Here is a 53,498-nt window from a genome sequence, read left to right as displayed (position 1 = left end):
GCATTACGTTTATTCCTACCGCATACTTTTGTTGAACAAAGTTAATAAAGTCTATCAACGGTTGCTATTAGGCAGTTGTTGATGAACTAGATCTGATTCCTTTGAAGTTGCACAATTTTAACCTCAACAATCAAGCAAGAACTAAGATTATGGAAAGCACATTATTCACCACATTGACCGTTACCGAAGAAGCTACTTTGTCTGGTGGTTGGTGGAAGCCCGCCAAACCCCCCGCCAAACCCCCCGCTCCCGCTCCTAAGCCCACTGTTATCACCCAAGTAGCCCTTAACGTTGCTGCGGGTATTCTTAGTGGCTCTAAGATAGACCAAACCGCTGTCAACGTTGCTGATGGTATTAAAGCTGGCTCTACTGTCAGCCAAACCGCTGTTAACGTTGTTACTGGTTCATAAATAATTTTAGTAGAAGGTAAAGAATAAACGTAAAGACACGATCAACCGCGTCTTTACGGAGGTAAAATGTCTTAGACAAACTAACCTGCTCTAACAGGGTAGTTTATTTTCTAGCAAGACATTAGCCTTGTTGCTTATCGCAGTTATCCTAGCATTACGTTTATTCCTACCGCATACTTTTGTTGAACAAAGTTAATAAAGTCTATTAAAAGTTCCTGTTAGGCAGATGTTGATAGACTCACTTAATACTTTCGTCGCTGAAGATACTGCTCACGTTGAACAGTAAAGTAGAGAACTAAGCCCTGCTATCTGAGAAATCGCTCATATCTATAGTTTAATCACTCTCGGCAGAGCAAAATCTCAAGACCTTTCATAATTTAGGGTTATGTTTATTTGCCTTAGTTTCGGGATTTATATCAATATACGAGCATTTAATCCCTAGATATATCTGACTTTCGGCATTTAGCCCTAATTATTCTAATTCGAGAGCGATTAAAGAGGAATATAGATCAAAATTTACTATTTTGCAAAAAATAGCGGAAAAGATATAGCGATTTGGTATGTGCTACCTCTGCTTATCTTTCAGTTAATGCACCTTCCCATCAATTTGAAAACTTGTAATTAACATTTGAGGTTAATTAGAATCATGAAAAGCACTCAAATCTTCCCAATGTTTACCTCCCTGACTGAAGCTCAAGAAGTAAGCTTGTCTGGTGGTGAAAGCAACATTGTTTCTTATTCCTATACTACAATTGACAAAAAAGGAAAAAAGAAACAAATTATAAAAGTCGTGAAAACGAACACTCCTAAAGGAAAAACTTCAGTGTCAGGACTATTAAAGAAGATTGAAATAAAGCTACCCTCCTTACCTTCTCTATCTTCCCTACTAAAATTTGATTGGTAGTGAGAAGTAAGTGGGCGTGAATAATTAAAGTTTTGTAGTAAGCGGCTCCAACCGCTTACTACTAGCGAATCTAATAAATTTTACATTACATAACATAGTTTGATTTTTTTGCTCAGTTACTTAGTAAAATTAAACTGTTGGTCAAATTATTAACCACGCAGGGACGAAACCCTGCTATTTTTTTAAGTTTTTTTACGATGCTATTGGGTACTGGAGTCTAAAATGAAATACCAAGTTGTTGCACAACATAGTGAAGAAGATTGTGGAGCTGCTTGTCTTGCTTCCGTTGCCAAACATTATCGACGTAACTTTACACTAAATCGCATCCGGGAAGCAGTGGGCACGGGGCAACTTGGAACAACATTGTTGGGATTAAGGCGAGGAGCCGAGGCACTTGGTTTCAATGCACGTTCGGTCAGGGCATCAAAAGAAATATTAGACCGAATGAACCAAGCACCACTTCCAGCAATCATTCACTGGAAAGGCTACCACTGGGTTGTTTTGTATGGTCAGAAAGGTAAAAAATATGTAATTGCTGACCCAGCCTTTAACATCCGTTATGTCTCTAGAAATGAATTAATTGAGGCTTGGTCAGATCAAGTCATGCTTTTACTAGAGCCAGATTCAGTTCGTTTTTATGCTCAACCCGATGATAAAGTCAATGGTCTTTGGCGCTTTGGGCGGCGGGCATTGCCTTATGGTGGCATAATATTCGAGGCTTTTTTGTGTGCTATAGTTATCGGTCTGCTTTCGTTAACGTCTCCTTTCTTGCTTCAAATTCTAACGGATGATGTACTAGTTCGAGGTGATACTCAGCTTCTTATTGGTGTAATTATTGCAGTTGTGGTAATGAATTTGGTAGGAAGTAGTCTGCAATTAGTTCAATCTAACCTAATTGCCAATTTTGCTCAAAAGCTTGAGTTAGGGCTAGTTCTAGAATTTGCTAGGGCAATCTTGCGGCTGCCTCTGGCTTACTATGAATCACGTCGCAGTGGCGAGATTGTTAGCAGATTGCAAGATATTCAACAAATTAATCAGCTAGTTGCTCAAGCAGTTATCAGTCTGCCTAGCCAATTGTTTATCGGACTGATTTCTTTGGGTTTCATGGTGTTTTATAGCTGGAAACTCACCTTTGTTGCCGTCGTTGTTGCTATTGTCATGAGTTCATCTACGGTAGTTTTCCTGCCTATACTTCAACAAAAAATCAGAAGTATGTTGGTTTTAGACGCGGAAAACCAAGGTGTTCTTGTTGAAAGCTTTAAAGGAGCGCTGACACTCAAAACTACTACTGCTGCTCCTCAATTTTGGGAAGAATTTCAGAACAGATTTGGTCGGCTCTCAAACATAACATTTCGCACAGTTCAGATTGGAATTATTAACAGTACCTTTTCTAGCTTAGTTTATGCTATTGGCAGCGTTACTTTGATTGGTTTCGGCAGCGTCCTAGTTATTAGTAAAGAACTCAGCATCGGTCAACTGCTGGCTTTTAACGGGATGAATGGGAATTTTTTGGCATTAATCAGTACTGTGATTGGATTTATAGATGAATTCATGCGTGCTAAAACTGCCACGGAACGTTTAACAGAAGTTATCGATTCCACACCTGAAACTCCGAGCGATAGTACCAAACCCTTTGCTAAAATTCCCAATGATGCTGATATTATTTGCAAAAACCTAAACTTTCACTACGCTGGCAGGCTAGAGCTACTGGAAGATTTTTCCATCACAATTCCTGGCGGTAAAGTTGTTGCCCTAATTGGTACATCCGGCTGTGGAAAAAGTTCTCTTGCTAAACTGATTGCCGGATTATATACACCTAATTCTGGCAATATTCGCTTTGGAATGTATAACATGCAAGACCTAGCTCTTGATTGTTTGCGCCAACAAGTTGCTCTAGTTCCTCAAGACGCTCATTTTTGGAGTCGCACAATTATTGAAAACTTCCGCTTAGGTTCTCCTCACCTCACTTTTGATCAAATTGTCAAAGCTTGCCAAATTGCTGAGGCAGATGATTTTATTAGTAGACTACCTGAAAAATATCAAACTGTATTAGGTGAATTTGGGTCAAATATTTCTGGTGGACAACGCCAAAGACTGGCTTTAGCAAGAGCTATTGTTAACGATCCACCAATCTTGATTTTAGACGAATCAACTGCTGGACTCGATCCAGTTAGTGAAGCTCAAGTTTTAGATCAACTGTTGTTGCACCGCCAAGGTAAAACCACGATCTTGATTAGCCACCGTCCTAGAGTAATTACCCGTGCTGATTGGATTGTTTTGCTTAATCAAGGCAAGTTACAAATTCAGGGGACAGTAGAAGATTTACGTGCCCAACCAGGAAACCATTTAGACTTTTTAACCCCTTAATTACTCACAGTTTTAATTAGTGGCCTGTCTTATTAAATTTGATGAGTTTGTAGTAAGCACTTCAGTGCTTAAAAATCCACTCACACTTACCGCCATCCCGCCTTGGAATTCATTCCGAGGCGGGATAGAAACGTAGTGCAAGATTTATTAATAGAGATATGTCAACTTAAGCTAAAACTCACGTCCCACAAGGAACTGAAGTTCCTTGCTAATAGCTAAAGTCATCTTTAATATGACTAAATAATCTGAAAAATTTTTAGTCTACTGAAGTAGACTTTAGCTATGAGCCACTGAAATTCATTTCTGGGCGGGTATGGAAGCCAACAGATAAGTGATTTTTAGCTTAATTTCAAATCAATGAGCATTGCCATGCCCTTACCAGCGTATTTATATCATTAGTAAAGTGAAATGGTATAATCCAACATTTCGAGTGCTTTGCTGGATTGCGTTTTGCTTAACCCAATCTTGTATCTTACAGGATCGGTAAGGGGATTAGGTTTTTCGTGCGCTTTTCCAGATGGCATGAATTGTCACACACTAGGCAAGTCTCAAGCATTCCTTTAATGAACTCAAAGCTAAAACCAAACAAGTTATCATTTTTACTAAAGTTTTTGCCAATAAATCTGCTGTTCTAATTTGCATTAAAAACAATAATTTAACTATCTATGTTCTATTATTTAAAATGATAAAATTGGAAACCTTGGTTTTAATAAAATACGTAAATATACTGCTTTGACTAGGCAGAATAGCTGAAAAACTAGGTTTTTGCAAGAATAACCAAAAACTATATGTATTTTTTGTTTCTTAGCCATGACTGAGATACTACAATTTTCCAAAACAGGGTTTAATTGTCAGGAAAGTTAGATATTTCTACTGAGATATTTATAAAAACTTATTTAATAAAATATTTTTTATATATATACCTGTCGTTAAGAAGTATTAAGAAATTCTGATTAAAGAATATTGCAATAGCTTGATTAAATTGCTAACGTGTGTATGACAACGATGCTGATGAGCGCTCTGATCTAGGAGAAGTAAAATTATGAGCTATATACATTCAGCCAAGTCTGTTAGGCTTTGACAGGTTAAAAACGATAAATTTCTGCCTCGTATAGACAATTATGAGGGATTGCAGATTAACCAAGAAATATCTTGTTGCTAAAGGCTTAGTTTCAGTTTGATTTGAATTGCAATTGATTATTTGTCTTACCTTGTGCCGATAAGCGAGTAGCTCTTAATTGTGTGTTTCGGTAATAACGAAGGGTTTGGTAAGACTTAGATTTTGGAGGATAAAACCAATGGAGATTCAAGGTAAAGTTGCTCTAATTACAGGGGCTTCGCGTGGAATTGGACGAGCGATCGCACTCGAATTAGCGCAAATTGGCATCAAGCGGCTGATATTGGTAGCACGCGATCGCCAAAAGTTAGTTGAGGTAGCTAACGAAATCGAGGCGATGGGAACAGAAGCTGCGATCGTGCCTTTAGATTTAACTCAAACAATTGAAGTAAATATTGCTGTTGCTCAACTGTGGCGCAATTACGGACAGATTCACCTGCTGGTTAATTGTGCGGGAGTCGCATATCAAAGCTCGTTTTTGCAATCTAAAATGCTTCAAGTTCAAGAAGAACTCTCTGTGAACTTGTTAGGAATGTACAACCTCACTAGTCTGATAGCTAGACGCATGGCCAGCCAAAGGCAAGGAACAATCGTCAATGTATCAAGTCTAATGGGGAAGGTGGCTGCACCGACGATGGCAACTTATTCTGCTACCAAGTTTGCCATCTTAGGATTTACCCAAGCCTTGCGCCAGGAACTAGCTGATTACAATATCCGAGTCATTGCATTACTACCTTCCCTCACAGACACAGATATGGTACGCGACTTAAAATTATTTCGCTGGGTGATCCCCATGACTCCCCAGCAAGTGGCTAAAGCACTTGTCACCGGAATGCAAAATAATTCATCAGAAATTTTAGTCGGATGGCAAAGTCATTTAGCTGTATGGTGTCAACGCCTCGCCCCTTGGTTGCTAGAGCTAATTTTACGAATAGCAACTCCGCCAGCACCAAGCAGACAACGGCTGATTGAAAAACTTATCCCTTCGCGTAGCGTCTCGTAAACAAGGGGAGACGCCGAGGGCGATCGCTGACTCAACACTCCTAAATAAACTTGTCCGAAATCTTCAGTCGTTTGGCTTTACCCTTGTGCAACAAAGTAAGGCTCACAGTGCCAAAAAATGCTAATAAGCTGAAAGTAGAAGTAGATTCAGGAACAGACTTGGAATTCTCAATTTTGATAACTTGTCCAAGTCCTGGGCGATCGCCTCGGTTTGTCACGTAGATAGCACCATCAGCACCAATAGTCAAAGCAGTAGGAGACTCTAATCCATTGCCACTCAGAATAGTTGTGCGAGTCCCATCGCTCGCTATTTTAATTACAGAACCATCTAGATTACCTTTCCAGAGTGACTGATTAGCGTACTGCAAAGCATATAAATTACCCTCGGTATCAAAATCTAAGTCAGTAAGTTGGGTAAAGCCATCGTTATAAACTGTTGGTTGAGCATCAGCACCAATTCGATAAATTTTTGCTTCACCTTCTGGAAAAGGAAAACCAGTCAATTGGCTAATATAATAAGCGCCATCTGGGCCTTTGGCGATATTTGTAGGTACTGCTTGGATTTCAAATGGCGATGATGATGCGCCAGTGGGAAAAATTGGATTAGTTAATGTCTGCCGGGGAATTGTGGCGATCGCATTTAAATTACTTCCATCAGTACCTACACTGAGTACCTCATTAGCACCAGCATCAACTGCAACAATCTTATTTCCGTCTAAAAGAATAGAGAAAGGATTGCTAATTACATCGCCTCCATCGGGATTATTTACAAGTTCATAATTAGCTAAATCAGCAACACTAGTCCAGGAATTTGTATTGAAATTAGCAGTGATGATTTTTCCTAAGTCAGTGTTACCTAATGTGTCGCGAAATGTGGGATTTGAACCATACCCAATTGCAATATAAGGCTTGCCAGTAGCATCAAATTTGATATCTTGAGGCCCAGAAGTATCAGTACCATCAGGTAATGCTACCGAAGGAAGCCCTGTAAGTATACGTTCTTGAGTACCATTTCCAATTTTGGTGACTGCACCAGTTGTGCCATAACATAAAGATTGGTTTGCAACGCTCGGTGAAGGAACACAAGCTCCACTACCGCCTGTTCCTGCTTCGGTGACATAGAGATTCCCGTCAGTACCAAAAGTTAGACCTCGTGGATTATTAAGACCATCGGCAACTACCGAAAATGATGCTGCCTCTGCTGCTTTCATTCCCGAAAAAGCAGCGATACAAACACTCAAAAATGTGATTCCGAATTGTTTTAGTTTCATTAGACCTGTCCTAAAATTAAGTTTGCGTAACAAAAGATAGAAAAATTTTATCTTTATCAATACTAATTATTACTGTGTATGACTTATGGCGATTTTACAACATACTAAATCGTGCTAAATCTTTAGTGTTTTATTTAATAAATACATATAGCCAAGCTTACAAATTATTGTACAGACTGAGTTATGAATTCCCGTACAAGTCTATTTGGTGTAAGATTGACTAATTAAAGAAGTTTGAGAAATTTTTAATTGGTTAAGACTTACACCAATTCTTTAAAAGAGAAAAACAGATTCAAATTTATAAACCCAGATTAAATCTGAATTTATTAATTTTGAGTTGTATCATACCATTTTCAAAAATCTTTGCAACATCATAAATCGGCTATGGGGGGTACAGATGTACGCTTATAGCAACAAAATTAAATATAATTACTGTATATTTTTAATGCTTTTTATACAAGTGTGAGATCGGAACTGTTGAATTATAGTGCGGGACTACAAGACGATCGCAGTTTGCATCAATACATAAAGTTGCAGATCAGAAATTCCTGTGCGATCGCATAATTAGACATACCTTGTTTCGGAGCAATCAGAAATGCTTTCCTTACCCACAACCTTGGCTCCTTTGCCCGAAATCATTGATGGCTTGCCGAATATATCTGGTTGGGAAACAGAGGTACTCTCTGTAGTTAATCATAATCAGCCAGTATTTTTACCAACAACAAATATTCGCTTAGAAGATGTAAATGCTGTGTTTGCGATCGCCTTACACATGCACCAGCCAACTATACCGGCAGGAAATGGTGGTACACTCATCAGCAATCTGCAATATATGTTTGAACATCCTCATGAAGGGGATAACCACAATGCAGATCCTTTTGCCCATTGTTACAGGCGCATGGGAGACTTAATCCCTGAACTCGTCAGTCAGGGTTGCAATCCCCGTGTGATGTTGGATTATTCAGGTAATCTGCTGTGGGGACTGCGGCAAATGGGACGCGATGATGTTCTCGATAATCTTAAACGCATCACTTGCGATCGCACCTACCAACCTTATGTAGAATGGCTGGGTACAATGTGGGGTCATGCAGTTATTCCTTCCACACCCATAGCAGATATTAAATTGCATATCATCGCATGGCAACATCACTTTGCGGCAATTTTTGGCTGGGAAGCATTAGCACGAGTTAAAGGGTTTTCACCCCCAGAAATGCACCTACCAAATCATCCTGATGCTCTCTTTGAATTTGTGAAAGCGCTGAAAGAATGTGGATATCGCTGGTTGCTTGTTCAAGAACATTCTGTAGAAACAATTAGCGGTCAATCTCTTACCCACAAACATTTACCACATCGTTTGGTTGCCCGCAATTCTCAAGGCGAAACAATTAGCATTACAGCCTTAATTAAAACCCAAGGTTCAGATACTAAATTAGTCGCACAAATGCAGCCTTATTATGAAGCGAAAACATTATCAAAACAACAGATTGGGAGTGTTTTTGTACCACCAATAGTTAGCCAAATTGGAGATGGTGAAAACGGTGGTGTGATGATGAATGAATTTCCTAGCGCCTTTAAACAAGCTTGGTGGGATATGGTCAATAACGGCGGCGGGAAATCAGGTGTAGTCGGGATGTGTGGTACAGAATATTTAGAACTCATCGAAGCTGCTGGATGCCAGCCTGAAGACTATCCAACTTGTCAGCCAGTGGGACAACATCAGATTTGGGAGCGAGTTTCATCAGATAATATTCAACCTGAAGCTGTAGAGAATGCTATTCAAGAATTAAAGAAAAGCAACTCTAATTTTCATTTGGATGGAGCCTCGTGGACAAATCATATTAGTTGGGTGAAAGGATATGAAAATGTGTTGTCTCCCATGTATCAACTAAGCAGTTTATTCCATCAAAAGTTTGCTCCATTACAACAACTTAACTCAGCAGAACCTGTTACCAGGCAATCTCATTACCGTAACGTTCTTTTACATAACCTTTTGTTGCAAACCAGTTGTTTTCGTTATTGGGGACAAGGTGCTTGGACTGATTATGCGCGGAAAATTTATCAACGTGGCGAAAATTTATTGCAGATAAATTGAACTAGCGACTGGAAGCTAGTAAAATTTGACGGAAATTACCTACCTTTAACAAGGGGCAAAATCCCCTTGTTATCTGATTAATTGAGATAGTAGTTGACTCTCCTTGAAAAGGCTTGCTCCAATTATTTTCCTTTTAGAGGATGTTTTAAAAGTTTTATTATAGGTAGCAAAAGGTTTTAGATTCTCCGCAATCTACGCCAAATAGTTTTGGCTTTTGAATGCGTGACTTTTGACTTCCCCGAATGCGAACAGCGTCCCTAAGGGTTGGGGCTGGTCTTGCTTGTTATGCCAGTGTCATAAAAACACAAAACTAATTTAGCAAATCAGGTTCTTCGCGCACAATTCTGTCGTAAAGGGGCTGGAAGCCGAACCACCCACTTGTATGTGACCCCACTTGAGTTTGTGTTAAACGGGCTGTTTCGTGTTTAATAGTAGTGGGTCTACCCGCAGCTTCTGCCAGTAGTTGGGCTTGGCACGATCGCTCTAAGTTAATGTACCAATAGGCAGCTTCATCTACCGTATGTCCCACAGTTAAAATGCTGTGGTTACGCAGAATTATAGCTTTGTTTGACCCCAAGGCTTGCGCCAATCGTTGACCTTCAGAAATTTCTAAAACCACACCTGTGAAGTCATCAAATAGCGCATGGTCTTCATAAAAAGCACAGGAATCTTGAGTCAAGGGGTCAAGAAGCCGACCTAAACTAGACCAAGCTTTACCATAAAGTGAATGAGCATGAGCCGCCGCAATTACATCAGGTCGGGCTTCATGAATCTGAGAATGGATGGCGAAAGCAGCTCGATTCACTTCAGCATCACCTTTAACTACTTCACCTTCTCTGTTAACTAACAGCAGGTCAGAAACTCGGATGTGACCAAAGTATGTTCCTAATGGATTCACCCAAAAATGGTCTGTAAATTCTGGATCGCGAGCCGTAATATGGCCTGCGATTCCCTCGCTGAAACCAAATTTACCAAACAGGCGAAAGGCAGCAGCTAGGCGTTGTTTGCGGTGCAGGCGTTCGTCTTCAACTCGCTCGAATACGGGGGGTTGTGGTCTAGCGTACTTGGGCATGTTCTTTTTCTTCTTCCTCTTTGCAGGGAGCGTTGGAATATCCAGAGCGAAAGGATTTGACGCTATGAGATTCTGGAATGAACTGGTGACGCAAGATGCAACCAGTATCATTACCCAGAATATGGATAGATACAGATGCGCTCTGGGATGTAGTTTTGACGGCGTGGATATCACCATCTGGGGGTAATAGACGATAGATATCCCCTGGTTGAAGCGAGCGCACTTCAGTTATTTGTAATTGTGCGTGTCCTTCAGTATTGCCGTTATCTACACGGCGATAGACTATTTCTTCTTGATTGCCTTTGTATAAACCAATTAATCCCCAGGCTAAATGGTCGTGGACAGGAGTCGTTGAACCTGGGGGAATTACCAAACTAAAGATTGACAGGGAACGGTCTTTAGCGCGATAAAGTAGCCACTGACCAATGCCACCGCCCATTCTGCTTTCGGGATTGGCCTGGGCAAATTTTTGGGGGAGCCATTCTTGTTGGGCAAGCAGTTCTTGAAAATAGGGTTCTAGTTTAGCGAGAGTTTGGGTGCGATCGTCAACAGTAATAGCACTAATTTCACGCACTGTTGCTACAAAAGATCGTAGTTCCTGGCTCTCAATAAACCACTGGTCTTCTGGCAATGGTTCTAAGATAGTGTGGTTTGTCATCTATATTCCTCCGTTTGGGAGGCGACTAAGATTAATACCAATTTTTTTATATTTGCTGACAATAGTACTAGTACCGCAAGGCGGAAGTCACGCATTCAAAAGTCAAAAATATTACGGATCAGCTTTTTAGGGATTTTAAATGGTTGCTCTATTTCCGTCGTGGCGTACTAGTAGTTTTAATACCAGGATGAATTTTGAAGCCAAGTTGCTCAAGTTTTAGATGAGAAAGGGATTCCTTCAGAATTATAGTAAAGGGATATCGCTGAAATACGGTAGCTTTACCTTGTGACAATAACAGCCTAGCACGGCTGATGCGTACTGGATATAACGGTTGTTGGTTGGCATTAAGAATCAATACTTTAGTCATGCATTATATTCCTTACGAATAAAGTTATTAAGGGATTATCAAAAAATCAATCATCCAATCTTGCTCTAAGGGATTTCCAACAAATAAATTATTCAATCTTGTGGGGTAGGTAAGACGCTCACTCTACAAGAAGTAGTGGAGTATTTTTATTTGTCAGTCTATTAGCTGGGATGTTGGTTTCTCTTAGTACGGTAAATCGGTCGGATAACCGTTAAATTAGCTACAACCAGAAATTATCACATACAAATTAAAAAAGCAAGTCGATTGTCATAGTTCTGGATGGGAGTAACGGGAATATGATATGGTCGCGGCGATCGCAAGATTAGCTGCATCAAAAGAAGGGACGTTCTTAAGAACGTCCCCGTAGTAAAATTTCCAAACAATCGATATTAGAGATACTAGAAAGCCACTATAGTTCTTTCAAAAAATCAATTATCGCTTGTTGATCAGAAGGTGTCAGAGAACGGAAACGACCGATAACTTCACGTGCTTCACTTCGATGAGTATTTGAAATAGCACTGGTATAAGGTGGACAAATGACATCTTTAGGCGATGAGCCATAGTTGACAACATTGCCGATTTTATTGATGACTTTGCCACCCGGAGGAACAGGACATCCTCCACCTGGCAGCTTAGAGGTCTTATAGTTATCGGGTGCAGGTAAGTCATGTAGCTCAATCGCTGCACGAAGCGCATCGTCTACCGAACGAACAACCAACGGTGCATTGGTCACTTCGCTATTGGTAAACACAGTACCCGCAGGTGTTGTGTCACGGGTGAGGGTACTTAAGTAAACGCTACCATCATGCAAAAATGGAGGGCCAACCTTACCAATTCCCATCAGAGGCGGTGTACGGAACTCTTCACCCTTGGCAGTTGCTTTCTGGTTTGAGAAAATATCATCAGTGAGATTACGGGGCAGATCGTAGGTCTTGAAGTTCAATCGGTTACTATTGACAACCGTGGATCGGCTCACAAGAATTGGATCGCGCGGGGTTGGTGCAAACCGTTCAGCATCAATGATGGGGCCTTTATGCAGAATCAGATCCGAGAAAATTGGTGCCCAACGGTAACTGAGAATGTTGACAACAGATGCTGCATCAGTACCCAAGGATGGATCGCCAGCAGCAGGCGACCGACCAGTTCTTTGAACCGGAGTATGGCAGCTCACACAACTCACCATGCGATCGCTCTGGTTAATGGCATTGGGATTACGACCATCGCCTCCGCGAGGCATACGACCGGGGATCATCCGGTTGGCAAAGGCAGTGAGATCAATACCAAAAAGCTGCGCTCCTCGTTGAACGCTGGCTGCACGACTGTAGCCAGAACGAGTTTGAGAGGGATTTTTGGAATTTAGCACGGCCAAGAGATTGGGGCCAAATTCTGGGGGAGCCGTCAGGCGCAAGAAATTGCGCTCACTGAATGGGGTGCTGAGGGGAAACTCAGGGTCGGTTACTAGATTTTTGCAGTTCTTATTGTAAGGAGCAATTTTGGGATCAGCAATTTTGATCTCATTATTGTTAGCCAAGCTAGTAATGCCAAGCTCACCTTGCAAGCCCCCAATGATAAACTGTAGTATCTCTGCGCCATTGGCACGTAAGCCAAAACGTCCTACCCCAGAGATTAGGGCGTTGGGTTGGTCAGGTGGCGCATTGGGAGGAATCACATTCACCTTACCTGTGACACAATCACCCTTGCACTGGAATACACCAGTTTTCAAAGACGATTTGCCGCCTATAGTGTCAGAGGGATCAGGAGCGTTGGTAATGTCCTGGTTTGGAATAGCCTCCATAAGCCCACGACCGATATAGGGGGGGCCAGCGCGTTCACCAACACCACGGCGAAATCCACTTGAACTCAGCCCCGTAGTTGGATCAATCCTGCCGAGGTTTCGGTCTTGGGCGATGCTTGGGATTGCATCTGGTTTGCAATCTATACTGCTATCGAAAGCTTTAAGTTCAGCGATCGGAGGGCGTACATGCTGCACAAAACCACCAAAATTCTGTGCATTACCTGTGATGGGATTTTTAGTACCATCCAAAGGATCGTAAGATTTCGTCGGATCCACAGCTTCAGCCGATGGTGAAAAGTCTCCGAAAATTGTAAAGGCTGCGGTTCGCCCGGTATTATTGATCGCATCTAAGGCTGGGTCGGCCTTATTAACGATATTCAAGTTAGCATAACCGTGTGGATCAACTGGATCTAAGCGAACACCAGCTGGTCTACCACCTTTGTTAGTGTCACCCGACGTATAACTGAAGTTGGTGGGGGTTGACCGTCCAGCTCGACTCACGTTAGAGATACCCGTGAGCAGCCCCAGACCTGGAACCGACTCCAAGTTATTCAGGTGACAGCCCGCGCATCGGGTTTGGTTAGCCATTGACCCTGCGCCTTCTCTAACCGTTTCTGGGGCAGTAAAAAACCACGCCCCTTCCACCAGTTTCTGGCGAGCTGATTGCGGAACAGAAGGATAGAGCAATCGAGCTAACTGAGCCGTTGTTCTCAGAGGAGCAAGTCCCACATCGCCATAGGTATCACGACGGAGACGTTCTGCTGGACGAAGGGGTTGATTCGGAGGCGCAACCACGAAGCCTGAACTAACTTCGACTTTTCGCTGTCCAAGTAACGTGGCATTATTGGGAATATTAGTACGAAACTGACCAAAAACTTGGTGTGGGAAAACAAAAGAAATGAACACTGAAATGCTAAGTGATAAACCCACTATCAACAAAACATTCAGAAGTTTAAGCCTTCGCATTAGGTTTTTCAGCCTTATTCAAGGTTGAGTAAGACACGCTGAAAATCACAAATTCCATATTTGAATTTTTAGCCTGTCTATGCTATTGAGGATGAAAAAGAATAAGCTATTGGTACCAATGCTCAGATCTTGCTTTTGCTAAACCTTAAGGGTAATTACATATATAATTTACGACGATTTTAAAATTAAAAATTCTACCCAAAAGGGGATGGACTTTTTGGGAATGATGCATGGTAAAGAAGTTAACGTTTTTTAATCACTCTCACCAAAGAATAAAACAGTAATCATTGCTACACAAGACTTTAAGGTAAAAGAGATGATTTTACCTGGCTAATTTGCTGATGGGTTTGGCGATCGCGTGCCAACAACAAAATCCCAGATGTTTTTTGATCTAAGCGATGCACAGATGCAAGCGCCATCCCATTCAGCAATAGATGACGTAATTGTTATATATAAGTGAAAGAAAAACATCAAATGCAATGCTTATAATTAGCAATTAACTGTATTAAATAAAGACATATAATAGTTAAATACTGTAGATACTTTTGCTCTATATAGCTTACTTAAAGTTTTAAAAATAGTGTATAAAAACCGTATTATTTACTTAAAAACTCAGTAAAAATGATATTGGTTTTCCGAAACTTAAAAAGAAGTAAAAATGCAAATTATAAAGCAAAAATCAAGCAAATACAAGGTTTTTGGGATTTAGCTGAATTATTAACTGGTTGACTTTATGTGGATATATTTGTAAATTTAACAAACAGACAAAAATGTACATTCATATAAAGAATGCTATGCAGATGATAAAAAATGATTTTTAAAAAGCTGAAACGACCTATTTATCTTAATACACAAGATGATGTGTTTGTACAGTACGTAAATATTAGTATTTCAAACTTTTTCAAATCTACTGATTGCTAGAACCATTCAGGCCAATTTCGCAATACACCAATAAAGAAATAAAAGTGATAAAAATAACTAGACGAGAAGCCCTGAAGCTAGGAGCGCTTACAGGTGGTTCTTTGCTGATTCCTATAGGCTTGCTATCTCGTGGACAAGCAGCAACTGCTGGTAGTCCTCAGCCTACTCGTTTTAGTGTAAAACTTCCCATACCGCCAGTGCTTAAACCAGTGCGGAGCAATGCAACCACAGATTACTACCAGATCACGATGAAAAAAGCTCTGGTTAATATTTTGCCTGGGCTAACAACGCAGATATGGGCGTATAACGGTATTGCTCCTGGCCCCACAATTAAGCAACGTCAAGGGCGACAATCAATAATTCGCTTTATCAATAATAGTGTCGATACACCAACATCAGTTCACTTGCATGGCATGGGGTCGTTACCGCAGTACGATGGCTATGCTGAAGATTTGACACGACCGGGTTTCTACAAAGATTACGTCTATCCGAACAAACATGCGGCTATGTTATGGTATCACGACCACGCCATTCATAATACTGCACGTAATATTTATATGGGTTTGGCAGGCATGTACATTGTTCAAGATGACTTTGAGCTTGGACTACCCTTACCCAAAGGTAAATACGACGTACCACTGTTTATCCAAGACAAGCAGTTTACTAATACTGGCAAGTTAGTCTTCAATACCCAAGGTGAAATTAGTCAATATGGTGATGTTATTTTGGTCAATGGTGCGCCTTGGCCGCGGATGGAGGTAGATACTTGTAAGTACCGTTTCCGGATATTGAATGGTTCGATTTCGCGCTCTTACAATCTTGCCCTGAGCAACGGCGATGATTTTATAATGATTGGCACTGATGCCGGATTAATGAGCGCACCAGTTAAAGCCAAAAATTTCCGGTTGGCGCCAGCAGAACGTTACGAATTTATTATTGACTTTTCTAAATACCCAGTCGGCTCTCAGGTAGTGCTGCGAAATCTTGGACTTCCTAACAACACGAATTACGACGGTACGAATCAAATTATGCGCTTTGATGTTGTGCGGCGTGAACCAGATAATAGCTCTATTCCCTCCAGGTTACGTACAATCCAACCTATCCCAGAATCTTCAGCAGTACGAACTAGAGAGTTTAAGTATGAACGTTCTAATAATCTGTGGGTGATCAATGGCAAAACCTGGAATAACACCCGAATTGATGCTAATCCTAGATTAGGCGATGTTGAAATCTGGAAATTGTCTAACCCATCAGGTCGTGCGTTTCATCCTATCCACCTTCACCTAATTGATTGCCTAATGCTTGACCGTAATGGGAGACCACCTTTTCCTTACGAGCGTGGGTTGAAAGATGTCTTTTATGTTGGGGAAAACGAAACTATACGAGTAATTGGTAAGTTTGGCCCTAATACAGGTAAATATATGTCACACTGCCACAATGCGGTTCACGAAGACCACGATATGATGAATCAGTTTGAAGTGGGACAGGGTGGACGCTCACCTTTTGCAGTTGCAGCAAAGCCACTTCCAGCTCCACCTTTATAGAGTTTAGAGAGGGGGCAGGGGGCAGGGAGAGCAGGGGAAGCAGGGGGAGCAGGGGGGCAAAAAAGTTTGTATCAATTGTTTCGTGAAATGGTATGAATACTTGCAACAAGTCTTTGCCCTTATCTCTAATTCTCGTTTAGGACTTACGCACACTCTACGAATTCTCGGCGCTCTTGGCGTCTTGGCGGTTCGAGAAATTAAGCTTTTTAGCAATTTTTGCGTAAGTCCTATCGTTGTTCCCAAGTACTCTTCGTTGAGCGTCAAAAGGGTGTAATTGCTTGTAAATGTAGAGGTTTTTCTAATTGCGGATGCTGGAAGCGAAGTTCTCTAGCGTGCAGATGTAAGCGACTGGTGACTGCAAAGCATCCATAAAGGCGATCGCCTAAAATAGTTACCCCAAGTCCTCGCGCATCAGCCGCATGAACCCTTAATTGATGAGTACGCCCTGTGAGTGGCGTAAATTCTACACGGGTGTAATCTTGTTCTCTTGCCATTACCTGGAAGTGTGTCAAGCTGGGTTTACCTTGCTGCCAATCGACTTTTTGATAAGGACGATTTTCAGGATCTCCCCACAGTGGCAGGTCAATTTTACCTTGTTCAACTGTCACAACACCGGAAAGTATCGCTTCATAAACCTTGTGAATCTGGCGTTGCTGAAACTGCTGGCTAATTTGCCGATAGGTTTGACGATCGCGTGCTAACAACAAAATCCCCGATGTTTCTTGATCTAGGCGATGCACAGATGCAAGCGCCATCCCATCCGGTAACAGATGACGTAAGCGACTCAAGACACTATCTTGGCGATCGCGATAACGCCCAGGTACCGAAAGTAATCCAGCAGGTTTGTTTACAGCAATCAGCCATTTGTCTTCATAAATAATGGGTAAAGTGACCTCTCCCTCATCAGGGGAGGGGCTTCTTACTCCCCCAGTAGGGTAGAAGGCTGGGGGTTTAGGTTTCAAGCCTGAGAGCAAAAACCCCATCAATGGCTGGCATCGCTCGGCACATGCTCCATAAAATTTTCCCTGGATTCTATCTTGATTTACGGAAGACGCACCCCACCAAAATTCTGCCATTGCCAGGGGTTTGAGATTATGTGTTGCCGCATAATGGAGCAGCTTCGGGGCACAACAGTCTCCTGTGCCAGTGGGTGAACCTCCTGGCATCAATTGCTGTAATGATAGCGATCGCCCAGAAAAGTTAGTCAGGCTGTAGGTAGCCTGCATCTGAGCTTGGAGTTGACGGGATAGTGCTTTACGCTGTTGTTTCAGTTCGCTAATTCGCGTATCCGTTGCTGCAATTAACTGCTGGAGGGGCTGTAATAATTCATTTCGCTGGCGTTTAAGTTGTCGTCGCTCAATTCCCTGCTGACGACTCTCTTCGTCGAGTTGTTCAAGGGCAATAGTGAGTGCTTCTTCTGTAAGTGTATTGCAGATTTGCTGACGTTTCTGTTGTCGTTGATGTTTGCAATGGCGATGGCGATCGCTCATTGCTTGCAACTGTTGCTCAAATTCATCAGACAGGGTTTTGTACTGTTGGCGTTCGGTTAGTTGCTTTAAGGTGAAGAGTTCCTGGTTAATCGCGTCCAACTGTGCCAAAGTGCGGGCTTCCTCTAAAGCAACTTCGTCTCGTCCTGGAATTGGTGGAACCCAGCCTTCAACTACACCGCAACCATTCAAAAGACCGGAGAAGGCTTTGAGTACCCTTTGTTCGCCATTAGGCAGTTCAACTAATAGTATTCCATACATCTTGCCTTCATGAGAATAACAGTCATTGTTGGCAAGTTGTTGCATAAGTCCGTGAGCGATCGCTTCAGATATTGAGGTGCGGGGTAATTTTATATGAACGCTACTTTGGAGACAATGCCCCTCGTACCAATAACTAGGAGATGAGCCACTTATGGCAAAATCGCAGTCGATAAAATCTGAAAGTGCGTGCAGAACTACCATACAAAGTATGATTGGGGAGTATCCCACTTTAGCAAAAATATATTAATCCTGGGTTGCGGATTATCTTGAGCTTTGGAGTCACGAGCAAATGACAAGTCAAGAATCGCCAGATTCTCACCAAGAAATCCTGTTGGAACGGTATCAAGTACAACAGGAACTAGGCAAAAAAGCCGCACGGCGATCGCTGCTAGCTCGTGACTTACAAACTCAAGAATTAGTAGTAGTCAAAATACTGTCCTTTGGTAATGAATTTGAATGGAACGATCTCAAATTGTTTGAGCGGGAAGCTGAAACACTCAAAGCACTCTCCCACCCAGCGATTCCCCGTTACCTTGACTACTTTGAGCTAGATTCACCCAGCAGCAAAGGATTTGCACTCGTACAAAGTTATATCCCAGCCCAATCTCTAGAAACACAACTAAAAGCTGGGCGTAGTTTCAGTGAAGAAGAAGTTAAGGAACTAGCAAAAGCTATTCTAGAAATTCTCAAATATCTGCATAGCCGTCAGCCGCCCGTGATTCATCGTGACATCAAGCCAAGCAATATTCTGTTGACAAATCGCTCTGGTAATAGTGTCGGTGAAGTCTACTTAGTAGATTTTGGTTCAGTGCAAACCATCGCCAGAAGAAGCAGCACAATTATAGTAATGGGAACCTACGGCTATGTACCACCAGAACAATTTAATGGTAGAGCTATTCCTGGTTCTGACCTTTACAGTTTAGGAGCAACTTTAATTTACTTGGTGACAGGTCAGCATCCAGCCGATTTACCACAAACCGACTTGCGGCTTGAATTTGAACCAGTACCCAATATTAATCCTACTTTCAGCAGTTGGTTGAGAAGAATGACAGAACCTATTGCGAGTCAACGTTTGACTTCTGCTGAAGACGCTTTGCAAGCCTTAAACAAACTAGGAAATACAGTTCAACTTCAAAATATACAAAGTAATTTACTCCCTAGAAAACCTTCTGGCAGTAAAGTTTTATTAAATAAAAATACTAACTGTTTAGAAATTATCATTCCCCCGGCTGGTTTATTTAAAAGAAGAACTTTAATTAATTTAATATTATCTATACCAATTATGTTATTTATCCCTAATTTATCAATTTTTTTTGGAAATGTAAATGTTTTTCATTAGGATTTATTCTAATATTTTCATCATTTATAATTATGTTATTTATTTCTCTATTCATAGGTGTATTGGGTAAAAAGACGCTTTATATTAATAGGGAAAAAATTTTCCTAATTTATGAATTATTTGGAATTAAACGTCTTCACCCATCTCCAAGTTCCAGACAAAATATTGTACGTCTAGAACGGAGTAAGGATACATATAATCAACCTTCTTTGACAATCTGGGCAGGAACCAAAAAGTATGACATTTTAACTGGTGAATTTTATTTTTTTCCTGTCACTCCTCCAGAACTTGACTGGCTAGCTTATGAACTTAGCGATTGGCTAGGTTTACCAATTACTAAAGAGTAAATCACAAACTAAATTCTGCTGCGCCATCCTCATCCACATCTGCATCTTTACCCATCGCAGTAGGTTTAAATTTAGAGCCATGAATTAATTCATCAAACACAATTCTTGGATTTTGGTGAAGAATATTCAGCACACTCATAAAATCTCGCACAATTTCCCCTGGTGTCAGTAATGCTTCTGCACCCAAGCGATTAATAATTTCTTGCACAAACTCCTTTAATTCACGATTTGTCAAAGTCTGTTCATAGCCAAAATTGAGTGCATGAATCTCAGCTAAACGTTGCAAAAGTGTCAATATTTCTGCTTCACTCAACGGATTTAACCGAATCACTGGCCCTAAATGTTCTTGAACATTAGCTTGTGCAGCAAAACGGCTTTCTTTTGTGCGTCTTTGCCAAGCTTGGTCTGCAAAAAGTCCCCGTTTGGGGTCTTCTAAAAATTTAGTTGTTCCACCCACAACAATACCAAGATGTTCTGCTTTGCATTGCATGGTGTCGTTAAACATTGCCAGGAGTCGATTATAATTCTTTTCCCGCGTGACTGTAGTAGATATTTGATATAAATGTACAGCTTCATCAACTAAAATTAACAATCCTTTATAGCCAATTTCAGCGACAAATTTCGCAAACAATTTTATATAGTCATACCAACTATCATCATCAATAATAACGCGCACCCCTAAAGCTGCTTTCGCCTCAACTTTAGTAGTAAATTCTCCGCGCAACCAGCGCATTGCCGCATTTTTTAAATTATCATCATCCATTCGGTAGCCACGCCAATAAGCGATAATCACGCTACCAAAATCGAAACCGTGAACTAAGCCTTCAATATACTGAACTACTTCCCTAATTTTCGATTCAACTTGGTCATCAAAACCATCGTCATTCGGGCGCATTTCAGTTTCTTTAACCACTTCTTGTTGAATTTTATTAATCCATCCTTCTAAAATCGAGACTAAAGCACCACCATCAGGACGAGTTTTTGTAGCTAGGTGGCTCATTAATTCTCGATAAGTAGCTACACCTTCATTGCTGCTTCCGGCTAATCGGCGTTCTGGGGATAAATCAGCATCAGCTACTACAAAACCTTGCTCCATAGCGCGGTTGCGAATTAGTTGTAATAAAAAACTTTTACCAGAACCATAGTTACCAATTATAAAGCGAAATGCTGCTACACCTTCTGCAATATCATCGAGATTTTGTAATAGGCTTTTGAGTTCTTTTTCTCGCCCTACTGCTATATATTCAACTCCTACTCTTGGTACTACTCCTGCACCGAGAGAATTGATTAAAGCAGTGGAGATTTTTTTCGAGATTTTGAGCTTTGCCATGTATTACACTTTACTTTATTCTAAACTCAGATGCACGCCATAAGTAGGTAAGATATTCACCTTACTACTAATCTGACGACGGCAATAATAATTTAATTTGACGAAGCATGTCTAGCTATTCGATCTTCATATATTGCAATCATTTTTTTGATATGCGTCATATATTCAGGGTAAACTTCTGGAATTTCTGAATTTGAATCAATTATTAATTCACCAATAGTATCATTTGCTCGTTCATTGATAGAATCGATTAATAAATTTGGCATAGTAATATTTGCTTCAGCAATTTTTTTAATGGCAGTATTAGGATTATCTTGTTCAACTATAGCTTTTAATACTTGTAGTTCGTATACTGGAAGATTTTCTAAAAAATTAGTCCATTCTTCAGGTAAATTTTCTGATGTATCACCTTCCAAAGTGTTTATGATTGCTGTAGTTTCCATTATTTCAGAAAACGTAAACAATTCATTATTATCTTCATTAGAATTATCAGACAAATGTTCTGGATTGAATGTTTCTGTTTGTTGGAGTAATTCCCATACTTGATTTTGTAAGGAATCTCGTTCTTCTTGCAATAATGAAACTTGCTCTTGCAACTGCTGTAATTCAGCTTTATATTCTGTAAGTTGGGTTTGTGAAGAATCTAGAATAGATTGAATATTTTCTCTTTCGGCTTTTGTCGCTACCAGTAATTGATTTTTTTGGGTTGTCTCAACTTCTAATTCTTGAATTGCAATTCGCAGTTCGTATAATTTTTCTTCTAATTGGGGTTTGAGTCTGCCTAAAAGAGTTAAATTGCTTTCAACTTCTTGTTTCTCCTGCTGGAGTTCAGAAATTTGACTTTGCAAATGGGTAATTTCACTACGAGATACATTACAGTTCGACTCTAGTCGGCGTTTCTCTGCTGTAAGAACAGAAAAAGCATTGTTCAGTTCTGTTAGATTTTTCTGCAAGTTATTAATTTCAGTTTGCAGGGTATTTATTTCAGCTTCTAACTGCTTTTTCTGTCCGGCAAATGTTCTTAATTCTCGATGTAAACTATCTCTTTGGTTACGGCTTTCTGTTACTTGATTTTGTAGTTGTTGTGACTCCGCATATAATAAATTATGATGTTCTTCAATTTGATTTATTTCTTTGACAACACGAGCCTTTAAACCCTCCATTTCTTTAATTCGTTTGTGGATAGAACCTAAAATAAACATTTCATAATTTCTGCGTCGCTTATCTACAAATAATGCTGCTGCATAGATAGTAACCGCAGTAATTAAACCTGTGAGAAAGGCTTTATTAAAATCCCAGTTTGGGACGAGGCTAAGACCAAAACTCACACTAAAGGCAACTATCCCTAGTATAAATCGATTGCTGATCATTACTGATTGCATATTGCTGGTTTTTAGCGTAGTTAAATTATTAGGAAAAGTAGCTCTCATACTAATTCGTAATTAAAATACACTAGGTGTTGGATGTATTGTTATTTGTAGCAAAAAGTCTTAAATCTGCTTTTAGAAAATCAATAAATTGCCGTGCTGTGCGTCCAGAACGACCGTTATGGCGAGTTGCCCATTGTAATGCTTGAAATTCTAAATCTTCTTGGGTAATATTAATTTCAGCTTGTGCCGCTAGATGGTGTACAATTTTTAAATAAGTTTTTTGATCGGCTGGTTCAAAGGTCAAGGTTAAACCAAAGCGATCGCTAAACGAAAGTTTCTCCTGCATCGTATCCCAAGCATGGATTTCGTCGTTATCCTTGGGGGTAGGTCTATCTACAAAAAACTCTCGAATCAGGTGGCGGCGATTAGAAGTAGCATACACAACTACATTTTGTGGCCGCGCGGTTAAATTACCTTCTAAAACTACCTTGAGGGCTTTAAAGGCATCATCATCTTCTTCAAAGGAAAGATCATCGACAAAGATGATAAATTTTTGTGATACTCCTCGTAAATGTTCCACAATTTTTGGTAAGTCTTTTAAATCAGATTTTGCCACTTCCAATAAGCGGAGGTTGCGATTACTATATTCATTTAACAAAGATTTCACCAAAGAAGATTTGCCAGAACCTCGACTACCGTAAAGTAGTACATGCAGTGCCATCTCTCCTGATAATAAAAATTCTGTATTTTTCAGCAAAGCATCTTTTTGAGCTTCATAACCTACAAGCGCACTCAGCTTAATTGGATCGGAATACCAAATCCCGATAAACTGCCCAGCTTGCCAGCGTAAAGCCCGATATTCTGCAAATAAACCAGAGCCACATTGCTGATAATAAGCTGCTAACTCTTCTACAGCATCACCCCAATTATCTAACTCTTGTAGATATGTAGGGAACTTTGTCTCTCCTCCTACCAATTCTTGCTCTTTATACCACACTACTGGCGAAATCGGCATGTGAGCTACGCCTTGTATCCACTCACTTAAAGAAGCGCTGCTACATTCATAGAGACTTTGCAATATTTGTAAATCATGCCGAACTGCTGCTACTAAAGCTGGGGGTAAATCTTCAAATTCTCGCACTTGAGCAAGCTTTGTAAAAGGATTCTCAGAGAAGAGAAGTTGAGTAATTAAATAGTCTTCCCAATTTTGATTTTTAGCAGCCAAAGCGTGGAAGTAACTACCGTAAGCTTGGAGACAACCCCGTGCATCGGCATCAGTGTAACGTATAGCTTGCAACAGTTCCAGAAATGCCATCCCCACTTCGCCTTGCAAAACAGACTGGTACAGTAAAAGTGAGGCTGCTTGGCGCTGGAGATGTTGAATCTTTGTATATGAGGAAGTACTTGCTATTGGCATCGCTTGATTATCCATCAATTAACTGTGTGGTATAGCTAAATAACTATGGTAAATTGTCTGCTGACACTGGCAGTAAAGTCAAAGTCTACATAGGTTTTAACAATGAATTTAAGTATAATTGCTGCTTTTGCCTACGGCATATTAGCGATCGCTGGTGGTATTATTGGCTATATTCAGGCTAGAAGTAAGGTTTCACTTGTAAGTGGTAGCATTAGCGGTTTATTATTAGTACTTGCGGCTTACTTTCAACTCCAAGGGCAAAGCTGGGGGTCGATTTTAGCAGTGATAGTTACTGGTGTTTTGGTAGTCGTCTTTGCAGTTCGGCTGGCTAAAACACGTAAGTTTATGCCTGCGGGATTAATGACGATTTTGGGAATGGTGACTTTAGGGGTGATGGTGAGTCAAATGGTGAGGAATTAAGGGGGGAAATTTAAACGCAGAGGTACGCAAAGTTGTAGTTAGCGCAAAATTTGGTCAATCATTCGGTTGGCTTGGGAAGCATAACTGCCGCCAAATAAATTGAAGTGATTCAAAATGTGATACAGGTTATAGAGCGTTTTTCTTTGCTCGTAGCCTGGATCTAGGGGAAAGACTTTGTTGTAACCTTGGTAAAATGCTGCGGGGAATCCACCAAATAATTCTGTCATGGCAATATCAACTTCGCGATCGCCAAAATAAGTTGCAGGATCAAAAATTACTGGTTCTCCTGAGTTAGTACACCCGGCATTTCCGCCCCATAAATCGCCATGTACTAAGGAAGGTTGTACCTGATGCGCCGCCAATAGTTCAGGGATAGCTGTTAGTAATTTTTCTGAAGAGGGGAAATTTCCTCCCTTTCGCCTTGCCAACTGAAATTGATAACCCAGGCGATGTTTAATATAAAATTCTGTCCAGTCTGCTGTCCAAGTATTGATTTGGGGTGTCGAACCAATAGTATTGTTAATTTTCCAACCAAAACCTTGGCTACTGCTAGCTTTATGCATCGCCGCCAACTTGCGCCCCATTTCTTCCCACGAATTGCTGTCACCGTTACCAAGTTCTAACCATTCCAGCACGATGTAACTAGAATTATCAGCTACACCCCAACAAATAGGATTTGGGACGCGAATACTAGCTGTGGCTAGCATTTCCTTTAAACCTAATGCCTCAGCCTCAAACATTGCAGCTTGAGATGCTTGGTTAATCTTAAGGAAGTAGGTTATCTCACCATTGGAAATAGCATAACCTTGGTTGATGCATCCGCCACCAACCGATCGCCGTTGCTGACTCTGAAATTTTTCGCCAGTCACCTGGCTAATATGGCTGTCAATTTGAGTCCACATAATTAAATTTGGGAGTGGGGAGTGGGGAGAAAGGGACAGGGAGCAGGGAGCAGGGGGAAAATTCTTCTCCTCTTTCCAACCTCCTGCCTTCTGCCTTCTGCCTCCTGCCTTCTTCACTTTACGGCTTGACGACAACTACACCATAAGCATCTGGAGAAAGATACTCTTTGGCTGCTTGCATTAAGTCAGTTGCATCTTGGCTCTGAATATGATCTGGGTAGTTAAAGGCGGGTTCTAAATCTCCCACTAAGGAATGATAATAACCATACAACCCTGTGCGATCGCTTGGTGTTTCATTGCTAAAAATAAATCTGTTCGCTACTCGCCGCCGCACACGGGCAATTTCTGATTCTGTGATTAATTCGGTTTGGATTGTGCGAATATGTTGAGCGATCGCATCTTCTACTTCTGCTATATTTTCCACCGCACATTTAGCTGAAATATAAAATGTCCCTTGCAGCTGATTGCTCATGTTGCTCACAGAAATTGAAGAAACTAATCCTCGTTCTTCTCGTAAATCCCTCACAAGTCTTGATGTCCGTCCATGTCCCAAAATTCCTGCTAAAACATCTAGTCCATAGGTGCGATCTAACTGAACCATTCCTGGAACCCGCCAAACCATCACTAGTCTTGCTTGCTGGAGACTTTCATCTACAAACTCTCGACGGACAATTTCTGTAAATGGTGGCTCAGTGGGGAGTCGGGAGTGGGTAGAGACGCGATTAATCGCGTCTTTACTGAGTTTTGTAAATCCTTCAGCAACGATTGCAATTAATTCTTCCACAGGCAAATTGCCCACAGCTACAGCAGTAATTGAATGGGGTTGATACCAATTAGTATGAAAATCTCGCATCTGCTGGGGCTTAAGTTCGGCAATCACCGATTCTGGCCCTAATACTGCACGGCGATAGGGTAGTTCATTAAAGGCTGTCTCCATCACCCGCCGAAATGTACGCCGTTGGGGATTATCCTCTGAACGCCTAATTTCTTCTAAAACTACTAATCGCTCACGTTCAAAAGCATCATCAGGAATACTCGCATTTGATACTACATCTATTTGTAGTGGAGCAAGCTCGGCAAAATCTTTGGGGGCTGTGGTTATATAGTAATGAGTATAATCTTGGCTAGTTGCGGCATTGGTGACAGCACCCCGTTCTTCAATCCGACGTTCAAACTCGCCACTAGCCAGTCGTTCTGTTCCCTTAAAAATCATGTGCTCTAAAAAGTGAGCCATGCCGTTAATGCTATCAGATTCTACGGCTGAACCAACTTTAATCCATAAGTTGAGGTTTACAGCTTCAACTGGCATCTGCTCCGCTATGATTGTCAAACCATTGGGCAACTGATGCACGGTTGGGGTATTAAGACGAGAAAGTTTCCGCAGGGTTGAAGTCATTGCTACTTGTGTGAGGAGCTACATTACTTCTTTATCTTATCCGTGACTGAAGAGGCAGGGGGAAGGGGGCAGGGAGCAGGGAGCAGGGAGCAGGGGGAAAAAGAGTTTGAGCCTTGTTTACAATAATGTGTCTAAAAGATTTTACTACGCAAAACCTGTCCCTCTCCGACTCAAGTGCAATCAGCAAATGCCAACCCTGAAGCAACTAATGCCAACCCCGAAGCAACTAATGCCAACCCCGAAGCAACTAATGCCAACCCTGAAGCAACTAATGCCAACCCCGAAGCAACTAATGTGAACCCTGAAGCAACTAATGCCAACCCTGAAGCAACTAATGCGTTGGCGTAGCCCACCGCAGGCATTGCCAAAATAACATTAGAAACGGAAAACTAAAACATATAATTCCCTTCCCTTTACAAGGTGCTACGGTGTACACACAAGTCGAATTACCCCCCTTAATCCCCCCTTGGAAAGGGGGGAAACTAAAACATCCAATTCCCTCCCCTTTACAAGGGGAGGGTTAGGGAGGGGTAATTCAATAACCTATGTGTACACCGTAGCCAACTCGGAGAAGAACAGACTTAAACTTTAATTTAAGACAGGGAGAGGTTCGTTGAACTAACGAGAGTAAGGGTGATTGAAGGTTTCCCAAGCAGCAATAGCTGCCTTTTGCAGGCGAAAGCTGAAGTCTACTAAGTCTTTCATCATTAAATGCCAGTTTCTCTCGGCTTCGTCTTGAATTATCGCCCAAGAGTCTTCTAAGCGATCGCGCTCCTTCACTTTCCTGCCTTCAATCAATTCTCGTGCTTGTCGCACAGCTTTCAAATAAGTTTCACGCGTAAGAGTACCTGCTGACTCCGCTTGGCTGCGTCTTTCTAGTGCCTCAATCAGCGCTTTGGTTTCGCGCTTGACTTCATCACTTTCGCCAGCCATTTCGGTTTCTACTAATTTGTCGGTTTCAGGACTAATTTTTACAATTACTATGGATTCAGTAGATTCAATTACTGGCGTTCCAAAGGATTCGATGTTGTTATAAGTCATAGTTTAAACATCCTTAAATTGCAAAGCTTACTCTCGGATGAAAACTGCACCCTGTACTGGTAGTCATAAGTCATTGTCAATTCATAAATGACTAATGACTAATGACTAATTAATAAACTGTTGTTGGCAATTGTTGCTCTAGCTTCAGTAATGCTGCAACTCGCTCCTCTGTAGCAGGGTGACTAGAGAACAAGTTACCCATAAACTGTCCAGAGATAGAATTGATAATTAATAACGGCTCATAAGCTGGATTGGCATTTAAAGGCATCTGCTTTGCCGAGGCTTCTAAACGTTGCAGTGCCCTAGCTAAGGCGCGGGGATTACCAGTTAATCTAGCTGAACCTGCATCAGCAGAAAATTCTCGTGTACGCGAAATTGCTAGCTGAATAATCGTTGCAGCCAATGGCGCAAGCATTACTGTTAATAAAACACCTAAAGGATTTGCACCTCTGTTGTCATCTCGTGAACCACTGCCAAACCATAAGCTATAACTAACCATTTGCGCTAAAAATGAGATCGCACCAGCAACGGTAGCAGCAACAGCTTGTGTGAGGGTGTCACGATTAATAATGTGGGTGAGTTCGTGGGCGATAACGCCTTCAAGTTCGTCCTCTGGCAATATATTCAAAATGCCTTCAGTGACAGCAACAGCAGCGTGTTCTGGATCGCGTCCTGTAGCAAAGGCGTTAGCACCTTGGCTTGGCACAATGTAAACTCTGGGCATGGGGATGTTAGCGCGATCGCTTAATCTTTGCACCATCCGATAAAGTCCTGGTGCTTCCCTTTCACTCACAGGCTGGGCTTGATATACTGCCAGGGCAATCTTATCTGATTGATACCAGGAAAACAGATTTGTTACTGCTGCTAAACCTATCCCTATTATCAAGCCACTAGTACCGCCAATTATCCAGTAACTAATTGCGATCAAAAGACCACTTAACGCAGCTAGCAAAACAGCCGTTTTCAATTGATTTGTCATATTTTCGCTCTCCTGCTAATGCTGTATTTTTTTCTCTGAAACAGCATTAATTAAGCTACATTTTGATTGTATTCAGCTAAACTTAGATATATGGTGCAGAAAACCTATCAGATAAGTACGGTTTTCCCACTTAAGTTTTATAAATACTAATTTAATTCTTTTTGATACTTGCTTTCTTAGGAAGAAGCTTTATCTTTACAGATACCAAAATACATCTATCTGTAGGAGTAAATTTTTTATCCAGGCAAATACCAGTTTGCTAGCTGGTAGGTTATGGCAAACACTGGGAGCAGAGGCGACAATTATCGCTGGGAGCTTGTTTGCGTTGGCAGTTGCATTATTGTTAGTTTCTCAAAGAAACAAAAATTGAAAAGCAAAAATGGTATCCTTGATTTAAATCAAATCAATGGCGATGGAGCTCGCCGAAACCGCCTTTTCAGTCTTAAAATTCATCACTGTAAGGCTGATGGCTCCTACTTTCTTCGCTGACTGCGGGAGAGTAGGGCTTGGCTAAATGCATACCTGACTCACCTGTAGAAAGTATCTGTCTACAAATCGCACCTCAAGGAGTCATGGAATGCTAGCCAGTGTATTGTGGATTTTACTCCGTAAATTTGAACCATTTATTGCATTACCCCACCTAGTTAAATGGTTGCCCATTTCCTTTGTGGTTGGCATTTTTGCTGGAACAGCTTCTGCGGCTCTTTTAGCATCATTAGAATGGGCAACTGATTGGCGAGAATCACATCGCTGGATTATCGCCTTGCTTCCCTTCGGTGGCTTTTTGAGTGGTTGGATTTATCATCAATTTGGTCGGACTGTAGAAGCTGGAAATAACCTTTTACTAGAAGAAATTCATAACCCTAAAAAGATTATTCCCTTTCGTATGGCTCCTCTAGTTTTACTAGGAACAGACCTTACGCATTTATTTGGTGGTTCAGCCGGTCGTGAAGGTACAGCATTACAAATGGGTGCTTCTTTGGCAGACCAGCTAACTAAAATATTGCATTTTCAAGGGGCTAATCGGCGAATTCTTTTAACAGCAGGTATCAGTGGAGGATTTGCTTCAGTTTTCGGTACTCCCTTAGCTGGAACTGTATTTGGTTTGGAAGTTTTAGCGATTGGTAAAATTCATTATGACGCTCTTTTTCCTTCTTTAATTGCTGCGATCGTTGGAAATCAAGTAACCTTACTATTGGGTTTACATCATACAGCATATCGACACGCTCCCTTTATACCGACGCTCACAATTTGGGGATTGATTTCTGCCATTATCGCAGGTACGATTTTTGGAATTGTCGCAAGATTCTTTGCTAAATTAACTCACCAAATTAGCCACTTCTTTAAAGCAAAAATATCTTATCCTCCACTGCGTCCTTTTATCGGCGGTGCAATGATAGCAGCAATTGTTGGGTTGAGTGGTACGACTAAATACATTGGGCTTGGTATACCTACTATTGTTGATTCTTTTTTCATTCAGCTACCTCCTTGGGATTTTGCAGCCAAATTAGGTTTAACTGCTTTAACTTTAGGAGCAGGTTTTAAAGGTGGGGAAGTGACACCTTTATTTTTTATTGGTGCGACTTTAGGTAATGCTTTATCGCTACTTTTAGCATTACCTGCACCACTTTTAGCAGGAATGGGATTTGTGGGTGTATTTGCGGGTGCAGCAAATACACCATTGGCATCTACCTTAATGGGAATTGAATTATTTGGTCTGGAATCGGGGCTATTTATTGGTATTGGCTGTATCGTGAGCTATTTATTTTCAGGCCATTCAGGAATTTACTCTGCACAACGTATTGGGTTGAGTAAATACTCTGCTGTATATTTAGAAGAAGGGGTAACTTTGGGTAATTATGGACGAGCAAAAGTTGAGCCAAAAATTGATTTACCTGATGATGGGGAAGAAAAAAGCGATTCTAGCACAATGTGAAGGCGATCGCAGATGTCAAAATTGTGGGTAAGTTAAGTCAAGGGTATACTGTACGATATTAGTATCCACAGCAGTACTGCGGTAGCAGTTACTAAATCATTGCTTCCAATTCTTCCAAAGCTTGAAAACTTCCTACTTGCCAACTACGTTCTACGGCAGCAGGGATAATCTGAGTAATAGTTATATCCTCAAAATTAGGACTGGTATTAGATTTTATGTATTTCCCATTTCTGAACAAATAAATAGAAAGGTTTCCACTGTCGTAAACCCATAATTCTGGGACTCCAATCGCTTCATAAGCATCAAGAGTAGTTTTCAAATTCTTCCCAGCTAACATCTGGAATAGTCACTGTGCTACCAGGTGCTAATTGCATCTGGCTGACAGGTTTGAAAACGGGGATAGCAGAAGTCATAACCAGAATACAAGTAAGCTGATTTTTAATAATTATCTGTCAGGTTGCGGTGGATAAAATAGCCCACCGTAACCTTTAGATTAATGAATTGAGTTTAACAAAAGCGGCTAAAAGCGATCGCTCTACACCTTAAACTTCTCCGTAATCCGTTTCATCGCCTCTTCAACATTCTCCCGGCTGTTAAAAGCCGAAATGCGGAAGTAACCTTCACCCGCAGCACCAAAGCCAGAACCAGGTGTCCCCACAACGTTGACAGTTTGCAGTAATTTATCAAAGAATTCCCAACTGGATAAACCATTAGGAGTTTTCACCCAAACGTAAGGCGCATTCACGCCACCATAGACTGATAATCCGGCGGCTGTGAGTTTCTCGCGGATAATTTTGGCGTTTTCTAGATAGAAATTCACCAATCCCTTAATTTGTGTCTGTCCTTCTTCAGAGTAAACAGCTTCTGCTCCCCGTTGGACGATGTAAGAAACACCATTAAACTTGGTAGACTGGCGGCGATTCCAGAGTTTCCATAGTTCGACATTGGAACCATCGGCGGCTTTTGCTGTGAGTGTCTTTGGTACTACGGTTAAGGCGCAACGAGTTCCTGTAAAACCTGCATTCTTGGAAAAAGACCGAAATTCGATCGCAACTTCTTTTGCACCTTCAATTTCATAAATTGAGTGGGGAAGCGACGAATCGGTAATGTAAGCTTCGTAGGCTGCATCAAAGAAAATAATCGAGTTATTAGCTTTGGCATATTCTACCCATGCTTTAAGATATTCTTTGGTAGCAGTTGCGCCAGTGGGGTTATTGGGAAAGCAGAGATAAATTAAATCGACTTTTTTTGAGGGAATTTCGGCGGTAAAGTTGTTATCAGCCGTAATTGGTAGATAAACTAAACCTTCAAATTCGCCTTTATCGTTGGCATCTCCCGTATTTCCCACCATAACGTTAGTGTCTACATATACGGGATAAACGGGGTCAGTAACGGCAATTGTGTTGTCATGTCCAAAGATTTCCAGAATATTGCCAGTGTCGCACTTGGAACCGTCGGAGATAAAGATTTCAGAAGCATCTATATCGGCTCCCCGTGCTTGGAAATCTTGAGTAGCTATTTTCTCGCGCAACCAAGCATAGCCTTGTTCTGGCCCGTAACCTTTGAAGGTATTGCGATCGCCCATTTCTTCCACAGCTTTAATCATAGCTGTGCGGCAAGCCTCCGGCAGAGGTTCGGTAACATCACCAATGCCCAGCCGGATGATCTTAGCATTACTGTTGGCTTCTGCAAAGGCATTCACCCGCCGAGCTATTTCTGGAAACAGATAACCCGCTTTCAGTTTCAGGTAGTTGTTGTTGATAGTTGCCATTATGTAAATATGAAAAACGCCCTAAAATAGCTTACTGCTAATTTATGAGGGCGGAGAGTGGGGAGATGAGGAAGTAGGGGAGGCAGGGGAGGCAGGGGGAGCAGGGGGAGCAGAAGAATTAACTTAAACCAATGCCCAATGCCCCATGCCCCATGCTCAATTAGACATTTACTGGCTGTTTATTATCGGCTGATGTGTAATTGCGATCGCTAATTACAATCTCGGTGAGCGATTCTTGTCCTGTAATTAATCTTGCTCCGCGATTACGGGTGAAATAGTTCCATGCCCACTGAATCATTACTACTAATTTGTTGTTAAATTCAATTAAGAAGTAGATGTGAATCAATAGCCAAAACAACCATGCAACAAAACCTTTCAGCTTCATAAAGCCCAAATCTACCACAGCAGAATTGTGCCCAATCATCGCTAAACTACCATAATCGGTATAAGCAAAGGCCGGTAAACTCTTACCTGCAAGCCGCTTCTGGACTAATGTTGCTACATATTCACCTTCTTGCTTGGCTACAGGTGCAACACCAGGTAGGGGTTTACCATTTTGATGAGAAAAATTTGCTAAGTCGCCAACTACAAAAATATTGGGATGTCCCTTAATACTCAAGTCAGGTTCGACGATAATCCGTCCAGCGCGATCGCACTCAGCACCTGTACGTTCTGCTAGCACTTTGCCCATTGCTGAAGCTTTTACACCTGCTGCCCATAATACTGTTTTTGAGGCAATTTCTTTAACTTCTTCGCCTTGTTTGAGGGTAACAATATCATTTTCAATATTCGTCACCAGTGTTTTTGTCTGCACAACCACCCCCAAGCGCGTCAGGGATGCTTCCGCTTCTTGTGATAACTCTGGTGCAAAAGGTGGCAGAATCCGATCCAGCCCTTCTAATAACAAAATCTTAGCTTCTGATGTGTCAATGTTGCGAAAATCTTCTTTGAGAGTTTGATTTGCTAATTCTGCGATCGCACCAGCTAACTCTACACCAGTAGGGCCACCACCAACAATTACAAAGGTTAACCAAGCACGGCGTTTTTCTGGATCGATTTCTTTTTCTGCGGCTTCAAACGCCGAGAAGATCCGGCGACGCATTTCTATAGCATCTTCTACAGTTTTCAAGCCAGGAGCGAATTCTTCCCAGTTGTCTTTACCAAAATAGGAATGCTTCGCACCTGTGGCGACAATTAACGTATCGTAAGCTATTGCTTCGTCGCCCACAGTCACTTGTTTTGCTTCTGGATCAATATTATTCACCTCTCCCAACAGCACTTTCGTATTCTTGCTCTTGCTAAGGACAGAACGCAACGGTGAGGAAATATCCGCAGGAGATAGCGCACCTGTGGCGACTTGGTATAAAAGGGGTTGAAATAGATGAAAGTTACGTTTATCAATCAGAGTAACGTTTACGGCTGCCTTGGCGAGTGTTTTTGCCGCATAAAGTCCACCAAAACCACCGCCAACAATAACTACTTTATGAGGTGGATTATTGTCAAGTGAATTTACCATAAGAAATATTATCGTGTATGCCGACTATTGTAACTATTCTTAACAAATTTGTATCAAAATTGTCATCACATATTTTGTATTGCTCTTTACATTTGATAAAAGATTAAAGTAGTCAAAACTACAAGACAAACAGAACTTTTCAATATGGAGGCGCAGATAATAAGAGCTGGGAATATTTGAATTGCTCTTTGCTTGTGTAAATTTATCAAGGGAAGATGTAAAATTTATGCAAACTTACTCAGAACTAGTTGATTCTGGTGCTTGTGTCAAACGTGGTGAATGAGTTCGCCGCCAACGGTTAAAGCCATAGACAAGGGCAGCAAAAATTAACAAATAGGGACTGTAAACAACTAACCAAATACCCAACTTGAGTAAGCCAATGGAAAATGAACTAAGGGAGTGAGTAGATTTATTCCAAGTCTCCTGAACTTGCAAACCGAAGGCAGGTTGTGAACTCGTGCTAGAAACTGCTGCTTGTAAATTCAGCGTAATAGTGGAATAAGCAACTTGATTTTGTAGGCTTTTGAGTTGGGCATTAATTTGTTCTATGGTTTCTCGGACATTACTCAGTTCTTGGGCAACACTAAGCACATCTCTAATAGAACCCGCCCGATCCATAATTTTTTGTAAATTGGCTTCAGTTTTTTGCAAATTGGTTAATCTAGCTTGGAAATCTACGAGGCGATCGCCCACATCTTCTGCCGTGATATTACGACTTTCAACAGTGCCCAATTTAGCTAGTTCTTCTAGGGTAGGTTCCAGCAGGTTCTCTGGTATCCGCAATTGGATTGTTGCTGTGTAACGTGGGTTATCGTTTTTGGGTTGTTGTTGGTTCAACCCGATCAAATCCCCTTGTTGTTTATTGATAATTTGCGAAACAGCATCAATAGTCTTCTCTACGGAGTTGACAGTCAAAGAGATTGCTGCCTTTTTGATGAGTTGGGGACGAGAACGCGCTATTGGTGCAGCTTCCATCTTTTGGGAAATACTGCTTTCACGAGCAGGTGCAGATGCTGGATTTGCCGCACCATCGGCTGCCATTGGAGGTAACTGCTTATTTGCTAACTGATTTGAAGAGGCGCAACTAGTAAAGATTAACCCTCCTAATAACGCACTCGCAAATAAAACAGATGGGCGCTGTAATTTAGTCGAAGCGTACATAATCTACCCCTAGATGGATGAAGTTAACCCCAGTATTACTGAAGTAAAACTCAAAGCCTCTATTGTTGCGATTTATGTAACAGGCATAAAATTTTGTCCAAAATCCAATTATTCTTCAATTGATGTTTTTTGCTGAGAGAAACTTGCTAACTCGGATGCTAAAGTCTCTTCTAATACATCTATAATTGCGTGCGGATCGGTAGGGGACTTCATCATTTCAGCCTCCGGATCAGAGCGATTTTTGACATTGGGAATATCCTGGCGTAATTCCTCAACCAAAGCGATGAGTTTAGCGATTTTTTGCTCAGAGAGCAGGTTAAGTTGAAGAATAAGCTGCGTCCGTTGCTCTGCTAACTTTTCTTGTCGCTCTTGTTTAACCAACACACCTGCTGTCACCAACAATGAACCCGCAGTCAGTGAAAATTGTAACCAAGGAAATGGAACAGGATCAAATCTTGGTATGCCCAAACGTCGTGGTAAGACATTGGGTGTTACCCACAGAATAATCCCAAGCAGGATGCTATACAGGAATGCGGGACGACCAAAAAAGTCAGTTACCGTTTCTACAACTCTTTGGTGTTGCGGTACGTCTTTTTCAGAACGTTTGTGCAATGCGATGATAGTCTCAATATTTTTACTAATAGATTCCGGTAATGGGGCAGTAGGCAAAAGGTTTTGACGATGTGTTTCGCACGATTTTTGCGGTGAATCTTTTGGATTTGGTTTATCTTGGGAGAGCATTGGTAGTCTGACTTGATGAATGATTACTTCAATTTACTAACTCAATTAAAACCGCAGTTCGACTGTTATATGCTTGATTAATCAATCGAGGTTGAACCCAAATTGAAAGTAACAACGTTATAGTGTCTACTGGAATCGTTACCGCAGCTAAGTTTCAAGGTGATATGATAACCAGGATCGTACTCTTGCTGCGCCGAATATCATCTAGGTTTTATAAGGTTTTGAGCAATATTGTGATAAATCCGGGGAACAGTTCATCTGTGGTTACTCAATTTGAGGTACAATCTTAAGCCTGCCAATAAATGACGATGCTTGCTGACAGGAGATGCTTCTATGGCCCGGATGTATTATGACGAAGATGCCAATTTAGACCTTTTGGCTGGAAAAACTATTGCTATCATCGGCTATGGTTCTCAAGGTCATGCCCACGCTCTCAATCTCAAAGATAGTGGTTTGAATGTGATTGTGGGACTATATCCGGGTAGTAAGTCAGTCGCAAAAGCCGAAGCAGCTGGGTTAACTGTGAAAAATGTTGCAGATGCTGCCAATGCTGCTGATTTCATCATGATTTTGTTACCTGATGAAGTCCAAAAAACGATTTACAAAAATGAAATTGAACCCAATCTCGAAGAAGGGAATGTATTAGCTTTTGCTCACGGATTTAATATTCACTTTGGGCAAGTTGTACCACCGGCTAACGTAGATGTAGTGATGGTAGCACCAAAAGGGCCGGGGCATCTAGTACGGCGGACTTATGAAGGTGGTGAAGGCGTACCTGCGCTGTTTGCAGTTTATCAAGATGCTAGTGGTCAGGCACGCGATCGCGCCATGTCTTACGCTAAAGGTATCGGTGGGACTCGCGCTGGTGTTCTCGAAACTACTTTCCGCGAAGAAACCGAAACAGATTTATTTGGCGAACAAGCCGTATTGTGCGGTGGTTTGAGTGCTTTAATTAAAGCCGGATTTGAAACTTTGGTAGAAGCTGGTTATCAACCAGAATTGGCTTATTTTGAATGTCTGCATGAAGTCAAGCTGATTGTTGACTTGGTTGTAGAAGGCGGTTTAGCTAAAATGCGCGACAGCATTTCTAACACTGCTGAATATGGTGATTATACTCGTGGGCCGCGGATTGTGACCGAACAAACCAAAGCCGAAATGCAGAAGATTCTCAGCGAAATTCAATCTGGGCAATTTGCACGAGAATTTGTTCTAGAAAATCAATCTGGTAAACCAGGATTTACCGCCTTGCGTCGCAAAGAAGCTGAACACAAAATTGAAGAAGTCGGCAAAGATTTACGCGCTATGTTTAGCTGGTTGAAAAAAGCTTAAGCAAAACAAAGACAATTATCCTTACAGCTATTTATCTGAAAATAGCTGTAACTTATACTAATTAACTGTGAGGTTGCATAGAACAAGAGGGTTAATGCCCTATTACAAGGACACAGGGATGAAAAAAATTTTTAATTTCTGTTTCGAGATTGAATTTTATCTAAAAATCGCTATTACTTGCACAATTGTTCAGCAAATATTTTATTGGCTATTGCACAATATAGAATTCAACTTTATAACTCAGGTGTTGTTATACTGGCTTGTTGGTTCTGTTTCATTTTATAGCATTGGTCTTTTCATCGAAAAGCTAATTAAAAAGAATGATAATTTGAGAGATAAATTGACTGCTAGGGTTAAGAAAATCAAAAAACAACCATTTCCTTCCTTTACTGCCAAAAGCATCATTACTGGGGAAATAAAAAGTTTCATAGCAGCTTTAATTATCCTTTATCTAGCGCCAGAGGTAAATAGAGGACATAGCTTGCTCTTAAACCTTGGATGGTTTTTGATGAGAATAATTGCTGCTGATTTCTGTTTTTACGTTTCCCATTCGCTACTTCATAGAAAATTATTGCAGAAAATACATCTTAAACATCATGAGTTTGCCAACTCATCAAGTTTTGTTGCTGGACATAAGAGTTTGACTGAATATATTATTGTTACTATTACAGACCTTTTGCCTATCTTTATATTTGGGTATGATATAACTCAACTATGTGCTTGGACTATTATAGGCAACGCTTACAACCTAGAAGGTCATAGTTCCTTATCAAGATTTTTTGTTCCATCTGATTTTCACGATCTTCACCACAGTTGTTTCAAGGGAAACTATGGGATTCAAGGATTTTGGGACAGGTTATTCAACACACTAAATCCTCCTACAAAGAAGCCAGGAATTATGTTCCCTGTAGCTTCTTTGGAGTATATCACCATGAAATCTTCTAGTAATTTGGATTAAGTAGCTTAAATTTGACACCTCTTAATTAGGCAAAATTGTCAAATTAATTCTGACGACTGACACCTTTATTCTGTTTGAGAAATTACCACCCCATTGTTCCAGGGCTACCTTTAAATGGCCCGACAATATCAGCAGTAATCCATCCCCCATAAAAATCGCCAGGTTGAGACATCACTAGCTCATCATTTACATAGCAAGCATCCATTAAACTAGGGTAAAAAGCATAGTATTCTTGAATCGTTACAAAATCAGGTGTGGGTTCAATATATCGCCAAGCAGCGTTATTTATATACTTTTCACCGATGCTGATATCATAATATTGACACTTGCCTTTCCATTCACACCAAGTTTTTTTAGGTGTTTCAATCAGATACTCTAGTTTAATGTCTTCAGAAGGAAGATAATAAACAGGAGGATGGCTAGTTTCTAAAACTCTTTTAGCTTTAGTTGTTTCTGCTAAAACAACACCATTACAAATTATCCGAATTGATTTGTTGCTATCTTCTAAACGAGCCGGACGAGGATAATCCCAAACTGATTCTTGACCTGGTTTTGGTACGATTGGATTTGGTCTCATTCTCAGTAATCTCCTTGCAAATCTTGAGCAATTCTAAAACCAGCGTGTTGGTAAAAGTAAGGACGAAACCAGTTGCGATAGGTTGGTAATGCCATTGAACCGTTAGTAGCCCAAGAACCGCCAAGCATCATCTGATGTTTATCATCAAAAAACGGTGCTGCTTGATCTTCGTAAAGCGGATGAGGTTGAAATCCTGGTAGGGCGTTGAATGTGTCCCCTAACCATTCCCAGACGTTTCCTCTAAGATCGTAAAGTCCAGAAGCACTATTAGCTGGTTTGAACATTCCCACTGGGCTAGGGGAAATGAATTGTAAGTTGAGATTATAGTTACTTGATAACTGGTTATCCTCAGAGATGAGTAGGGCTTGATTCCATTCGGCTTCAGTCATTAAGCGCATGTATGAGCCTTGAAAATGACAAAATGCGATCGCTTCGTAGTAATTGACTTCTACAGGCCAATCTAGGGGTAAGTCTATTTCGTCGAATGTGGCTCGATAGCGATAACCATCCTGGAAGGGTATCCAGAATTTGGGATGTTGGACGTTGTAGAGTTGCTTCCAATCCCAAGATTCAGCATTCCAGTAATCTGGATTATTGTAACCACCAGCTTGAACAAATTTCAGATATTCGCCGTTAGTGATGAGATATTGACTAGCTAAAAACGGTTTCACTTCAACAGTGCGATCGCCATATTCGCTATCCCAACCATAGGTAAGATCATCCTTGGGTTTTCCTAGTTTCACCACACCACCCGGAACCCGGCGCATTGTATTGTTAGGAATGTTACTCTTGCTAGGTGCGTAATTCCAGCCTTGGGGACGTTTTAAGCGATCAGTTGGCAATTGACGCACTAGCATTGAAGAGGTTTCAAAGTGAATTCGACTATGCTCTATTCCCATCAGCAAAGCCCAGAAAGGATGCTGTTGATGAATCGGGAGATCCAGGGGAGTCTTTTGAATAACTTTTGTAATTGCTTCTCGTGCCTTGTCTCGATATTGCCAAACTTTTTCGACATCAGGCCAGGTAATCCCTTGCATAGCTGCGTCGAGTTCTGTCGGTGTTTGGGGATCAACTCCAATTTCAAATAGGGTTTCGTATTGTGAATTAATTCCAGCTTTGATTAAACCAACGCGAATTAATTTGTTGATGAAAAAAACTGCTGAGTGACCAAGATAAAAAATTAGACGGTTTCTTAAAGGATCGGGGTTAAGATAAAAAGTTTCTTCCCCGACCAAACTTTTCATAAGTGTTTCTTCAAGTTCCCAAGAATTCTCAAAGTAATTGAGCAGGCTTTGTGAACTGCAATCATTGAGTGTGGGGACTTGTGTTGATGTCAGTTTATTTATCGTTGGAACTAAAGCCATGATATTTTTGACAGAACATTCATCAGACAAATTACATAAACTATAACTTGTTACAAAAAAGTTTTGTTAATTACGTTTTGTCTTGTGTCGTTATAATCAGACAATTTACTAAATTTGTAAATAGATAAAAGGTGTAGTTAAAATTACTTTAATTACGAATTGTCAAAATAATATAAATAATGTATAAACTTTAAAAAAGTATAGATCGAGGTTAAAACACTTATAGGAATCGTATTTGATTTTTGAAATTATCTACGTGGGCGGGGAGTGGTGAGTAGGGAATAGGGAATTAGGCTTTTCAATTTGTACAGAGCTTTTTCAAAAATCAAACATTAGTTTTATATTAACTGTCTTATTGCTATCAAGTTAAGATTGTAACTAATTAGAGAAGCATACGGCGATGCCTTCACAGTAGGCATCGCGGATTTTAGATTTTATCTAATCTAAAATCCCAAATCGAGTTACCGATTCACCGCCGCAGCTTCCCGTGCTGCTGCTGCTTGATCTGGGTGGATACCCAAGCGAGTGAGATTAATCCGACCTTTGTTATCAATTTCGCGCACTTTGATAATCACTTCATCGCCCACCGCTACTTCATCCTCAACTTTGCCAACGCGGTAGTCAGCTAGTTGTGAGATGTGGATCATCCCTTCTTTTCCAGGCAGAAATTCCACAAATGCACCTATCGGTATAATTCGAGTAATGCGTCCTGCGTAGACATCCCCTTCGTGTAACTTGCGGGTCATGCCTTGGATGATGTTTCTGGCTCTCTTCGCCTTGTTCTCATCTACAGCAGAAATTGTCACGGTGCCATCATCCTCGATGTCAATTTTCGCACCAGTTTCCTCTGTAATCCCCTTAATGGTCTTGCCTCCAGGCCCAATTACCAGACCAATCATGTCTGAATCAATCTTGATTGTTAACAGGCGTGGGGCATAAGGTGAAGTTTCAGTCCGTGGCGTGTCAATGCAGGCGAGCATTTTCTCTAAAATGTGCAACCGGGCTGCTTTAGCTTGGTGAACGGCTTGAGAAATAACCTCCAAAGACAAACCAGAGATTTTCATATCCATTTGCAGGGCGGTAATCCCGGTATCCGTCCCAGCAACTTTGAAGTCCATATCGCCCAAAAAGTCTTCAATGCCCTGAATATCGGTGAGGATTCGCACTTCGTCCCCATCCTTAATCAGACCCATTGCTGCACCACTGACGGGTTTAAGAATTGGTACACCAGCATCCATCAGAGATAGGGTGGAACCGCATACTGAACCCATTGAAGTGGAACCGTTAGAGGAAAGTACTTCCGATACGATGCGAATCACGTAGGGAAATTGTTCTTTTGACGGTAGCACAGGTAGTAGCGCTCGTTCTGCTAATGCGCCGTGACCAATTTCGCGCCTTCCTGGGGCCCGCATTGGCTTGGTTTCCCCAACTGAGAAAGGCGGGAAGTTGTAATGATGCAGGTAACGCTTGTGCTGATCTAGCTGCATGTCATCGTTAAGGTTTTGAGCATCTCCAGGTGTACCCAAAGTACAAGTGGATAATACCTGAGTGAGTTCCCGGTTAAATAAACCGCTCCCGTGGACTCGCTTTGGTAAGACATCAACTAAACAAGAAACACGACGCACTTCATCGAGTTTACGACCATCAACACGGACGTTATCTTCAATAATTTGCCGCCGCATGAAGTGTTTGGTAATATCTTTAAAAGTGTTACCAAGTGCCTTCTTATTTGCAGTTGCAGCAACTCGAATTGGGTCTTCTTCTGGCAGTTCGGTAATCGTCGCAGCAATTTCATCCTTGACGACATCTAAAGCTGCATCGCGTTCGGGTTTGGTGAAACTAAATTGAGCGAGGATTTTCTTAATCTCACCGCTAGCGCGATCGCGGATATAATTTTCTAGTGTCTGGTCTACTTCTGGTGGTGCTTCTTGCACTATTACCAAACCCAGTTCTGCAATTAAATCTTGCTGCGCTTTGATTAAGTCCCGCACTGCTTCATAACCAAAGTCAATCGCCTCGATAATATCTCGCTCTGGCAACTGATTGGCTCCCGCCTCCACCATGATTACGCCATCTGGTGAACCTGCTACTACCAGATCCAAGTCTCCAGCTTCAGTTTCTGCATAAGTGGGGTTAATAATGAAATCATCTCCCACTAAACCAACCCGCACTGCTGCCATTGGCCCATTAAAAGGAATTTGGGCAATCAGGGTAGCGATTGAAGCGCCTGTAACTGCTAACACATCGGGTGGAACTAACTCGTCCATTGACAGTGTTAAGGCAATAATTTGCAGGTCATCCCGTAGCCATGAGGGGAACAGGGGACGCATGGGACGGTCTATAAGACGGCTGGTGAGAATTGTTTTTTCTGGTGGACGACCTTCTCGGCGCATGATCCCGCCGGGAATCCTACCAGCAGCATATAGCCTTTCTTCGTAATCTACTGTAAGCGGAAGAAAATCAACGCCTTCTCTGGCTTGCGATCGCGTAGCCGTTACTAAAACGGATGTATCCCCTGATTCTATCAAAACCGACCCACCAGCCTGGGGAGCTAGTAGGCCTACTTTCAGTCGAATATCCCTTCCATCGAAGGATATTGACTTATCAACTTCTGCCATTCAGTTTTTTTCCCTTCTCTTTCGCTATTCTCTTTCTGTGGCAATCCTAACATTTATGCACTATGACTGACTTCTAGTACATACAAAGATAGATAAGTAGTTCAACCCAAAGCACGATACATCATCAGCGCGTCTACCATTTGTTCATCCCCTAGCTTCGCCGCACGCGGAATGCGCCCAATGATCTCAAATCCCAACGACTGCCAAAGTGTAATTGAAGGTATATTAGTTTCAAAGACCAAATTGAACATTACTGCTTTATAGCCCAGGTTTGCTGCTATTAAGAGCATCGCTTCTCCCATGAATCGCCCGATCCCCTGACCGCGTAACTCAGGTTGTACAATAAAACCAGCGTTGCAAATATGGCAACACCGACCGGGGAAGTTTGGTTTTAAATAAAACGCCCCCAATATTTCTTTTGGTTTGTATGTAGCATCCTCAACAGATGTCCTAACAACAAAGGCATCCTTACTCAACCAGTAAGCTGAAAATTCTGCCTGAGATAGAAGTTCCTTTTGGGGATAAGTTTTACCTTCAACAATTACAATATTGAGTAATGCTCTTACAACCTCCTGCTCTTGAGGATGCATATAATCTATTTCAACTATTATCCCGTTTTTTAAAACTTTAACTATGGGAAAAATCATTATTAATAATTTTGAGATTAAATAAATTAATTATATGTAATTTTTAGTTAAGAATCTTCTTTATAAAATGCAAAAATTAGAATAATTGCGGTTTTAATTCTTGAAATTTGGGAAACTTGAGTAGTTAGAAAATGGCGATTTTACACTGTAATTGGTTAATAAAAAATCAAAATGGTTGTTTATTTATTTGGGGAGAAACGTGGCGATCGCCACGAGTGAATTTCGAGTCTAATGGATCTGGAGATATACCACTACATCCATTGGCGATGACATCAGTTGAGTTGAATGAGTGGTTGCGATCGCAGAACATGGCGATTACCAACTTCATGCAGCAACCTCAAGTTGCAATGCCTGCGGCAAGCAAAGCCATAGCTACAACTGGGCGAACACGAAAAGCCACCACTACCACTGAGACCAGTTTACCAACGTATTCGCAAATTATTGCTTTACCAACTTATATTCCAGAAGGCAGTTACGAAGAAACAACAGCGATTTTCCCTGTACATTCTGCCAGTTTGGAACTAGACACAGACTCTCCGCAATATTTGCAACCGTGGCGAGTTGAAGGTTTTTGTCTCAACCCCAGCGAAGCAGTAAAATTTCTCGCGGCTGTTCCCTTAAATGCTGCTAAAGGAGAAGATGCTTTTTTAGGAGGAGATTTACGTTTTTGGTCGCAAGTTGCCCGATGGAGTTTAGATTTAATCTCACGGTGTAAGTTTTTACCAACAATTGACCGACAAGCAGATGGTGCATTTGCTGCTAAATGGCAAGTACTTCTAGACAGTGCTGTAGATGGAACCCGTCTAGAAAGATTTTCTGCAAATATGCCGTTGGTTTGTCGGACTTATCAGGAGGGAGTGGGGGATAAGGGGACAAGGGGACAAGGGGACAAGGAAAATAACTATGTCCAATGCCCAATGTATGTAGACTTTCCAGACGAAGCTCAAGAATTACTTTTGGGATTTCTTAACAGTACAATAGATGCCCAAGTGCGAGGGATGGTGGGTTCTCAGCCTCCAATGGAAGTTAAGGCGATCGCATCTTTACCAAGTGGGGTGCGACAGTGGTTACAAGCCTTAACTAGTGCATCTGATACAGCTAATGCAGAGGCAATTGAAGTGGAACGACTGGAAGCGGCATTAAAGGCTTGGACTATGCCGCTACAATACCAATTAACTCTTAAAACTCTATTTCGTACTTGTTTTCAACTGCGTTCTCCAGAGTCTGGCCAAACAGATTGGACATTAGCATATTTCTTGCAAGCGGCTGATGATCCTGAGTTTTTGGTGGATGCGGCAACTATTTGGAACAATCCAGTTGAACAATTGGTTTATGAAAACCGGACAATTGAGCAACCACAGGAAACATTTTTGCGAGGTTTGGGGGTAGCTTCTCGATTATATCCAGCGATCGCACCCAGTTTTGAAACCGAATATCCCCAGTTTTCTCGGATCACTCCCATGCAAGCTTATGAGTTTATCAAAGCTGTAGCTTGGAGGTTGGAAGACAGTGGTTTAGGAGTAATTTTGCCTCCCAGTTTAGCGAACCGTGAAGGATGGGCGAATCGTTTAGGTTTGAAAATTACTGCTGAAACTCCAAAGAAAAAACAGGGACGTTTAGGATTGCAAAGTTTGCTAAATTTCCAATGGCAATTGGCAATTGGTGGACAAACTATTTCTAAAGCTGAGTTCGATAAACTTGTGGCCTTAAATAGTCCGCTAGTAGAAATTAACGGCGAGTGGGTGGAATTGCGCCCCCAAGATATTAAGACAGCCCAAACCTTTTTTACCACTCGCAAAGATCAAATGGCACTTTCCTTAGAGGATGCCTTACGTTTCAGTACAGGGGATACCCAGGTAATTGAAAAATTACCAGTAGTTAGCTTTGAGGCATCTGGGGCATTGCAAGAGTTAATTGGGGCGTTAAACAATAATCAAGCGATCGCACCTTTGCCGACACCAGCAGCCTTTAAAGGACAGTTGCGACCTTATCAAGAACGTGGCGCTGCTTGGCTCTCCTTCTTAGAACGTTGGGGTTTGGGTGCATGTCTAGCAGACGACATGGGACTCGGTAAATGCGTAGCAAATGATACTTTAGTAAATGTAAATGGACTGTTACGCACAGCAGAGACAATCTGGACAACTCACGCTGAAGAAACAGAGTTTGACGGCGAAGGATTTTGGGCTAACCCTACAGAGCAATTACTAGTTAATTCTATAGATGAAAAAACTGGCAAAATTGTCCAGGCTAATGTCAGACGGTTGTATCGGCAGCAAGTCCGCGAGAAATTACGAAAAATTACCTTAGAAGACGGTAGTAATATCACTATCACTCATCGTCATAAGCTGCTGACAAGTAAAGGTTGGACAAATAACTTACAGGTGGGTGATTACATTTGTGTCCCAGGTAAAACGCTCTGGAATGGAAAACCACAAGACCCTGATTTAGTCAAGTTTCTTGCTTGGCAGATTGCTGAAGGACATGAACTACCCGATGTGGGAAGAGTCACAATATCCCAAAAAGATACCAAAGTATTAGAGGATCTACTCCAGACTTGCCAACGCATTCAAAAGCGCTATAACCTCAAAATTAACAGCCCTAATATCTCTACCTTCCCTAATAGAGTTTCTGCTCTTCGAGTTAACAGCCAAGGCTATCGGCGATTCTTAGAAGCTAAAGGTTATGTTTGGGGTAAACTATCGGCAGAAAAATCTATTCCGCCCTTCATTATGCAGGCCAACTTGGATAGTGTGCGGATATTTTTACAAAACTATTTTGATGCTGAATCTGCTGTTGTTTTGAGTATGGGGAGTATTGAAATTGCTACTGCTTCAGCTTTACTAATTCAGCAACTTTCTGCACTACTGCGTCGCTTCGGCATTTGGTTGCGAATATCGCCCAAACTGAAGTGTGCCACTAATGGAACTCGTACTTTACGCACCTACTATATTGGTGTAATTGGAGGAAATTCTGCCCGCAGATTTTTGCAAGAAATTGGTTTTAATAACTCAAAAAAACAGAGCAAGTTAGAACGAATTTGTCAACTGTTCAGTAACACAAATATTGAAGGAATTCCTGCTTCTGATATGGTTGCCCAAACAGTCATAGCAACGGGACTTCCGTTGCGTCATTTTGGGATGCACAACACTGTTTACATTAATGGTTCACAGCAATTTTCTAGAGATAGTTTACAGCGAGTAATAGCTGGGATGAACCGCATTATTAGTGGAGAAGCCCAAGAACAGTATCAGCTACTAAAACCTTCCAAGTGGACAACTCAAACCCTGACAGCATATAGCAACCTAGATGTAGAACAGTTGAGCTTAACAAGACAGTCTTTGCAATGTCTTCTCGATCAAGAAGTATTTTATTGCCGGATAGAATCAATAGAAGAGATAGAGTATGATGGATGGGTTTATGACTTTGAAGTTAGCGAACATCATAATTTTGTTGCTAACAATATTATTTGCCATAACACTGTCCAATTCATTGCTTTTTTGCTGCACTTGAAAGAACAGGATGCACTAGAAAATCCAACACTGCTAGTTTGTCCAACTTCTGTTTTAGGCAACTGGGAAAGGGAAGTCAATAAATTTGCACCAAGCCTGAAAATTTTGCAATATCACGGTGACAAACGTCCAAAAGGAAAAGCGTTTTTAGAAGCAGTGAAAAAGCACGATTTAATTATTACTAGCTACTCACTTCTTCATCGAGATATCAAGTCATTGCAAAGTGTCTCCTGGCAGATAATTGTTTTAGACGAAGCTCAGAATGTGAAAAATCCAGAGGCGAAGCAATCAAAAGCAGTTCGGGAATTAGAAGCGACATTTCGTATTGCATTGACGGGGACACCAGTAGAAAATAGACTGCAAGAACTCTGGTCTATTTTGGATTTTCTCAATCCAGGATATTTAGGCAATAAGCAATTTTTCCAGCGTCGGTTTGCCATGCCAATTGAAAAATATGGTGATACCGCTTCTTTGACTCAGTTACGTTCATTAGTACAACCATTTATACTGCGGCGATTGAAAAGCGATCGCGACATCATTCAAGACTTACCAGATAAGCAAGAAATGACCGTATTTTGCGGTTTAACTGGTGAACAAGCTGCTCTTTATCAACAAATTGTAGAACAATCTTTAGTCGAGATTGAATCTGCTGAAGGATTGCAACGTCGGGGGATGATTTTAGCTTTGTTAATTAAACTCAAACAAATCTGCAATCACCCAGCCCAATATTTGAAAGAAGCGACATTAGAGCAACATAATTCAGCCAAACTTCTGCGGCTAGAAGAAATGTTAGAAGAAGTTTTAGCAGAAAGCGACAGAGCTTTAATTTTCACACAATTTGCTGAATGGGGTAAGTTACTTAAACCCTATTTAGAAAAACACCTTGGGCGAGAAATATTCTTTTTATATGGCAGCACCAGCAAAAAACAACGTGAGGAAATGATCGACCGTTTCCAACACGATCCTCAAGGGCCACCGATTATGATTCTTTCTCTGAAAGCGGGTGGTGTAGGACTGAATTTAACACGAGCAAATCATGTATTCCACTTTGATAGATGGTGGAACCCAGCCGTGGAAAATCAAGCAACAGATAGAGTATTTCGGATTGGTCAAACCCGGAATGTGCAAGTACATAAATTTGTCTGCACAGGCACTTTAGAAGAAAAAATTCATGACATGATTGAAAGTAAGAAACAACTAGCTGAACAAGTTGTAGGTGCTGGTGAAGAATGGTTGACAGAACTGGATACAGACCAACTTCGTAACTTACTAATACTTGATCGCAGTGCAGTAATTGACGATGATGCAGAATAAGTTCGTAGTAAAGACTTTAGTTTTTGATTTGAGCGTTAAAGCGCTCACTACGAACTCGCACTGATATAGCAGACTACTAAGTTTTTAAATTGACTTATGACTAATTACACATTACAAGCAAGTCGAGAATGGTGGTCACAACAATGGTTAGATTTACTAGATTCCTATCGCTTTAAAAAGCGTTTAGAACGTGCGAGAAATTATGCTCGTCAAGGAAATGTTTTGAGCATCGAATTTAAAGGTGCAAAAGTATTAGCTAGAGTGCAAGGTAGTGAAGTAGAACCTTATAAAGTTTCCCTTTCCCTTGAGCCATTTAGCGATGAACAATGGGGTTATGTAATTGAAAGCATGTCCCAAAAAGCAATTTTTGCTGCCAAATTATTAGCAGGAGAAATGCCACAAAATATAGAAGAAGTATTTACAGCAAATGGTCTTTCGATATTTCCATTTACCCTTGGTGATGTTCAGAGTAAATGCTCTTGTCCTGATAAAGCAAATCCCTGTAAACATATTGGTGCGCTGTACTATCAGTTAGGCGATCGCTTCAGTGAAGACCCCTTTGTACTATTTCAATTGCGCGGACGCACCAAAGAGCAAATTATCAGCGATTTACGTCAATTACGTAGTGCCAAGATTCAGCCCAATACCACAGAAACGCCCGATATTCAACAGTCAATTCCTAATAATAAATACTCAGTAAAAATTGACTCTTTCTGGCAATACAATGAGCCGCTAGAGTCATCATTAGTAGTGATTGCGCCGTCCACAAATGAGATGGTACTAGATGTATTAGGAGCAATACCCCTAGCGAAGGAAGAGGAAAATACAGTAAATTCAACTTCGAGTGATGTGGTAATGAAGTATTTGAATACAGTTTACAGAGATGTGAGCCAGAAGGCTTTTTTAGCAGCAATGAATGTGGGAGCAAGTTGATATTAATTTGGAATTCGTAATTATTCTTCGTAAGAGGTTGTTTGAAAAGTATTTACCTGTGACTTTAGACACTTTTAGATTCCTCCTGACCCACGCCAGTCGCTCATGGGGGAAACCCCCAAGATGGCAGTGGCTCCCCTTAAAAAGGGGGGAACTGGAATCAAAATCTCCCTTTTTAAGGGAGATTTTGAGGGATCTAAAACTTTTGATACCGACAAGAGAACTTTTCAAACATCCTCTAAGATTGTTGTAATTTTAGTTTCAGACCAAAGTGCTGTAGGACAAAGAGCCATCTGCAAAGATAAAATTCTCAAAGCCTGTTGTGGACAATGTAATAACATCTCTATTGTTATTGAAGCTGATGTTAGCTGGGTTTAGGGTATTGCCCGAAATTACACCAGAAAAAGTGAGTTCAGAGCGATTGAAAGCACTCAGGTCTAAGGTATCAAAACCTTTTCCACCATCCACAGTCCCAGTACCAAACCCTTTGAAGTAGTCATTTCCAGTGCCTAGATCAATGTTGATACCGCCACCAATAGTAACTTTTTGTTGAACTCCATTGACGGTACTCGTGGATGTAATTTTATCATTGCCATCACCAGTCTTGATTGTTCCTTTTCCATAAATGCCGTATGCAGTACCACCAATTGTTGCTGTAGCCTGTCCGGTAAGGATGTCACAACCATTCCCAGTATCAATTACTCCGTCGTTGAAAATACCGTATGCAGTGGCATTTGTGCCTGATATTTTGCCAGTACCACCTTTGCCCCCCTGACCAGTGCCGGTGATAGTGTCATTCCCATCCCCTGCATTCAGGTTGCCACTGTTACTAATACCTGTTCCAGTGCCACCATTACCGCCATTAACGTTATTACCGCCATTACTACCACCATTACCGCCCTGACCAGTGCCAGTTATAGTGTCATTGCCATCCCCTGCATTTAGATTGCCACTGTTATTAATACCTGTTCCATTACTACCATTACCGCCGTTCTCACCCTGATAAACGCTATTACTACCATTACCGCCCTGAGCAGTGCCAGTTATAGTGTCATCGCCATCGCCAGTCCGGATCGTTCCTTTTCCAAAAATGCCTATGGCAGTACCACTACCACTGCTATAGTCAGTATCACTAATTGTTGTGCTAGCAAGTCCCGTAAGGATATCACAACCATTCCCCGTATCAATTACTCCGTCGTTGGAGATACCTATGACGATTAGGTTGGAAACTAAACCGTTGCCAGAACCAGTAATTGTGTCGTTGCCCTGGCCTGTGGTGATGGTAGCACCTTTCATGTTCTGGATGCCAGTTTCATCAATGTTGTCGTCAGAGAAGTCGCCAGTACCAGTGCCAGTGCCTACGATCGCGTCTTCTCCGTCTCCGGTATCCAGTTGCCCAGTGTTGCTGATGCCAGTTCCAGTACCTCCATCGCCATACCTATCGTCACCAGTACCAGTGCCAGTGCCAGTGATCGTGTCATTTCCTGAGCCTGTATTGAGACTGCCATTATTGCTGATGCCAATCCCTACACCGCCTTCGCCGGGTCCAATTCCAGTGCCGGGAATGCCCCCTATACCGATGCCAGCGATCGCGTCATTTCCGTCTCCGGTATCCAGTTGCCCAGTATTGCTGATGCCAGTCCCAAATCCACCGCCGCCGGCATAGCGATTGTCAGAACCAGTGCCGCCAGTACCAGTGCCAGTGATCGTGTCATTTCCGCTCCCAGTATTTAGACTGCCACTGTTACTGATGCCAGTTCCAAATCCACCATCGCCGCCAAAGGGGAATTGACCGCCGCCGTTTTCGCCCTTGCCGCCAGTGCCATTGCCGCTGATTGTGTCATTGCCGAACCCAGTATTAAGGATGCCAATGTTGAGGATGCCTGTCCCTGCACCGCCATCGCCGCCACCAGTGCCATCCCCAGCTCCTCCATTGCCGCTAGAAAACTCGTCCGCACCCTTGCCTCCACTACCCCCAATACCCTTGCCGATGATAGCGTCGTCGCACGACCCAACATTCAGATTGCCATTATTGCTGATGCCGATACCAGCACCGCCTTCGCTGCCGTTGTTATCAATAGCACCATCACGGCCTTTACCGCCAGTACCGTTGCCTTTAATGGTGTCCTTTCCTGAGCCTGTATCAATGAAACCTCCAGTTAAAATATCAATCCCAATTGCTGGAAATTTATTTAAATCTTCCCCTACTATTGTGTCGGAACCAGCACTGCCTGTGAAATTAGGTGGAACTGTCAGTCTAGACATAATTAAAATTTCCTAAATTTAGATTAGTATGGTAAGTTTGCTAATTTAGATTGTCGCTTGGCTCTGCCTTTTGACGGCGATGACTACCTTTTTTCAACTCACCTTTAATCTATTATCTCTTTGTAATGTAATCTTTATGTTCAGCTAAAGGTCTGATAATTTTCAAAGTAGTGCGATCGCAAGCTAACTTTGCTGCCCGATGTCTCAAGTCTTTTAAAAAATTTTCAAAGTGTTCCAAGCTAATATCGTAAAGCATTACTCGGTCTGCTCGATTTTTGGCGATTGTCATTGTTGCAAACTCCACAATGTTTTATTGTCCAAACTCAAGCCTAGCCTGTTCTACCAAATCTGCTGTCACAATCTCTTGTCCTGCTTCACGAGCTAGCTGTTCAATTCTCGCTTTAGCTTGAGAACGGACAAAAAAGGGAATATTTTGTAACTTTTCTTTAGCTTCAGATGTCCATCGCAAAGCATCAATAAAATTGGAATCACTCATAGTATTAATTACCTTGGTAAGTCGCTCACTTTAATCAAGAGATAACTAATTTTCCTATAAAAAAAGCTCTTGCTTTTATGCAAGAGCCTCTAAAGTATTTAGTTATCAGTGATGAAATAAACTTTACAACCTAATCTAGGTCGTCCATAAACATCACTGGCTCAGTCTCACGGTTAATTCCTTTCTCAAAACCACCAGCCGCAGCCCGTGCGCGACCAGCGTGCCACAAGTGACCAACTAGGAAGAAGAATCCTAGTACGAAGTGAGAAGTCGCCAACCAAGCGCGAGGAGATACGTAGTTGAAAGAGTTAATTTCGGTAGCCACACCACCCACAGAGTTCAGAGAACCCAGAGGAGCATGGGTCATATATTCAGCAGCACGACGAGCTTGCCAAGGCTGAATATCATTCTTGATTTTTTCCAAATCAAGACCATTGGGGCCACGTAGAGGCTCCAACCAAGGGCCACGGAAATCCCAGAAGCGCATGGTTTCACCACCGAAGATGATTTCGCCAGTTGGAGAGCGCATCAAGTATTTACCCAGACCTGTGGGGCCTTGGGCAGAACCGACGTTAGCACCCAAGCGTTGGTCACGAATCAAGAAGGTCAAAGCCTGAGCTTGAGAAGCTTCTGGACCAGTAGGGCCAAAGAATTCGCTTGGATAAACGGTGTTGTTGAACCAAACAAAGATTGAGGCAATGAAGCCCATCAACGACAGAGCGCCCAAACTGTAGGAGAGGTAAGCCTCACCAGACCAGATGGATGCACGACGTGACCAAGCAAAAGGCTTGGTAAGAATGTGGAAAATACCGCCGGCAATACAGATAAAGGCAACCCAGATGTGACCACCGACCACATCTTCTAAGTTATTGACGCTAACAATCCAGCCTTCGCCACCGAAGGGAGACTTGAGTACATAACCGAAGATAACTGCTGGGTTCAATGTCGGATTGGTAATAATCCGAACGTCACCACCGCCTGGTGCCCAGGTGTCATACAAACCACCAAAGAACATTGCCTTTAGTACCAACAGCAGCGCACCGCATCCCAAAATAATCAGGTGGAATCCGATGATGTTGGTCATCTTGTTCTTGTCTTTCCAGTCGTAACCAAAGAAAGAAGAGTATTCTTCTAAGGTTTCTGGTCCACGAACGGCATGATAGATACCGCCAAAGCCAAGGACAGCTGAGGAAATTAGGTGGAGTACACCAACAACAAAGTAGGGGAAGGTGTCGATAACTTCACCACCAGCACCAACGCCCCAACCTTGGGTAGCGAGGTGAGGTAACAGAATCAAGCCCTGCTCGTACATGGGCTTTTCGGGAACAAAGTGAGCGACTTCAAACAAAGTCATCGCTCCAGCCCAGAATACAATCAAGCCAGCGTGGGCAACGTGAGCACCCAGTAGTTTGCCAGATAGATTGATTAAACGCGCGTTACCAGACCACCAGGCAAAGCCGGTGGATTCTTGGTCGCGTCCAGTGCCGCCTAATATGTTTGGTCTATTAGAGAGCGTTACCACGTGGTAATACCTCCTCAGGGAATACAAATTGTTCGTGGGGTTGATCTTGAGGAGCCATCCAAGCGC

Annotated in this window: 41 protein-coding genes, 2 pseudogenes and 1 riboswitch; of the genes and pseudogenes, 15 read left to right on the top strand and 28 right to left on the bottom strand. The window is 41.6% G+C overall.

Translation table 11 applies throughout. The annotated features are described in order from the left end of the window. Positions 1–149: 149 nt before the first annotated feature. The 4 genes from RMY00_RS31130 to RMY00_RS31115 all read left to right on the top strand — a co-directional run bounded on the left by RMY00_RS31130 (position 150) and on the right by RMY00_RS31115 (position 5,801). On the top strand, positions 150–410 hold the full coding sequence (locus tag RMY00_RS31130) for a hypothetical protein (RefSeq protein WP_322651224.1): 261 nt from the start codon (positions 150–152) through the stop codon (positions 408–410). Between the two features lie 646 nt (positions 411–1,056). After that, positions 1,057–1,314: a hypothetical protein gene (locus tag RMY00_RS31125; RefSeq protein WP_322651223.1), complete on the top strand. Its 258-nt coding sequence runs from the start codon at positions 1,057–1,059 to the stop codon at positions 1,312–1,314. A gap of 222 nt (positions 1,315–1,536) precedes the next feature. Continuing rightward, positions 1,537–3,681 (top strand): peptidase domain-containing ABC transporter, encoded by a 2,145-nt coding sequence (locus tag RMY00_RS31120; RefSeq protein WP_322651222.1) that lies wholly within the window; start codon positions 1,537–1,539, stop codon positions 3,679–3,681. 1,298 nt (positions 3,682–4,979) lie between these two features. Further along, on the top strand, positions 4,980–5,801 hold the full coding sequence (locus tag RMY00_RS31115) for an SDR family NAD(P)-dependent oxidoreductase (RefSeq protein WP_322651221.1): 822 nt from the start codon (positions 4,980–4,982) through the stop codon (positions 5,799–5,801). 40 nt (positions 5,802–5,841) lie between these two features. Here the strand turns inward: RMY00_RS31115 and RMY00_RS31110 are convergent, their stop codons facing one another. Next, positions 5,842–7,071 (bottom strand): ScyD/ScyE family protein, encoded by a 1,230-nt coding sequence (locus RMY00_RS31110; protein WP_322651220.1) that lies wholly within the window; start codon positions 7,069–7,071, stop codon positions 5,842–5,844. A 595-nt stretch (positions 7,072–7,666) separates the two neighbouring features. Here RMY00_RS31110 and RMY00_RS31105 point away from each other — a divergent pair. Then, positions 7,667–9,163, top strand: a complete 1,497-nt coding sequence (locus tag RMY00_RS31105; RefSeq protein WP_322651219.1) for a glycosyl hydrolase family 57 — start codon at positions 7,667–7,669, stop codon at positions 9,161–9,163. 310 nt (positions 9,164–9,473) lie between these two features. Here the strand turns inward: RMY00_RS31105 and RMY00_RS31100 are convergent, their stop codons facing one another. The 5 genes and pseudogenes from RMY00_RS31100 to RMY00_RS31080 form a co-directional block, all read right to left on the bottom strand. Next, positions 9,474–10,235, bottom strand: a complete 762-nt coding sequence (locus RMY00_RS31100; protein ID WP_322651218.1) for a class II aldolase/adducin family protein — start codon at positions 10,233–10,235, stop codon at positions 9,474–9,476. Continuing rightward, the gene (locus tag RMY00_RS31095) at positions 10,219–10,893 is read right to left on the bottom strand and encodes a hypothetical protein (protein WP_322651217.1); all 675 of its coding nucleotides are present in this window, start codon (positions 10,891–10,893) and stop codon (positions 10,219–10,221) included. The genes RMY00_RS31100 and RMY00_RS31095 overlap by 17 nt, the downstream gene beginning before the upstream one ends. Before the next feature lie 148 nt (positions 10,894–11,041). Continuing rightward, the gene (locus tag RMY00_RS31090) at positions 11,042–11,260 is read right to left on the bottom strand and encodes an RRXRR domain-containing protein (protein WP_322651216.1); all 219 of its coding nucleotides are present in this window, start codon (positions 11,258–11,260) and stop codon (positions 11,042–11,044) included. A 409-nt stretch (positions 11,261–11,669) separates the two neighbouring features. Beyond that, positions 11,670–13,961: a di-heme oxidoredictase family protein gene (locus tag RMY00_RS31085; protein ID WP_322651215.1), complete on the bottom strand. Its 2,292-nt coding sequence runs from the start codon at positions 13,959–13,961 to the stop codon at positions 11,670–11,672. Positions 13,962–14,347: 386 nt separating this feature from the next. After that, a pseudogene (locus tag RMY00_RS31080) lies at positions 14,348–14,467 on the bottom strand (pseudouridine synthase); the annotation flags it as partial. A 519-nt stretch (positions 14,468–14,986) separates the two neighbouring features. Here RMY00_RS31080 and RMY00_RS31075 point away from each other — a divergent pair. Beyond that, on the top strand, positions 14,987–16,486 hold the full coding sequence (locus tag RMY00_RS31075; protein ID WP_322651213.1) for a multicopper oxidase family protein: 1,500 nt from the start codon (positions 14,987–14,989) through the stop codon (positions 16,484–16,486). A gap of 260 nt (positions 16,487–16,746) precedes the next feature. Here RMY00_RS31075 and RMY00_RS31070 read toward each other — a convergent pair whose 3' ends face one another. Further along, entirely contained in the window at positions 16,747–18,435 is a 1,689-nt protein-coding gene (locus RMY00_RS31070; protein WP_322651212.1) for an RluA family pseudouridine synthase, read from the bottom strand. Positions 18,436–18,523: 88 nt separating this feature from the next. Between RMY00_RS31070 and RMY00_RS31065 the strand changes: the two genes are divergently transcribed. Then, the gene (locus RMY00_RS31065; protein WP_322651211.1) at positions 18,524–19,573 is read left to right on the top strand and encodes a serine/threonine-protein kinase; all 1,050 of its coding nucleotides are present in this window, start codon (positions 18,524–18,526) and stop codon (positions 19,571–19,573) included. Positions 19,574–19,605: 32 nt separating this feature from the next. Continuing rightward, complete coding sequence (locus RMY00_RS31060; RefSeq protein ID WP_322651210.1) at positions 19,606–19,920, top strand: hypothetical protein; 315 nt, start codon at positions 19,606–19,608, stop codon at positions 19,918–19,920. A 1-nt stretch (position 19,921) separates the two neighbouring features. Here the strand turns inward: RMY00_RS31060 and RMY00_RS31055 are convergent, their stop codons facing one another. The 3 genes from RMY00_RS31055 to RMY00_RS31045 all read right to left on the bottom strand — a co-directional run bounded on the left by RMY00_RS31055 (position 19,922) and on the right by RMY00_RS31045 (position 24,052). Next, positions 19,922–21,250 (bottom strand): ATP-binding protein, encoded by a 1,329-nt coding sequence (locus RMY00_RS31055; RefSeq protein ID WP_322651209.1) that lies wholly within the window; start codon positions 21,248–21,250, stop codon positions 19,922–19,924. 92 nt (positions 21,251–21,342) lie between these two features. After that, complete coding sequence (locus RMY00_RS31050) at positions 21,343–22,632, bottom strand: tellurite resistance TerB C-terminal domain-containing protein (protein WP_416212118.1); 1,290 nt, start codon at positions 22,630–22,632, stop codon at positions 21,343–21,345. Between the two features lie 70 nt (positions 22,633–22,702). Beyond that, positions 22,703–24,052: an ATP-binding protein gene (locus RMY00_RS31045; protein WP_322651207.1), complete on the bottom strand. Its 1,350-nt coding sequence runs from the start codon at positions 24,050–24,052 to the stop codon at positions 22,703–22,705. Positions 24,053–24,139: 87 nt separating this feature from the next. Between RMY00_RS31045 and RMY00_RS31040 the strand changes: the two genes are divergently transcribed. Further along, a complete protein-coding gene (locus RMY00_RS31040) occupies positions 24,140–24,457 on the top strand; it encodes a TMEM14 family protein (protein WP_322651206.1) in 318 nt (105 codons plus the stop codon). 38 nt (positions 24,458–24,495) lie between these two features. Here the strand turns inward: RMY00_RS31040 and RMY00_RS31035 are convergent, their stop codons facing one another. Together RMY00_RS31035 and RMY00_RS31030 are read right to left on the bottom strand one after the other, a co-directional pair. Further along, complete coding sequence (locus RMY00_RS31035; protein WP_322651205.1) at positions 24,496–25,359, bottom strand: fructosamine kinase family protein; 864 nt, start codon at positions 25,357–25,359, stop codon at positions 24,496–24,498. 118 nt (positions 25,360–25,477) lie between these two features. Next, positions 25,478–26,755 (bottom strand): pitrilysin family protein, encoded by a 1,278-nt coding sequence (locus RMY00_RS31030; protein WP_322651204.1) that lies wholly within the window; start codon positions 26,753–26,755, stop codon positions 25,478–25,480. A 174-nt stretch (positions 26,756–26,929) separates the two neighbouring features. Between RMY00_RS31030 and RMY00_RS31025 the strand changes: the two genes are divergently transcribed. Continuing rightward, the gene (locus RMY00_RS31025) at positions 26,930–27,103 is read left to right on the top strand and encodes a hypothetical protein (RefSeq protein ID WP_322651203.1); all 174 of its coding nucleotides are present in this window, start codon (positions 26,930–26,932) and stop codon (positions 27,101–27,103) included. A gap of 270 nt (positions 27,104–27,373) precedes the next feature. Here RMY00_RS31025 and RMY00_RS31020 read toward each other — a convergent pair whose 3' ends face one another. Both RMY00_RS31020 and RMY00_RS31015 read right to left on the bottom strand, forming a co-directional pair. Next, positions 27,374–27,796, bottom strand: a complete 423-nt coding sequence (locus RMY00_RS31020) for a hypothetical protein (RefSeq protein WP_322651202.1) — start codon at positions 27,794–27,796, stop codon at positions 27,374–27,376. 109 nt (positions 27,797–27,905) lie between these two features. After that, positions 27,906–28,775 (bottom strand): zinc metalloprotease HtpX, encoded by an 870-nt coding sequence (locus RMY00_RS31015; protein WP_322651201.1) that lies wholly within the window; start codon positions 28,773–28,775, stop codon positions 27,906–27,908. A gap of 399 nt (positions 28,776–29,174) precedes the next feature. Further along, a riboswitch (Fluoride riboswitch) is annotated at positions 29,175–29,258 on the top strand. 94 nt (positions 29,259–29,352) lie between these two features. Between RMY00_RS31015 and RMY00_RS31010 the strand changes: the two genes are divergently transcribed. Beyond that, positions 29,353–30,711: a voltage-gated chloride channel family protein gene (locus tag RMY00_RS31010; RefSeq protein ID WP_322651200.1), complete on the top strand. Its 1,359-nt coding sequence runs from the start codon at positions 29,353–29,355 to the stop codon at positions 30,709–30,711. Positions 30,712–30,802: 91 nt separating this feature from the next. Here the strand turns inward: RMY00_RS31010 and RMY00_RS31005 are convergent, their stop codons facing one another. The 5 genes from RMY00_RS31005 to RMY00_RS30985 all read right to left on the bottom strand — a co-directional run bounded on the left by RMY00_RS31005 (position 30,803) and on the right by RMY00_RS30985 (position 35,900). Further along, the gene (locus RMY00_RS31005; RefSeq protein WP_322651199.1) at positions 30,803–31,030 is read right to left on the bottom strand and encodes a hypothetical protein; all 228 of its coding nucleotides are present in this window, start codon (positions 31,028–31,030) and stop codon (positions 30,803–30,805) included. 216 nt (positions 31,031–31,246) lie between these two features. Next, positions 31,247–32,482 carry an LL-diaminopimelate aminotransferase gene (locus RMY00_RS31000; protein ID WP_322651198.1) on the bottom strand — a complete coding sequence of 412 codons (1,236 nt, stop codon included), beginning with the start codon at positions 32,480–32,482 and terminating at the stop codon, positions 31,247–31,249. A 160-nt stretch (positions 32,483–32,642) separates the two neighbouring features. Beyond that, on the bottom strand, positions 32,643–33,998 hold the full coding sequence (locus RMY00_RS30995; protein ID WP_322651197.1) for an NAD(P)/FAD-dependent oxidoreductase: 1,356 nt from the start codon (positions 33,996–33,998) through the stop codon (positions 32,643–32,645). A gap of 234 nt (positions 33,999–34,232) precedes the next feature. Next, positions 34,233–35,159: a DUF4349 domain-containing protein gene (locus RMY00_RS30990; RefSeq protein ID WP_322651196.1), complete on the bottom strand. Its 927-nt coding sequence runs from the start codon at positions 35,157–35,159 to the stop codon at positions 34,233–34,235. Between the two features lie 108 nt (positions 35,160–35,267). Next, positions 35,268–35,900 carry a DUF1003 domain-containing protein gene (locus tag RMY00_RS30985; protein WP_322651195.1) on the bottom strand — a complete coding sequence of 211 codons (633 nt, stop codon included), beginning with the start codon at positions 35,898–35,900 and terminating at the stop codon, positions 35,268–35,270. Between the two features lie 333 nt (positions 35,901–36,233). Here RMY00_RS30985 and ilvC point away from each other — a divergent pair, with 333 nt between their 5' ends. Continuing rightward, positions 36,234–37,229, top strand: a complete 996-nt coding sequence (ilvC, locus tag RMY00_RS30980) for a ketol-acid reductoisomerase (RefSeq protein WP_322651194.1) — start codon at positions 36,234–36,236, stop codon at positions 37,227–37,229. A 118-nt stretch (positions 37,230–37,347) separates the two neighbouring features. Next, positions 37,348–38,187, top strand: coding sequence for a sterol desaturase family protein (locus RMY00_RS30975; protein WP_322651193.1), 840 nt, complete (start codon positions 37,348–37,350; stop codon positions 38,185–38,187). Positions 38,188–38,269: 82 nt separating this feature from the next. Here RMY00_RS30975 and RMY00_RS30970 read toward each other — a convergent pair whose 3' ends face one another. The 4 genes from RMY00_RS30970 to RMY00_RS30955 all read right to left on the bottom strand — a co-directional run bounded on the left by RMY00_RS30970 (position 38,270) and on the right by RMY00_RS30955 (position 43,393). Continuing rightward, positions 38,270–38,764, bottom strand: coding sequence for a DUF427 domain-containing protein (locus tag RMY00_RS30970; RefSeq protein ID WP_322651192.1), 495 nt, complete (start codon positions 38,762–38,764; stop codon positions 38,270–38,272). Positions 38,765–38,766: 2 nt separating this feature from the next. Next, positions 38,767–40,128 carry a 5-histidylcysteine sulfoxide synthase gene (gene ovoA, locus RMY00_RS30965; protein ID WP_322651191.1) on the bottom strand — a complete coding sequence of 454 codons (1,362 nt, stop codon included), beginning with the start codon at positions 40,126–40,128 and terminating at the stop codon, positions 38,767–38,769. Between the two features lie 461 nt (positions 40,129–40,589). Further along, positions 40,590–42,746 carry a polyribonucleotide nucleotidyltransferase gene (locus RMY00_RS30960; RefSeq protein WP_322651190.1) on the bottom strand — a complete coding sequence of 719 codons (2,157 nt, stop codon included), beginning with the start codon at positions 42,744–42,746 and terminating at the stop codon, positions 40,590–40,592. Positions 42,747–42,847: 101 nt separating this feature from the next. Then, complete coding sequence (locus RMY00_RS30955) at positions 42,848–43,393, bottom strand: N-acetyltransferase (RefSeq protein WP_322651189.1); 546 nt, start codon at positions 43,391–43,393, stop codon at positions 42,848–42,850. Positions 43,394–43,524: 131 nt separating this feature from the next. Between RMY00_RS30955 and RMY00_RS30950 the strand changes: the two genes are divergently transcribed. Both RMY00_RS30950 and RMY00_RS30945 read left to right on the top strand, forming a co-directional pair. Then, complete coding sequence (locus RMY00_RS30950) at positions 43,525–48,216, top strand: SNF2-related protein (protein ID WP_322651188.1); 4,692 nt, start codon at positions 43,525–43,527, stop codon at positions 48,214–48,216. Positions 48,217–48,312: 96 nt separating this feature from the next. Then, the gene (locus RMY00_RS30945; RefSeq protein ID WP_322651187.1) at positions 48,313–49,149 is read left to right on the top strand and encodes an SWIM zinc finger family protein; all 837 of its coding nucleotides are present in this window, start codon (positions 48,313–48,315) and stop codon (positions 49,147–49,149) included. A gap of 261 nt (positions 49,150–49,410) precedes the next feature. Here RMY00_RS30945 and RMY00_RS30940 read toward each other — a convergent pair whose 3' ends face one another. From RMY00_RS30940 to RMY00_RS30920, 5 genes and pseudogenes are all read right to left on the bottom strand, one after another. Next, a complete protein-coding gene (locus RMY00_RS30940; protein WP_322651186.1) occupies positions 49,411–51,414 on the bottom strand; it encodes a hypothetical protein in 2,004 nt (667 codons plus the stop codon). 112 nt (positions 51,415–51,526) lie between these two features. Further along, a complete protein-coding gene (locus tag RMY00_RS30935; RefSeq protein WP_322651185.1) occupies positions 51,527–51,703 on the bottom strand; it encodes a hypothetical protein in 177 nt (58 codons plus the stop codon). A gap of 21 nt (positions 51,704–51,724) precedes the next feature. Further along, positions 51,725–51,910, bottom strand: a complete 186-nt coding sequence (locus tag RMY00_RS30930; protein WP_190731868.1) for a PCP reductase family protein — start codon at positions 51,908–51,910, stop codon at positions 51,725–51,727. A 130-nt stretch (positions 51,911–52,040) separates the two neighbouring features. Beyond that, positions 52,041–53,432 (bottom strand): photosystem II reaction center protein CP43, encoded by a 1,392-nt coding sequence (psbC, locus tag RMY00_RS30925; protein ID WP_322651184.1) that lies wholly within the window; start codon positions 53,430–53,432, stop codon positions 52,041–52,043. Further along, positions 53,416–53,498, bottom strand: a pseudogene (locus RMY00_RS30920) (photosystem II protein D2); the annotation flags it as partial. The gene psbC and the pseudogene RMY00_RS30920, both read right to left, overlap by 17 nt.

The sequence above is a fragment of the Nostoc sp. ChiVER01 genome (assembly GCF_034531155.1).
In the GTDB taxonomy this organism is placed as follows: Bacteria; Cyanobacteriota; Cyanobacteriia; order Cyanobacteriales; family Nostocaceae; genus Nostoc.
This window is presented reverse-complemented; position numbering and strand designations above follow the sequence as displayed.

Excerpts from the sequence above, each read along its gene's own strand:
- RMY00_RS30975 (WP_322651193.1), top strand. The coding sequence starts at position 37,348 with ATGAAAAAAATTTTTAATTTCTGTTTCGAGATTGAATTTTATCTAAAA.
- RMY00_RS30970 (WP_322651192.1), bottom strand. The coding sequence starts at position 38,764 with ATGAGACCAAATCCAATCGTACCAAAACCAGGTCAAGAATCAGTTTGG.
- RMY00_RS30940 (WP_322651186.1), bottom strand. The coding sequence starts at position 51,414 with ATGTCTAGACTGACAGTTCCACCTAATTTCACAGGCAGTGCTGGTTCC.
- RMY00_RS30950 (WP_322651188.1), top strand. The coding sequence starts at position 43,525 with ATGGCGATTTTACACTGTAATTGGTTAATAAAAAATCAAAATGGTTGT.
- RMY00_RS31125 (WP_322651223.1), top strand. The coding sequence starts at position 1,057 with ATGAAAAGCACTCAAATCTTCCCAATGTTTACCTCCCTGACTGAAGCT.
- RMY00_RS31010 (WP_322651200.1), top strand. The coding sequence starts at position 29,353 with ATGCTAGCCAGTGTATTGTGGATTTTACTCCGTAAATTTGAACCATTT.
- RMY00_RS31000 (WP_322651198.1), bottom strand. The coding sequence starts at position 32,482 with ATGGCAACTATCAACAACAACTACCTGAAACTGAAAGCGGGTTATCTG.
- RMY00_RS30960 (WP_322651190.1), bottom strand. The coding sequence starts at position 42,746 with ATGGCAGAAGTTGATAAGTCAATATCCTTCGATGGAAGGGATATTCGA.
- RMY00_RS31070 (WP_322651212.1), bottom strand. The coding sequence starts at position 18,435 with ATGGTAGTTCTGCACGCACTTTCAGATTTTATCGACTGCGATTTTGCC.
- RMY00_RS31060 (WP_322651210.1), top strand. The coding sequence starts at position 19,606 with ATGTTATTTATTTCTCTATTCATAGGTGTATTGGGTAAAAAGACGCTT.
- RMY00_RS30995 (WP_322651197.1), bottom strand. The coding sequence starts at position 33,998 with ATGGTAAATTCACTTGACAATAATCCACCTCATAAAGTAGTTATTGTT.
- RMY00_RS31115 (WP_322651221.1), top strand. The coding sequence starts at position 4,980 with ATGGAGATTCAAGGTAAAGTTGCTCTAATTACAGGGGCTTCGCGTGGA.
- RMY00_RS31055 (WP_322651209.1), bottom strand. The coding sequence starts at position 21,250 with ATGGCAAAGCTCAAAATCTCGAAAAAAATCTCCACTGCTTTAATCAAT.
- RMY00_RS31105 (WP_322651219.1), top strand. The coding sequence starts at position 7,667 with ATGCTTTCCTTACCCACAACCTTGGCTCCTTTGCCCGAAATCATTGAT.
- RMY00_RS31030 (WP_322651204.1), bottom strand. The coding sequence starts at position 26,755 with ATGACTTCAACCCTGCGGAAACTTTCTCGTCTTAATACCCCAACCGTG.
- RMY00_RS31015 (WP_322651201.1), bottom strand. The coding sequence starts at position 28,775 with ATGACAAATCAATTGAAAACGGCTGTTTTGCTAGCTGCGTTAAGTGGT.
- RMY00_RS31035 (WP_322651205.1), bottom strand. The coding sequence starts at position 25,359 with ATGTGGACTCAAATTGACAGCCATATTAGCCAGGTGACTGGCGAAAAA.
- RMY00_RS30985 (WP_322651195.1), bottom strand. The coding sequence starts at position 35,900 with ATGCTCTCCCAAGATAAACCAAATCCAAAAGATTCACCGCAAAAATCG.
- RMY00_RS31020 (WP_322651202.1), bottom strand. The coding sequence starts at position 27,796 with ATGACTTATAACAACATCGAATCCTTTGGAACGCCAGTAATTGAATCT.
- ilvC (WP_322651194.1), top strand. The coding sequence starts at position 36,234 with ATGGCCCGGATGTATTATGACGAAGATGCCAATTTAGACCTTTTGGCT.
- RMY00_RS31040 (WP_322651206.1), top strand. The coding sequence starts at position 24,140 with ATGAATTTAAGTATAATTGCTGCTTTTGCCTACGGCATATTAGCGATC.
- RMY00_RS30935 (WP_322651185.1), bottom strand. The coding sequence starts at position 51,703 with ATGACAATCGCCAAAAATCGAGCAGACCGAGTAATGCTTTACGATATT.
- RMY00_RS31120 (WP_322651222.1), top strand. The coding sequence starts at position 1,537 with ATGAAATACCAAGTTGTTGCACAACATAGTGAAGAAGATTGTGGAGCT.
- RMY00_RS31130 (WP_322651224.1), top strand. The coding sequence starts at position 150 with ATGGAAAGCACATTATTCACCACATTGACCGTTACCGAAGAAGCTACT.
- RMY00_RS31050 (WP_416212118.1), bottom strand. The coding sequence starts at position 22,632 with ATGCAATCAGTAATGATCAGCAATCGATTTATACTAGGGATAGTTGCC.
- RMY00_RS31090 (WP_322651216.1), bottom strand. The coding sequence starts at position 11,260 with ATGACTAAAGTATTGATTCTTAATGCCAACCAACAACCGTTATATCCA.
- RMY00_RS30990 (WP_322651196.1), bottom strand. The coding sequence starts at position 35,159 with ATGTACGCTTCGACTAAATTACAGCGCCCATCTGTTTTATTTGCGAGT.
- RMY00_RS31110 (WP_322651220.1), bottom strand. The coding sequence starts at position 7,071 with ATGAAACTAAAACAATTCGGAATCACATTTTTGAGTGTTTGTATCGCT.
- RMY00_RS30945 (WP_322651187.1), top strand. The coding sequence starts at position 48,313 with ATGACTAATTACACATTACAAGCAAGTCGAGAATGGTGGTCACAACAA.
- RMY00_RS31095 (WP_322651217.1), bottom strand. The coding sequence starts at position 10,893 with ATGACAAACCACACTATCTTAGAACCATTGCCAGAAGACCAGTGGTTT.
- RMY00_RS31045 (WP_322651207.1), bottom strand. The coding sequence starts at position 24,052 with ATGGATAATCAAGCGATGCCAATAGCAAGTACTTCCTCATATACAAAG.
- ovoA (WP_322651191.1), bottom strand. The coding sequence starts at position 40,128 with ATGGCTTTAGTTCCAACGATAAATAAACTGACATCAACACAAGTCCCC.
- RMY00_RS30930 (WP_190731868.1), bottom strand. The coding sequence starts at position 51,910 with ATGAGTGATTCCAATTTTATTGATGCTTTGCGATGGACATCTGAAGCT.
- RMY00_RS30955 (WP_322651189.1), bottom strand. The coding sequence starts at position 43,393 with ATGATTTTTCCCATAGTTAAAGTTTTAAAAAACGGGATAATAGTTGAA.
- RMY00_RS31065 (WP_322651211.1), top strand. The coding sequence starts at position 18,524 with ATGACAAGTCAAGAATCGCCAGATTCTCACCAAGAAATCCTGTTGGAA.
- RMY00_RS31100 (WP_322651218.1), bottom strand. The coding sequence starts at position 10,235 with ATGCCCAAGTACGCTAGACCACAACCCCCCGTATTCGAGCGAGTTGAA.